Genomic DNA, 56,105 nt, shown 5'->3' with positions numbered 1-56,105 from the left:
GTTCGCGCGGCTCGCCTTGCTGCCGCCGAATAGTCTTGATCATCTGGTTGACCATGATCTTTGCCGAAAACCGGTTTCCACTTTTCGGGATCATGGTCTAACTCTTCGTAAGGACAGGAGCCGAAGCGATGAACTGGATCACCAATTACGTCCGCCCGAAGATCAATTCGATGCTCGGCCGCCGCACCGACATGCCGGAAAACCTGTGGATCAAGGATCCCGAGACCGGCGAAATGGTGTTCCACAAGGATCTGGAGCAGAACCAGTTCGTCATCCCGTCCTCCGGCCACCATATGAAGATATCGGCCAAGGAACGGCTGAAGTTCTTCCTCGACGACGGCAAATACGAAACGCTGGAAAACCCCAAGGTGGTGCAGGATCCACTCAAGTTCCGCGACGAGAAGCGCTATGTAGACCGGCTGAAGGATGCCAAGGCCAAGACCGGCATGGAAGACGCCATCATCAATGCGCTGGGTACCGTCGAAGGCCTGCCGGTGGTGGTGACGGTGCAGGATTTTGCCTTCATGGGCGGCTCGCTCGGCATGGCGGCCGGTGACGCCATCGTGCATGGCTTTGAGGTCGCCCTGCAGCGCAAGCGGCCGCTGATCCTGTTTGCGGCCTCCGGCGGCGCCCGTATGCAGGAAGGCATCCTGTCGCTGATGCAGTTGCCGCGGACCACGGTCGGCGTCGACAGACTGAAGGAGGCCGGCCTTCCCTACATCGTCGTCCTGACCAACCCGACGACCGGCGGCGTCACCGCCTCCTACGCCATGCTGGGTGACGTGCACATTGCGGAGCCCGGCGCCCTGATCGGCTTTGCCGGCCCGCGCGTCATCGAGCAGACCATCAGGGAAAAGCTGCCCGACGGCTTCCAGCGCGCCGAATATCTGATGGAACACGGCATGGTCGACATGGTGGTGTCACGGCTGGAGATGCGCCAGACGATTGCGCGGCTGCTGAGAATGCTGCTCAAGCTGCCGGAAGAGCAAAAATCGCAGGAGCCGGAAATCCTGCCGCCGTCGGTGATCCCGGTCGAGGCCAGGCCGCAAGCCTGACACGACATCATGCGGCGCGGGCGGCTGTTGTGTGCCGTTGTGCGCACGCTTAGGATTCCTTCATGACCACGCTTGCCGCCGACCGCGAAATCGAAAGCCTGATGGCGCTTCACCCGAAGGGCTTCGACCTTTCGCTTGACCGCATTTCGCGGCTACTCGAGCGCCTCGGCAACCCGCAGGACCAGCTGCCGCCGGTCATCCACATCGCCGGCACCAACGGCAAGGGCTCCTGTGCCGCCTTTTCACGGGCGCTGCTCGAAGCCGCCGGCTACCGCGTCCATGTCCACACATCGCCACATCTGGTGAACTGGCATGAGCGCTACCGGCTGGCCGCCGATGGCGGCGGCAGGCTGGTGGACGACAAGGTCTTCGCCGAAGCCATCGCCCGCGTCGCCAAGGCCAATCAAGGCCAGAAGATCACCGTGTTCGAAATCCTCACCGCAGTCACCTTCGTGCTGTTTTCCGAATATCCGGCCGATGCCGTCATCCTCGAGGTCGGCCTTGGCGGCCGCTTCGACGCCACCAATGTCATCGCCGAGCCGGCCGTGTCGGTGATCATGCCGGTCTCGCTCGACCACGAAGCCTATCTCGGCGACCGCGTTGAACTGATCGCCGCCGAAAAGGCCGGCATCATCAAGCGCGGTTGCCCGGTCGTCATCGGCGCGCAGGAAAGCGAGACGGCGCAGCAGGTGCTCATCGAAACCGCCGAACGGCTCGACTGCCCCGCCTTCGTCTATGGCCAGGATTTCCTCGCCTATGAGGAAAACGGGCGCATGGTCTATCAGGACGAAGACGGATTGATGGACCTGGCGCCGCCGCGCCTGCCGGGGCGCCACCAATTCGCCAATGCGGCAGCGGCGATCGCGGCGGTCAAAGCGGCGGGCTTCGAGATCAGCCACCGCGCTGCCGAGAAGGCGATGGCGAATGTCGCCTGGCCGGGCCGCATGCAAAAGCTGCCGCTGGGCCGGCTGACCGAACTGGCGCCGAAGGGCGCCGACATCTGGCTCGACGGCGGCCATAATCCCGGCGCCGGCGTGGTCGTCGCTGAGGCGCTGGCCGAGCAGGAGGAAAAGAACCCGCGGCCGCTGTTCCTGATCTCGGGCATGATCAACACCAAGGACCAGAGCGGCTATTTCCGCGCCTTCAAAGGGCTGGTGCGGCATGTCTACACCGTGCCGGTGAGCACGAGCGACGCCGGCGTGCCGAACGACGAACTGGCGACGCGCGCCATCGAGGCCGGCCTGTCGGCCGAACCCGTCAGTTCCGTCGCGAATGCACTGATGCTGCTGCGCGATACATGGGACGGACCGCCGCCGCGCATCCTGATCGGCGGATCGCTTTACCTGGCCGGTGCGGTATTGGCCGAAAACGGCACGCCGCCGGTTTGAGGCGTGCCTCCACCCATGCCACGATAACGCCAGACTCATCAGATCACCGCGAGGAGCCAGTCATGATCAAGGTAAAGCAGCTCGCTCACGTTTGCATTTTCGCGAATGACCTAGAGAAGACGCGAAGCTTCTATCGAGACGTCCTCGGCATGGATACGCAGTTCAATTTCCTGCGCGACGGCAAGATTTTCGGCTTCTATCTCAATTGCGGCAGCCGTAGCCATGTCGAGGTGTTCCAGAAAGACGGCGCGAGCTATAGCGACTTGAACCAGATCAACCACTTCTGCCTCGAAGTGGAAAACATCGACGCCGCGATCGCCCACCTGAGGTCAAAGGGGGTTGATGTCACCTCAAAGAAACGCGCGTGCGATGACACCTACCAGGCTTGGATCCGCGACCCCAACGGCGTGAAGATCGAACTGTTCGAATACACTGAGAAAAGCGCACAATTCGTCGGCGGCGATCGTATCGCGGATTGGTGATCGCGCGTCGCCGGACAATGTGGCGGCGCAGCCGATGCTTGGTGGATTACTTCAGCTCGACCTCGATAAAGGCGAATTCGCCGTCGTTCGCGCTGATGACGTCATGTTCGACGCCCTCGTTGCGGAAATACGGCGCGCCCTTCTTCATTTCGGCGAAGGATTGGCCATCCTTGGTCAGGAGCTTCACCTTGCCGTCGGTCAACGGCACGATCACATAGTCGTGGCCATGGCGGTGCCAGCCGGTGTTGTCGCCCGGGGCGAAGCGGTATTCGGTGACGATGACGCGCTCATTGTCGATGAAGACGGTGGCCTTGGCGGATCCGGTCATATCGCTTCTCCTTTGTATTCAGAAGAGAAGAATACGGGGCGGCAAGCCGCGAGTGCCAGAGCGGCCCACCAATGACGCCAGCAAAAAGAAAGCCCGGCACGAGGCCGGGCTTTTCTGCAAAACTTTGATCGGATCAGGCGAGACTGCCGTTGATCCAGTGCGACAATGCTGTTTTCGGCGCAGCACCGACCTTCATATCGGCGACTTCGCCGCCCTTGAAGATCATCAGTGTCGGGATCGAGCGCACGCCGAACTGCGCAGCCAGCTCAGGATTCTCGTCGATGTTGAGCTTGGCGATCTTTATCTTGCTACCGAGTTCGATGGCGATATCCTCGAGCGCCGGGGCGATCATCTTGCACGGGCCGCACCATTCCGCCCAGAAATCGACCACGACCGGCTCCTTGGCGTTGAGCACGTCGGCCTGGAAATTGCTCTTGTCGACCTTGACGGTGGCCATGCTGAGATCCTTTCGATTTGTTCGTCGCACCAAATGTGGTGGTGATCGCGTCCGTCTTCAAGCAGGTGTTGTGTCACGCTCCCGTGAGTCGAGCAAGGGCGTCGTCCATCGCCGCCGCCGGCAGCTCGATCAGCCGCGGGGCTTCGGTGAACAGCAGCGCCGCCAAGACCTCGCGTCCCCGATAGAGCGGCTGAAGCAGCGCGCGATACAATGCAAGCTGCAAGACATAGGCGGGGGGCACTTCGGCGAGCGTCGCCGGCGCAGGCCGGTTGGTCTTGTAGTCGACGATCGACACCTTGTCCGGCGCTACCGCCAGCCGGTCGATCTTGCCGGAGATCGAGCGCAGTTTGCCCCTCACCTCCAGGCTGCCCATGATGGCGACTTCAGCGCGCGAGTTTGGTGCAAACAGCGGCGCGAAGCGGCTGTCGGCAAGAATTCTGGAAACGCCAGCCAAGGCTTTGTCGCGCTCGTCTTCAGGCCATTGAGCTCCGGCGCGCGCCAAATAGCGCTCGGCGGCATCCTGGCGTTTTCCTTCGGCGATGCCGGGCAGCATCTGCAGCAATTTGTGCAGCGCCAACCCGCGAATCACGGCAAAGCCGGGCTCGGCGTCGGCATCCAATACCGGCGAACGCGTGTCGGCCACCGCTTGCCGCGCCTCGTCGATCAGCACCGAGGCGCCGGACGGCGAGAGCGGCCGCGGCAGTTCCTCGAAAGGCGGCAAAGGCTGGAACAGGGTTTCCGGCAGTGGCGCAAAGCGTTCCGCCTGGCGTGCCTCATCCACTGCCGCCAGCGGCATGGGCGGCAGCTTCGTCACCTGGAAACGATGCACGGTCTCGCCAGTGGCGGGATGCCGGCGTTCCGCGCTTTCGGCGGCGCCGACCAGCGCGCGGCTGACGACCGAATGCCAGGTGCCGGTATTCGGCGCCCGCTTGCCATGGTAGCCGCAGACGATCAGCCGATCCTCGGCGCGGGTCATGCCGACATAGAGCAGCCGGCGGTATTCGTCGTCGGCGAGCTCGCGGGCGCGGGCCGATGCGGCGCGTGAAAATCCATTAGCGACATCGCTGGCCGAACGCCAGAGATAGCCCTTGCCTTCCCAGCGGTCGCCCGAGCCTTGGAACGGCATCAATCTCGGCAGGTGCTGGTCGCTGAACGGCGCGGAGCCGCCATCGACAAGGAATACCACTGGCGCTTCCAGGCCCTTGGCGGCATGCACGGTCATGACGCGAACCTCGTCGCGGGTCTGGTCCATTTCGCGCTTGATCTCGGGGCCGGCGTTTTCCAACGTCGACAGGAAGGATTCCAGTCCCGGCAGGCCGGTCCGCTCCTCGGCCAGGCAGAAATTCAGGAATTCGTCGAGGATGTCGCCGGCCTCCGGCCCGAGCCGCGCGATCATCTTCTTGCGCAGGCCGTCGCGGGCGAGAGCTGCGGCATAGAATTCGAACACCGGCTTGAATGCGGCCTCGTTGGACCATGTGTCGAGCCGGCTGACGACGGCGGCCAACGCCTCGCTTTCGCCGGCATGCCGGCGCAGCGAGGCGAACAGCGAGACGCCCGACGGCCTCTCGGCAGCAAGCGCGAAAAGCTGCTCTTCCGAGACATCGAAGATCGGGCTGCGCAGCACGGCGGCCAGCGACAGATCGTCCTGCGGCTGGATGAGAAAATGGCCGAGTGCGATCAGGTCCTTCACCGCGATGTGGCCGGGCAGGCTGAGCCGGTCGGCGCCGGCCAACGGAATGTCGCGGCGCTTCAGCGCCCGCGTCAGCGCATGGACGAAGCGATCGCGCTTGCGCACCAGCACCAGCACGTCGCCGGGCCGCAGTTTCTTGCCGCGGCCTTCGATAGTCTCGCCGCCGCCGATCCAGCCGGCAATGGTTGCCGCGACGTTTTCAGCGACGCGTACTGCCGGCGCATGGGCATGGTCGACCGCTTGCGTCCAATCGTCTGGTTCGTCGACGACATCGGCGCCGATCGAGGGCCAGACCTCGACATAACCCGGCGCATCGGTGCGGATCGCCTTGTGGTCGAGCGGATCGGGATCGTGGCTGATGCCGCGCCGCACGTTCGGGTCGGCAAAGACACGATCCACCGCCGCAAGCACGTCGTCGGTCGAGCGGAACGACCAGGTCAGCTTGAGATCGGCGAAGGCGGCGGCGGCGCTTCTAACTTTGCCGGCAAACAAAAGCCGGCTGTCAGCAAAGGAATCCGGGGCGGCCCCCTGAAAGGAATAGATCGACTGCTTTTCGTCACCGACGGCAAAGATGGTGCGGTGGACGGCGTCGCGGGCGCCGAGCCCGGCAAAGAACTCCTCCGCCAGCCGCTTGACCACGTCCCACTGGTCGGGACTGGTGTCCTGCGCCTCGTCGAGGAGGATGTGGTCGATGCCCTGGTCGAGCTTGTATTGCACCCATGGGCCGGCGTCGGGCCGCGCCAGTAGATTGACAGTGCGGGTGATCAGGTCGTTGAAGTCGAGGAAGCCGCGGGCGCGCTTCAATTGCTCGTAGCGGGCGATCAGCCAGTCGGCGATGGTCAGCGCGGCACGCGTGCCTTCCAACATCCTGAACAAGGCCAGGCGGTCGGAGATTTCGAGAATAGCGTCGACCGCCACGAGATAACGTTCGGCAAGATCGGGCAGCCGGTCGAGCAGCGCCTTCTTGAACGTCTTTGCCGGATCATAAGGCTCGCCATCGGCCCTCAGGAAAGCCTTGGAGAGCAAATTCAGGCGTCGGACCGGATCGTCCTCGGCAAAGGCAAGACGGGCGTATGGCAGCAGATTGTTCAGCACGATGCGCGCATCGGCGGCCTCGGCCGCCCGTGAAAAGGTGACGAGATAATCCGGCAGGAAGCCGGGCAGCGGCCAGACCGAGGCGGCGATGCCTTCGGCGGTCTGGCCGGCGCGGAAATGGAACTCGTCGAACAGCGCCTGAAAACCATCGCCGCCGGCCGCGGCGATGAAGGTGCGCAAACCGTCGCGCTTGCGCACGATCTCGCCTAGCAACGCGTCGAGCCCATGTTCGCCGCCGCGCTCCAGCACGGTGGCGAAAGCCTCGGCCAGTGCCGCATCGCCTGCAACGCCGCCGGAGATCATGTCGCGGCGGGCGGCGGCGAACAGCGAAGCCTCCATTTGCGGATCAAGCATTTCGAAATGCGCCGGGATGTTGGCTTCCAGCGGGAACTGATGCAGCACCGATTCGCAGAAGGCGTGAATGGTCTGGATCTTCAGCCCGCCCGGTGTTTCCAGCGCCTCGGCAAACAGCCGCCGCGCCCGGCGCATGGTTTCGCGGTCGGGCTGGCGGCTGTCCAGCGCCTCTATCCGTGTCGAGAGCTCGGCATCACCAAGCGCCGTCCATTGCGACAGGGTCGAAAACACCCGGTTCGACATGTTGGCGGCGGCGGCGCGCGTATAGGTCAAGCACAGGATCTTGGACGGATCGGTGCCGCGCAGCAAAAGCCGGATGACGCGCTGGGCGAGCACATGGGTCTTGCCCGATCCGGCGTTTGCCGACACCCATGCGGAGTTATGCGGGTCGGAGGCGCTCGCTTGGCTGGCGGCGGTGTCGCTCGGGATGGGATAGGCCTTCTTCACGCCTCCCCTCCCTCCTCGTCGGCGTCGCCGCCGGCGGACCATTCCAGCACGCGGGCGAGATGGTCGTAGGCGCCGTCGGTCTCACCTTCGCGGAACGGCAGCGCCCGCGACAGATAGCCGGTCGCCGGGTCGGCGTAGTGGATCAGCAGTTTTTCCAGCCGCGCCCAAGCCTCTTCGGCGAGATCGGCGGCAGTTCGCGGCTTGCGGTTGTATTCGAGGATCGATTCCTCGAACACCTCTCCGTTCGGCTTCAGCCGCACGAAGGCCAATTGCGACGGCTCGCATGCGCCAAGCTCCTTGAAGGCGCCGCGACGCAGCAGCGCGCCCTCCAGCGCCAGTTGCGGCGCGAGCAGCGTGTGCGCCTGCGCTTTGGATGGCGAGGAGCCGGTCTTGTAATCGAGGATGTCGGCCATGCCGCCGGCCAGCAGATCGATGCGATCGGCATAGCCGGACAGGGTCACGCCGGATCGGCCGACGCCGGTCTTTTCGGCGTGTTCCTCGGCGTGCCGCCGTACCACGGCGGCGGCCCGGCCGCGCTCCCATTCGATAATGCCGGCGGCAAGCTTTTCGAAGCGCGGCCACCACACCGCCTCGACATCGGCGGGCAGGGCAGCCTCGGCAAAGCAGGACCGGCCGGCGGCAATGAGCCCGTCCAGCGCCTCCGGCGCGCGCGGGTCGGCCACCCTCGCTGAGAAGAGGTGCAGAATGGCGTGAAACAGCGTGCCGCGCTCGGCAGCGCCCGGATCACGAACGACCGGATCGAGTGGCATCAGGCCGAGTATCCTTCTGGCATAGACCGCATATGGGTCGCGACGTAGCGTCTCGATCTCGGTGACCGAGAAGTGGTGCGGCCGCAGGGCGAGCGGCGGTTTCGGCTGCGGCCGCGGCGCAAAGTCCTGCTTTTCGCCGGCATCGAGCGCACGCGCCCAGGCAAGCAGCTCATCGCCGCGCCGGCGAAGTGCCGCGGCATGGTCCTCGCCGACGAAGGTAAGGATACGCTGCAGCCAGCGCGATGGCACCGACGGAGCGTCGCCGGAACGGGCGGAGCGAGCCAGCACCACTTTTTTGGCGCCCATGGCCATCTGGAAATCATGGGCGGCAAGGCCGATGCGCCGTTCGGGCGGTTCAAGATCGATGCCGGTCTTCATCAGCCGCGACATAAAGCGGTCACTCTCCGGCTTGCGCGGCCACACGCCTTCGTTGAGTCCGCCGACGACCAGCGTGTCGATATCCTGAAGCCGCGCTTCCAGCACGCCCCAGATGGCGATGCTCCTGTCGGTGCCCTGCGCCGGCTTGACCATTTCGGGCGCAATCAGCGCCTCCATCACGTCGGGCCATTCGTCCGCGGCGAAGGAGAACGACACCGAGGCCGCGACCAGACCGCGCAAGAGCTCGGCAAGCTTTTCACCGGCATCGCCGGCATAGAGTTCGCTGAGGCTTCCGTCAGCAGCGCGGCCGAGGCTTTCGAGCACGCCGACACTGGCGCGCACAAGTGTGGCAAGATCGGCATTCTCCTCGCCGCGAAAGGCAACCAGCGGCGCCAGCGCAGCCGTTAGCCGGATCAGCAGATCGCGCGCCTGTTCGATGCGCCTGACCGAGAGGCGCGATCGCCAGAAAGGCGGGCGGCGATTGCCGCCGTCGTCGAATTCGGCAAGCCGGGCACCGAAGAGTTGCGGCAGCGACGCGACGTCCGGGCGACCGGTGCCGCCGCGCAGCGCCACGAGTTCGACGATTTCGGCCGCATGGCGGACGCTTGCCCGCTCCAGGCCGAGGCCAAGCAAGGGATGCTTGAGCAGTGACAGCAGGGCGACCGGATCGCCCGGGCGGAACGCCGCCTGAAGCGCCAGCCGGAGCAGGCTGGCGGCTGGCGTGTTGATGAGCGGCGTGCCGCCGGAATCGTCGGCGGCGACGCCGAAGCGCAACAGCTCGACCGAGACGCGTCGCGCCAGCGCGCGGTCGCCGGTGACCAGTGCGGCGCGCTGGCCGGGCCGTTCGACGGCCTGTTTGAGCGCAACGGCGATCGCCACGGCTTCGTCGCGTTCGCTGGCGGCCTCGAGAAGCGTCACACCAGCGAAGGCCTCGGCACTATCGCCAGCGGTGAAGCGCGCGCGCGTCTCGGCCCAGAGCTCGGTGGTCTCCGCCGGCCGCAGCGCCTCGCCGACAAGTGCGGCGCGCAGCGCAAGTGGCCGCGGCGCAACAGCAAGCTCCCCGACATCGGCCCGAAGCACCCCGATCTTGCCGATCAACTTTGCCAGGCCGTATTGCGGATGGCCAAGCAAAGCCGGCCGCGCACCAGGTGCACTGACGGCGGCAAAGGACGGCTCGTCCAGCGTCCGGTCGAGGCCGGGCAGCACAACAGCGCCATTGGGCAGACCGGCGATTACGGCAAGCAGCTCGGCCGTGGCGGGGATGGAGCCGGTAGAGCCGGCGGCGATCACCGGCCCGGCGGGTGGATTGCGCTTCAGCCGCGCCGCTTCCAGCCTTATCAGGGCATTGCGATGCGCTGCCGGATTGGAGCGACGGCGTTCCTCGAGCAGCTTCGGCCAGTTCTCAGTCACGATGGTCAGGAAATCGAGCGTCACCTGCCACCAGCCTGCAAGGTTGCCGGTTACAAGGTCGGCGAGCCTCGCCCAATCCGTGCCTTCCGTCTCGATCTCATCCATCAGCCGTGCAAGGTCGCGCGCCAGCCAGATGGCGTCGGCGGCGGAGGCCGGGATGACGATCTCCTCGTCGAACAATGCCGCGACATGTGCCGGCAGGCGGCGTTTCCACGCCCGCACCAGCGGCGCAAGCAGCAGAAGACGCTCGACCGCGGCGATCGGCGGCGCAAAGTCGATGGCGGCCGAAGCTTCCGTCTCGAAGGCGGCTTCATCTTCATCAAACTCACCAAGTGGGCGGATGACCGGCAGGATCGCCGAACGGCTTCCCGAGCGCGAGAGAGCATCGACGAAGACGCCGCGAAGCGCCCGCGCTGCACGGCGCGTCGGCACGTAGATGGTGAGATCGGCCAGCACCAGCGGATCGCCATCATAGGTAAAGCCGGGAACCAGGCGCCCTGCAAGCAGCGCCTCGGCCAGCGTCGGCAGGAACGGCGCTCCGGGCGGGATCGAGAAAACGCGGCGGGAGCCGCTCATTTCGACTCGGTAAGAGCGCCGGGTGCCTCAGCAAGAGCATCAGGCGTGCCGGCAAGCGCGGCGGCGACCGCTGCTTCCGCCCGCGGGATCGCGTCGGGTGTACCGACAGTGATCCAATGGCCACGCATCGTCATGCCGAACAGGCGGCCGGCGGCGATTGCCGCATCGAAATAGGCGTTGAGCGACAGCGGGCCGGCCGGCGCGTCCTTGAAGATGCGCGGATGGACGATTGCGGCGCCGGCATAGATCAGGCCGGCCGGATCGTTGTTCGCACGCCGCAACGCGCCGTCCGGCGCCATCAGGAAATCGGTGCCGCCGCTATGTCCGGTTGCCGACTGGAGATCCGCAAGCATCAGCAGAATGTCCATTGTCGCGCCCTCCCATGCAAGGGCAAGTCGCCTGAGATTGGAAACGCCGCTGTCGATCCAGAAGGTGTCGGCGTTGAGCACATAGAAGGGTGCCCCTAACCTGGGCAATGCCTTGACGATGCCGCCGGCAGAGTCGAGCAGGCCGCTGCTCTCATCCGAGATGACGATTCTCGGCGCACTGCGGGGGGCTACATGGTCCACGATCTGTTGCGGCAGGTAATGGACGTTGACGACGGCCTTGGCGACACCGGCTTCGGCTAGGCTGTCCAGCCCCCAGTCGAGCAATGTCTTGCCGGCGACCTTGACCAGCGGCTTCGGCATAGTCTCGGTGATCGGCCGCATGCGCTTGCCGAGCCCGGCGGCAAGCACCATGGCGGTCGTCGGCATCGGTCCCGACGCTTTCAGGCCCAAATCCTTAGCCTTCAAATCGAGCGTTCCTCCAGCAAGCCGTGGGCGATGTAGAAATCCTGCAGCCCGGCCAGCGCCGGATGCGCCAGCGCCCGGCGAAGATAATCGCGGATGCGCGGCAGATGCTTCAGATAATAAGGCTTGCTGTCGCGTTTTTCGAGCCGCACGAAAATGCCGAGGATCTTGGAATTGCGCTGTGCGGCCATGATTGCATAGGTTTCGCGGAATTCGTCTTCGTCGAAGGCGCCGGCGTCGCGTCGCGCGGCGATATAGGCGGCGAGCGTGTGCTTTTCGATTTCAGGTGAAATGGTGACGCGCGCGTCCATGGCGAGCGAGGCGACGTCGTAGGCTGACGGACCGATGAGCGCATCCTGGACATCGACGACGCCGAGACGATCGTGACCGGAACGGTCACCGCGCCAGATCAGGTTGGGCGAATGGAAGTCGCGCAGCATTAGCGTGTATTCGCGCCCCTCGAGCCGATCGAGCACCGCATTCCATTCGCTGCGATAACCGGCGCGCAACGCCTCGCTTGGCGGAGCGCCTGATATCGCAGGGACATACCAGTCGACCAGCAATTCGGCCTCGATCATCATGGCGTCGCGATCGAAAGGCGGCACCTCGTGGAAGACGCCGGGGCCGGCCTGCATGCTGGCCGGCCATGTTTTGCCGTGCATCATGGCAAGCAGTTCGGCCGCCGCCGCGTAGCGCTCGGCCACCGGCTGGCCGCGCTTGTCCAGGAACCCTTGGGACCCGAGATGCTCCAGCAGCAGAAAACCCTGGTCGAGATCCTGGGCATGGATTTCCGGGACGCTGACGCCGCCGGCCCGCAAGGCACGGTCAATGGCGACGAACGCCGAAACGGATTGCGCGGTGTGGGCGATCTCGGCATAGGGTTTGCCGTGGCGGACTGGCGGTCCGAGCACCAGCCTTGGCGAGTTCATCAGCACGCGCGGCGGAAATCCGGCGAGCGTGACGATCTCGTAGGAGCGAGCCGAGGCATCACCGATGAAATATCGCCGCTGCGCTTCGCCCCAACCGGCCTGGCCGAGAAAATCGCGCATGGCCAGCGATCGCGCCGCGCGCTCGAAGGCGGCGCCCCCTCCCGATAGTCTCGCCAATCGGCCGTCGCCCTGCTGGAGAAATTCGACCAGCACCGAGGTTTTCGGCAAATATGCCTCTGCCCGTTCCGGCCATTCGACCAGTGCGGCCCCTTGCGTCAGCGCCTCGTCGAAACCCAGCTCGTCCAACTCGGATGCCGCGCCCAAGCGGTAGAGATCGAAATGATGGACCGGCACACGCGTGTCGTAACTCTGGACCAGCGTAAAGGTCGGGCTCGGCACGTCGAGGCCGGCATCGTCGGCCAGTGCCTTGACCAGCGCCCGCGCCAAGGTCGACTTGCCGGCGCCGAGATCGCCCTTGAGAGCGAGCACGTCGCCAATGCGCAGCGACATGGCGAGGTCCTCACCAAGCCTTGCCGTCGCAGCCTCGTCGGCGAGAAAACGCTCCAGCACCAATACCGCCATCGAACGCGCTACTCGGCCGCCGCGCGGATGCCGGACGGCGTGTCGGGAAAGGCGCAAACAACCGTAGTGCCCTTGTCCCTGCCGGTCTCGATGCGGACGCTGCCGCCATGCAGTTCGACAAAGCTCTTGACGATCGACAGGCCGAGCCCGGCGCCGCGGCGGCGGCCGCCATTGGTGCGCGGCTCGAAGCGCCGGAACACCGAGTCAAGCAGGTCCGGCGGCATGCCAGGGCCGTCATCGTGAACGGAAAATTCCACGCCGTCGGCAAGTTGGCGGCAGGCGAGCGTTATGGTGCTCGCCTCCGGCGCGTAATTGGCGGCATTGCTGAGCAGATTGTAGAGGATCTGGCGGACCCGGATTTCGTCGCCGTGGAAGGTTTTCGGCGCGGCCGCTGCGTCGATCCTAAGCTTGATCGCATGTTCCTCCAGTCGGTCGGCGACCAGTTCGGCGGCGGCTGTAATGGTTCGATCGATGTGAACTTCGGAAATGTCGAGTTCCATGATGCCGGCATCCACCGTCGCCAGATCGAGGATGTCGTTGACGATGGTGAGCAGGACCGAGGAGGACGAGCCGACATGCCCGATATATTCGCGTTGCTTCTGGTTCAACGGACCAGTCGACGGCAGTGAAAGAAGCTCGGTAAAGCCGATGATGTTGGTGAGTGGCGAGCGCAGCTCATAGGAGACGTGCTGCACGAATTCGTTCTTGATCTGGTCGGACTTTTGCAGCGCCTCATTCTTGTCCTTCAGCGCCCGCTCGACATTGACGCTGTCGGTAACGTCGACGAAGGTCATCATCACCTGGCCGTTGGGCAAGGGGATGACGGCGTAGCGCAAAACGGTGCCGTTGTTCAATTCGGTCTGGCCGTGGCGGTCGCGGCGCTCGTCGTCGAAGCCGGTGATGGCGGCAACGAACCCGCCCCACGGACTGTCGACGGCACGGCGGTCGCAAAGGTCGCGGATCGTCGAGACATGGACGTTGGGTTTTGAGGCATCGGCATCCAGCCCCCACAGTGCTGCGAAGGCCGGGTTGGACAATCTCAGCCTGCCGTCGGGACCGAATACAGCGACGCCTTCGGCAAGGTTGTCGAGCGTCTCGCCCTGAACCCGGACGGCGGTCTGGTAGCGGCTTTCAAGGTCCATCTTCTCGGTCAGGTTCTCGAACACCCAGGTGACGCCGCCCTTGGGCTGCGGGTTGGCGACGACGCGAATGGTCTTGCCGTCCGGCAGATGCCACCAATGCTCCTGCGATTCAACCGCGCGATAAGCGCCGAGCAAGCTCTCTTTCCAGCGCCGCCATTCGGGCTGCTCGGCAATCTTGCCTTCGCTGCGCAGGCGGTCGAGCAGCAAGGCGTTGTCCGGCGCGCTGTGCAGGAAGCCGCTGTCGAGGCCCCATAGTTTCTGGAACGCCTGATTGAAAAACCGCAATTTCTCGTCGGTATCGAAAATCGCCACGGCAGTGTTGAGCTGATCGAGCGTATCGGCGTGGCTCTGCACGGTCCGCTCATACTCGGCGCGAATGGCCTCGATGGCGCTGATGTCGCAGGCAAGACCAGCCGAACCATCCGCCCCGGCAAAGTCGGTCACGGCAAACATACGGCGGTCGCCTTCGATCACAGTGGAGAGCGTCTGTTCGAAGACGGGGTGCGACTTGTGCTGCGCAGCAATCGTGTCGCGCGCCTGGCCGCCGAGGAATTCCTTGCTGTCACGAACCGCCGATTCGGCATTCTCGGCCTCGACCGCTTCGGCATAGGCCCGGTTGACCCATTTCAGCCGCCCGTCGACGGTGCGTAGCCATGACGGCATCTTGAGCGCATCGAGAAGTCCGATCAGCGTCTCATGGTCGGCGGCCAAGCGCTGGTTCTCGATCTTCAGCCTGGCCTGGCTTCGCTGTGTCTCCGAAAGCGAGACGAAGCGAACCAATACATGCGCCGCACTCTTGCGGCCGTGAACCTCGAGCGGCTGGCCGGCCTGCGATTCGATGACCAGATCGAAGGGCTTTGCCTTGTCCCGCAGCGCCGCCACGGCATGTTCCAACGCGGCCGCCGAACGCGGCATCAGCCAGCGGCCGAAAGCCAGGAAGGCCGCCCGGTCCTCCGGCGCGCCGCTCTCGATCGGCAATGTTCCGACAAGCTCGGGTTTCTTGTTTTCGGCGGCCCATACGACCACGCGCTGGTCGCGGGAATGGAGCAGCGCCTCGGAGCGCTGCAGCGCGGCATTGACGTCGGCGATGCGGGTCCTGAGCTCGGCATTTTCCGCCGCGGTGCGCGCCCTTTCGCGGATCAGAAAGATGGCCGACAGCAATGCCGCCCCCATGACGCCGACAAACATGGCGAGTTGCATGACCTCGACCGTGCTGACCGACAGCCCGGCCTTTTGCGCCACGCGGGTTTGGGCATGTGCGGCAAAGCCAAGCAGCGGACCAACCAGCGCGGAAGAAGCAAGCAGCACCCCGACACGGCTGCCGGCACGGCATAAAAGGCTGCCGCCTCTGGCAGCGGAGCCCGTGATCGAATCGTTATGGCCGCCGGAAACGGCCTGTCCCGCGCAAGGCGGGTTATCCCCCGGCATGTCTTGGTCCTCTTCGCCGCCTGAATGCAAGACCGCCCTGATGCGTGCGCCCGGGCCTCGTCCCCGGACCGCGAATCAGCACCATAGCGCTTGCGCGAATCGGCGTGAAGAATCAATCAGCGCAAAAATAAAGCCGGGCGAAAAGTCAATCGCCCGGCTTCAATATCTAGTGGCAAGTTTCGCCGTGGTTAATAGCGGTAGTGTTCCGGCTTGAACGGTCCCTGCGGGGTGACGCCGATATAGGCGGCCTGTTCGCCGGACAGTTCGGTCAGGCGGGCACCGAGCTTATCGAGATGCAGGCGCGCGACCTTTTCGTCGAGATGCTTCGGCAGGACATAGACCTGGTTCTCGTACTGACCGGGCTTGGTGTACAGCTCGATCTGGGCCAACACCTGGTTGGTGAAGGACGCCGACATGACGAAGCTCGGGTGGCCGGTGGCGTTGCCGAGGTTGAGCAGACGGCCTTCCGACAAAAGGATCATCCGCTTGCCGTCCGGGAAGGTGATCATATCGACCTGCGGCTTGATGTTGGTCCATTTCAGGTTGCGCAGCGACGCCACCTGGATCTCGTTGTCGAAGTGACCGATGTTGCCGACGATCACCATGTCCTTCATCAGGCGCATGTGGTCGAGGGTAACGACGTCCTTGTTGCCGGTGGTGGTGATGACGATGTCTGCCGTCGGTGCCGCGTCTTCGAGCGTGACCACCTCGAAACCGTCCATCGCTGCCTGCAGCGCGCAGATCGGATCGACCTCGGTGACCTTGACGCGGGCACCGGCACCCTTGAGCGAAGCCGACGAGCCCTTGCCGACGTCGCCATAGCCGCAGACGACCGCGACCTTGCCGGCCATCATCGTGTCGGTGCCGCGGCGAATGCCGTCGACAAGCGATTCCTTGCAGCCATATTTGTTGTCGAATTTCGACTTGGTGACGGAATCATTGACGTTGATCGCCGGGAACGGCAGCAGGCCTTTTTTCTGCAACTGATAGAGCCGGTTGACGCCGGTCGTCGTCTCTTCGGTGACGCCGCGGATCGCTTCCTTCTGCTTGGTGAAGAAGCCGGGCGATGCCTGCATGCGTTTCTTGATCTGGGCAAACAGGATCTCTTCCTCTTCGCTGCCCGGATTGGACAGCACATCCTCGCCGGCCTCGGCGCGGGCGCCGATCAGGATGTACATGGTGGCATCGCCACCGTCGTCGAGGATCATGTTGGAGGTGCCGCCATCGGCCCACTGGAAGATCTTGTCGGTGTAGACCCAATAATCCTCCAGCGTCTCGCCCTTGACGGCAAACACCGGAATTCCGGCCTCGGCAATGGCCGCGGCAGCGTGGTCCTGGGTCGAGAAGATGTTGCAGGAAGCCCAGCGGATATCGGCGCCGAGCGCCTTAAGCGTTTCGATCAGCACCGCGGTCTGGATGGTCATGTGCAGCGAGCCGGTGATGCGCGCGCCCCTGAGCGGCTTCTTGTCGCCGAATTCCTCGCGGCAGGCCATCAGGCCCGGCATTTCGGTTTCGGCGATCTCGATCTCCTTGCGGCCCCAGCCGGCAAGCGCGATGTCGGCGACCACATAATCCTTGCTACCCGTCATGGCAGTGCTCCGATGCGAATTGATTGCGGGACGCGCCCCGCCCCGAAGGCGTGTGGGAGGGCGCGAGTTGCCGGCCTGACTAGCAGATCGGGAGTCGGACGACAATGGGATATAAAGAAATCTTTATCCGTGCATGTCTTCAGCGGCAACCAACACGAGAGAGCGCCGTCAGCATTCCTCGCCAAAACGGGAAGCAACCAGTTGCTCCAGCGCATCGATGACCTCTTCGGCCTGCGGGCCGCTGGCGGTGACGCGGATCGAATAGCCGGGGCTCGCCGCCAGCATCATCAGGCCCATGATCGAGGTGCCGCCGACCTTGACGCCGTCCTTCTCGACCTGGACCGTGGCATTGAAGCCGCTGGCAATTTGAACGAACTTGGCCGAGGCGCGCGCGTGCAGGCCGCGCTGGTTGACGATCGGAAAGTCGCGAACGATCTTGTCCTTTTCCGGCAACAGCGCGCTCATTTGCTGCTCAGGAGCTGACTGGCGACGTTGATGTATTTGCGGCCGGCAGCCTGCGCCTCATCCAGCGCGGCCGCCATGTTGTCGCCTTTGCGAACGCTGGACAGCTTGATCAGCATCGGCAGGTTCATGCCGGCAATGACCTCGATGCGGCCGGATTCCATCACGGAAATGGCGAGGTTGGAGGGCGTGCCGCCGAACATGTCGGTCAAAACGATGACGCCTGATCCGGTATCGACGCGGCCGACTGCGTCGATAATGTCGCGGCGGCGTTGTTCCATATCGTCGTCGGCACCGATCGCCACGGTCTCGAAATTGTCTTGTGGCCCAACGACATGTTCCACGGCATTGCGGAACTCGGCGGCCAGTTGACCGTGCGTTACAAGCACGAGTCCGATCATTCTTTGGTGGCTCCCGTCATCGCCGCTTCACAGGCGCATTTTATGCTCGCCGACCGTTCCAGGTGGCGGGAGCGCTATCTTGTCGACGCAAGGCCCGTTGACAAGCCCAAAATTGCGCCGGCCCAGACCAATTTGACGCATTGCAGCAAAAAATCCAAATCGGATCAAAGGAAAGGCGCAATCGACAGGCGCGACATCACTGCCGGCAAGGCCGCCGCGACATTGCGCCCGGCAAGATCGATGCGCGGCACTGGTACGCCGAAAACGAGTTCGCTGCAGTCTTCCTGGAAGCGGGCCATTTTGCCGGCTGGCACCAGCCGGATAATGAGGTCGATCACGCAGCTTGGCTCGAATGGTATCGGCTTGGGGCCGAATCCCGGCACCTCGACGAGGCCGGCTATGCTGACTGGTGCGCGGCAGACCAGCCGCCCCTCGCAATCGGCAGCATAGAGCTGGTCATCGCCGATCAGCCGCGAAAACAGCCCGCGCTGGCTGCAATGATCGATCAAGGCGAGCGCCAGCGTCGTTTTGCCCAAGCCGGACGGTCCGGTGATGAGAATGCCGCAATCACCTATCAGGATGGCGGTGCCGTGAATGTTTTCAGGCTGCACAATAGGACCAGGCGTGATTGGAATTCATCCGTCAGCCTTCGGCCGGCAGCGTCACCACGAAGCGGGCGCCCTTGATCTCGCCAGGCTTGGTGCCCGGGATGTTCTCGGCGCTCAACGTGCCGCCATGGGCTTCGACGATCTGCCGGGATATCGACAGGCCAAGGCCCGAGTTCTGGCCGAACGCCTCGCCGGCCGGCCGGTCGGTATAGAACCGCTCGAAAATGCGATCGATGTTGTCGGCCCGGATGCCGGGGCCATTGTCGTCGACGGTGACGATGTTGAACTTGCCGGCGCGCGCCAGCGATATGGTGATGTGGCCACGTTCTTCGGGAACGAACGAGCGGGCATTCTCGATCAGGTTGGTGATCACCTGGCCGATCCTTAGATCATGGCCGACGACGAAGTAGCCTTTCACGCCCTGCGGCAGTTTGGCGACCTTGAATTCGATCTCGACCGCCTTCTTGTTGCGTGTGGCCTCGCGCGAGACGGCGACCAGATCGGTGATGAACTTCTTCAGGTCGACAGTTCCCGCGTCTTCCCGCGCCAGTTCGGCATCGAGACGGGAGGCATCGGAAATATCGGTGATCAGGCGGTCCAGGCGCCTCACATCGTGCTGGATGATATCCATCAGCCGGCTGCGCGAATTGTCGTTCTTGGCCAGCGGCAATGTCTCCACCGCGCTGCGCAGCGAGGTGAGTGGGTTCTTCAATTCATGCGAGACATCCGCGGCAAAACTTTCGATCGCCTCAATGCGGGCGTAGAGCGCATTGGTCATGTCGCGCACGGCGATCGACAAATTGCCGATCTCGTCCTGGCGGTCGGAGAAGTCGGGAATTTCCTCGCGGTTCTTGACACCGCGGCGAACCCTGACCGCCGCCGCGGAAAGCCGGCGCAGCGGGTTGGCGATGGTGGAGGCCAGCAGCATCGACAGGATAGCGGTAACCAGCGCGGCGATGCCGAACACGCGCAGGATCGCCTTGCGCTCGGCCGCGACGATCTTGTCGATGTCGCCACCTTCGGTCGACAGCATCAGTACGCCGAGAACGGCACGGAAGCGCTGGATCGGCACCGCCACGGAAACGATCTGCTCGCCCTGCTCCGAGATCCGCACGATCGTCGACGGACTGCCGGTAAGCGCCTTGACCACTTCGGGAAACGCAGCACCGTTGCCGCCCGGCTGCTCGCGATAGACGGGCAGCTGCTTATTGCGGAAGAAATCGAAGACGAATTTCTGGATGCGCTCCAGAAGATCCGGCTGCTCCTCTTCGACCGGCGGCAGATCGTAGCGAAGGATCTGACCGCGCGAATAGAGATGGCGGGAATCGAGCAGCAGGTTGGCGTCGCGGTCGTAAATGCGGGCGCGCGTGCGCGTCGGCGAGATCAACCGCCTGAGCACCGGCGCCACGCGCTCCGGATTGATCGGGAAATCGAGATTGTCGAGCTGATCGGAGCCCGGGCCGAGGCTTTCGCCAGCCTGCAACTCAAGCAGCTTTTCCGGATCGATGCTGATCGAATCGGTCTCGACCGTCGCCGATGCAGCAATCGCGCCGGCAATGATCTCGCCCTGGGTCATCAGGCTCTCGACACGGGCGTCGATCAGCCCGTCTCGAAAGGTGTTGAGGTAGAGAATGCCGGTGACCAGGACGGCCAGGCCGGCAAGATTGAGAAAGAGAATACGCCGCGTCAGGCTGGAAAAGATGTGATGGCCGAGAAACCGGCGCATCGGCACCGTGATTTTCGACACGAAGGCGGGCAGAATCCGCGGCGGGCGCCTGGCGGCGCCCGATCGTCTCACTCGCTCTACTTCCACTGCCATCGAATAGCAGCTCCCGCTCGACTCAAGCTTCGCGGAACCGATATCCGACTCCGTAAAGGGTTTCGATCATTTCGAAGTCATCATCGACGGCCTTGAACTTTTTGCGCAGCCGCTTGATGTGACTGTCGATGGTGCGGTCATCGACATAGACCTGCTCATCATAAGCCGAATCCATCAGCGCATCACGGCTTTTTACGACGCCTGGACGCTGGGCCAGCGAATGCAGGATGAGGAACTCGGTGACGGTAAGCGTCACCGGCTCGCCCTTCCAGGTGCAGGTGTGGCGCTCCTGGTCCATGACAAGCTGGCCGCGCTCAAGCGACCGAGCCTGCTGGTTGGGCGCCTTGGCGGCCGCCTCGCGGGTACTGGCGCGGCGCAGCACGGCGCGGACGCGCTCGACCAGAAGACGCTGCGAGAAGGGTTTGCGAATGAAGTCGTCGGCGCCCATCTTGAGGCCGAACAGTTCATCGATCTCGTCGTCCTTGGAGGTCAGGAAGATCACCGGCAGGTCGGATTTCTGGCGCATCCGGCGCAGCAGCTCCATGCCGTCCATGCGCGGCATCTTGATGTCGAGGATGGCGAGGTTCGGCGGGCGCGCCGCCAGTCCCTCCAGCGCCGACGCCCCATCCGTGTAGGTTTCAACCCGATAACCCTCGGATTCGAGGGCGATCGAAACCGAAGTCAGAATGTTGCGATCGTCGTCGACAAGCGCGATTGTTGCCATTTCAAGCGGCTCCCTCATGAGCTGTCCCTTCTTTCGTCGAGAAGGGGCTTTTGCAGGACAAATTAGGTACAAAATGTGGCATAGGCTCTATCCGCTGTCACGCGCGGCATGCCGGCGGCCACAATTGTACCTCGATATGGATTGGACGAATGAACATCGCCAATCCTTTGGGCAACCATCAGTGTTTTTGCACATATAAACGATTTAAACAACTTTCAAAATATTTAAATCGATTAATGATTTGATATCATTCGCCTTTTCTGGTTTTGACGTTTTTAGCTCCTGCAATGGGGGTTCCGGAATTCGCCGGTAAAGACGCGGTAAATCGAAGAAGGGACACCCATGTCGGAAGCCGGCAAACGCAATCCTGCATGTACAATCGATCGGATCGGCCTGAGAACCACGGGCGTGGTGCGCTATAATTTCGGCGCGGCCGCGCTCTACGAGGAGGCAATCCGCCGTGGCGAGGCCCGACTCACCGCGCATGGCGCGCTTGCCGCCGAAACCGGGCAGCACACCGGCCGCTCGCCCAGGGACAAATTCGTGGTGCGCGACGAAAGCACCGCGCCGCATGTATGGTGGGACAACAACAAAGCGATTTCGCCGGGGCAGTTCGATACGCTGCTTGCCGATTTTCGCGCCCATGCGGCTGGAAAGGACCTTTATGTGCAGGACCTGGTCGGCGGCGCCGACGAGGAGCTGAAGCTGCCGACCCGGGTGATCACGGAGCTTGCCTGGCACTCCTTGTTCATCCGCAATCTGCTCATCCGGCCGGCAGCCGCCGAACTCGAGCATTTCGTGCCCGATTTGACGATCATCGACCTGCCGTCGTTCCGCGCCGATCCCGCCCGCCACGGCACGCGCGGCGAAACGGTGATCGCCGTCGATCTTTCGCGCATGATCGCGTTGATCGGCGGTACCTCCTATGCCGGCGAGATGAAGAAGTCGGTATTCACCGTACTCAACTATCTGCTGCCGGCAAAAGGCGTGATGCCGATGCATTGCTCTGCCAATGAAGGACTCGCCGGCGACGCGGCCGTCTTCTTCGGCCTTTCCGGGACCGGCAAGACGACGTTGTCGGCCGACCCGTCGCGCACGCTGGTCGGCGATGACGAGCATGGCTGGGGACCGCACGGCATCTTCAATTTCGAAGGCGGCTGCTATGCCAAGACGATCAAGCTTTCGGCCGAAGCCGAGCCGGAGATCTTCGCCACCACCCAGCGCTTCGGCACGGTGCTGGAGAATGTCGCGCTCGACGCCGGTCGCGTGCCGGATTTCGACGATGGCGGGCTGACCGAAAACACACGCTGCGCCTACCCGCTCCACTTCATTCCGAACGCCAGCAAGACGGGGCGCGCCAACCACCCGAAGAATATCATCATGCTGACCGCCGACGCGTTCGGCGTGATGCCGCCGATCGCGCGGCTGACCCCGGCGCAGGCGATGTACCATTTCCTCTCCGGCTATACCGCCAAGGTGGCGGGGACCGAGAAAGGCGTTACTGAACCCGAAGCGACATTTTCGACATGCTTCGGCGCACCGTTCATGCCGCGGCATCCGTCGGAATACGGCAATCTGCTGCGCGAGCTCATCGCCCGCCACGGCGTCGATTGCTGGCTGGTCAACACCGGCTGGACCGGCGGCGCTTACGGCACCGGCAAGCGGATGCCGATCAAGGCAACGCGGGCGCTGCTTGCGGCAGCACTCGACGGCTCGCTGAAAGCGGCCGACTTCCGGACCGACGCCAATTTCGGTTTCGACGTGCCGGTGACGGTTACCGGCGTCGACCGCGCCATTCTCGACCCGAGATCGACCTGGATCGACAAGCCCGCCTATGACCGGCAGGCGGCAAGGCTGGTTGGCATGTTCGTCGACAATTTCGAAAAGTTCGAGGCCCATGTCGACGCAACCGTGCTCGGCGCTGCACCACGCATGCAGGTAGCGGCTGAATAGCCGTCGCGCTTCAAGGCCCGGCTTCGATCGGGCCTTTTCTTTTTTCGCCTGCCGCGCCATGACTGCGGCATGAACGCCGACGAAAAAATCATCATCACCGACGATGCGGTGATTAATCCGGGTGACCTGCACGAGGACTTCATCCGTTCGTCCGGCCCGGGCGGCCAGAACGTCAACAAGGTGGCGACGGCGGTGCAATTGCGCTTCGATGCTGCCAATGCACCGGGCCTGTCGGAGCGTGTGCGCGAACGGACCATCAAGCTTGCCGGCCAGCGCGCCACCAAGGACGGCGTCATCGTCATCGAAGCCGGACGCTTCCGCACGCAGGAGCAGAACCGGGCGGACGCCCGGGCGCGGCTGACGGCACTGGTCGCCAAGGCCGCCGAACCGCCGCCACCGCCGCGCAAGAAGACAAGGCCGTCCAAGGGCGCGGTCGAAAGACGGCTGAAGAGCAAAGCCGGGCGCGGCTCGATCAAGAAAATGCGTGGCCGGGTCGAGGATGACTGACAGCCGAATCGGCTTCGGATCCCAGATCGCCGGTGTGAAATGTGCAGCCACTGCCGGAGGCGGCTTTCGGGTCGCCGTTTTCGTTTGACGGTGGCATTCTGATTTTCCAGACCAACGGATCAAGCGACCCGATGCTCGTGCTGCCCAAAGGCGTCCGCCATATGCCTGGTCACCTGTCGCGCGCCATGCAGGAAGTGCTGGTGGAAGATATCAGGGAGGTCGTGCAGGAAGCCCCGCTGTTCGTGCCGGCGATGCCGCGTACCGGCAAGGAGATGAGCGTGCGCATGACCAATTGCGGCCCGCTGGGCTGGGTCACCGACAAGGAGCACGGCTATCGCTACCAGCCGACTCACCCGGTGACCGGAAGGCCATGGCCGCCGATCCCGGAGATGCTGCTCGAACTGTGGCGGGACGTATCTGCCTATGCGCACCCGCCGGAGGCCTGCCTGGTCAATTTCTATTCCCAGGATGCCAAGATGGGTCTTCACCAGGATCGCGACGAGAGCGATTTCTCCGCGCCTGTCGTCTCGGCCTCACTCGGCGACGATTGCCTGTTCCGGGTCGGCCAGACCATGCGCGACGGCGCCACCAAATCGTTCAGATTGAAGAGCGGCGACGTCGTCGTGCTCGGCGGCGAAGGCCGCCTCTGCTTTCACGGCGTTGACCGCATCTACCCCTCGACCTCGGCATTGCTCAAGAACGGCGGCCGCATCAATCTGACGCTGCGTCGGGTGACGATGCCGAAATAGGCTGTTCGGGTGGCCGGTCGCCCGGCCGGACATAATCGTCGCGCAGATAGATGCGCTCGGTCTCGTCCTCGACGAGAATGCGATAGTGCGCCAGGATCGCGTCAAAGCCAAAACGCTCCATCAGTTGGCTTGTCCAAGGGCCATCATCTTTCCTGATAACTTTCGTAGAGATAATAATATCAGGGCGCAGACGCTCAAATTCTTGGCGTTTGCTTTCAGCGTAACGCTCCATGATCATCTCGTAATGCGTGGCTTGGGCGACGTCACGCGAAAGCGTGGCTTGCCGGGACAGAGCCATTGCAAACGCTCCAAGCCAGTCATTGGGATCGGCCGAAACGAACTGGCCGCCGATCATGCGGCTTAGTGGATGTCCAGTGTCTATATCTGGACTGATCAAGGCGACGTTTGGTCGATCGGTCGCGGCGCGTATCACGGCGACCAACACCGCGCCTGGCTTCTGAGTGCCCCAGTTCGGTAAGAAGGCAGCCACAATCGCCAGCGACACCAAGGCTCGCGGGGGAGCCGCCAGGCGGGAGAGCAGCCCTGCCGATTGCCGCTCGCTTCTCGGCAAGGCCAGCAAGCAAAGACTAGCCGCTACAGCGTAAAAAATCGATGGGTAGGCATGATACGTCCAGCCTTTGTCCTGGTAGAACAGCGGGAACAAGCCGGCAATAGATGCTGCCAGCGCTACGGCAGCCAGCTCTGGGAAATGGCCGACCGGCCACGACCACCAGCCGCGTCATGGTTTTTCCGAGGCCTTGCTCAATTCGGGTGGCCGGTCGCCCGACCGGACATAATCGTCGCGCAGATAGATGCGCTCGGTCTCGTCCTCGACGAGAATGCGGTAGTGCGCCAGGATGGCGTCAAAGCCAAAACGCTCTGTCAGTTGGCTTGTCCAAATCGCGTTGTTTTTCTTGAAGACAATGATATCCGGGCGCAGACGCGCGAATTCTTTGCGTTTGCTTTCGACGTAACGCGCCATGATGGCCTGGTAACGCGTGGCTTCAGCGGTATCACCGGAAAGGGCTGCCTGCCGGGACAGGGAAAGCGCGAACACTCCGAGCCAATCGCTGACATGGGTCGAAACGAACTGCCCATCGATCATGCGGGTCAACGGATGTCCCGAGGACATATCCGAACTGATCAACGCAATAGTAGGCCGATCGGTCGCGGCGCGAATGGCGGCAACCAGCGCCGGCCCCGGTTTCTGGGTGCTCCAGTATGGCAAGAAAGCGATTGCCACCCCCGCCAGTGCCCAAGCTCGCGAAGGCGCCGTCACGAACGCCAACAGCTTCGACGGCTGCCGCACGATCCTGGGCACTGCCAGCAGGCACAAAATGGCTGCCACGGCGCAAAAGATCGCGGGATAGGCATGATAAGACCAGCCTTTCGCTTGGTAGAACAGGGGAAACATGCCGGCGATCGATGCAGCCAGCGCTACCGCCGCCAGCTCTGGAAACCGCCCGGCCGGCCACAGCCACCAAATCAGGAAGACGAGGAAACACCACGCGAAACCGTGGCCGATCACGATGGGCCAAAAGATGCCGAGCTTTCCATAAACATCCGCCAAGAGGGGATAGATGTCGCGCAGGAATTCCGGATGGATCAGCGTGACCGCGCCGAGATAGACAATGCAGATGCCGCCAATGACCCAGTGTTCCAGGGCGAAGATCGATTTCAGGCTGCGCCGGCGCACTGCAACGACCAGCGCTGGCGCCAACACCATGATCGCATAGTAGGGCTTGACCAGCAGCAAAATGCTGCCCGACAGGCCGGCGAGTACGGCGATCCCCGGGCCTGGTTGGGCGGCTGCATCTCTGCGCGCACGCCAGGCGTGAAGCGCAAGCAGCGGCATGAAAAGCGCCATGCCGATATGCTCTCGCTCGCTGAAGGCGTTGCCGGGGAAGATCACCAGCATTGCGCAAAACGCTGGCCCCAGTGCAAACAGTGATGCAGTTTCGGTGAAACCCCCGCGCTTGACGATCACGCCCGAGAGCGAAAGTCCGATAAGCACGGCAAGGTATGTCCAGGCCTCAACCAGGATTTCCGGGGCGGCGCCCAGCAATCTGGCCACAGCCACTGGCGGCAGATAGAGCCATACGCTGAATGGAGGGTTGGTCTCGTGGATCTGCGAGTAAAGCCGCTCACCGGAGAGCATCCGCTCGCATACCGTGATCAGCCAGCTAGTATCGGGAACAGTCCCCCAACGCCGCTGCCAGACGATGGAGAACACGGTGACTGCGGCAATGGCCAGGACATTGCGGCTAGGAAGCAGCGCCGCCGCGATATTCCGGCCGCGCCACCGGCTCAAGCCGTCAATGTCGTTCGAGACGCTCATGATGTTGCACCGAGGCTCTCGAGCTCGAGCCATACGTCGTCCAGCGGAGCGATTGGATCCAGCCGTGCCATGGTCTTCCGGGAGCCTCTGCTCAATTGGTTTGGAGCGGCGCAGGCGCCGTGTAACGCAGATAGACAGTGATTTCCGGCTCGTGGTGCAGCAGACGATAGTCGGCCAAGGCGGCTCCGATCCGCTTGTCCTGCAGCATCAGGGCTGTCCGCGCGGGCGAGCCTGACAGCACGACATCGGGCTTCTTCGCTGATATCTCGGCGGCGTATTCGCCGATCACCCGATCGCGGATGCTTTCAAGTTCCCGTCTCCGTTCGAGATCGCCGGTGGCGCGGGCGAGCGTGTCAGCGTTGGAGACCGCCCAGGCGCTCGGATGGCGTGATATGAACCTGCCGTCGACCAGCCTGGCGAGGGGATGGGCAACCTGCATCCGGTCGGCGATCGACATGATGGTCGGGGTTTCGACCGTTGCGCGGATCGCGGCGACAGAGCGCCCGATCGGGCCGTTGTCCGTCGTCAGCGCCGCGTACTGTGCCCTGACCGCTAGTTGCAGCACCAGCACGCAGCCGAAGATCAGGGCGGCCTTGCGAATGAAGCCTGCACTGCGGAATGTGCCGAACCGCAGAAGCTGGATGCCAAATGCAAGTGTTGCAACAACGACCATCGCCAGGGCGTGATTGGGCCAACCCTTGCCCATGACGATGAAGGCCGGAATGAACCCCAGTGCGGTCAGAAGCGGAATCCTGACGTCCCAGTTCGTCTGCCTCAGGCCGCCGGCCGCAAGCACGGTAGCGGCGGCCAGAAGCAGCACCACTTTCGGCCAGTTCGCCAGCATATCGGCGGTAGAGGCCCTCAACGGAAGATAGACCTCGCTGACCAAGGGCAGGACTTCGCTTAAATAAGCACGGTCGAAGAGCGCGATGGACGCGACATAGGCGGCCACGATCGTAGCGCCAAGCAGGTTCTCCACGACGAAGAGCGGTTTCAGCGACCGCCTTTCAACCGCAAGACAGAGTGACGGCAACATGAAGGCCAGCGCAAAATAGGGCGGCTTGACCATGACCACGATCGCCGCGCCGAAGCCCGCGACCATGTGCTCCAGGCGCGAGCCGGCGCTGAAATCCGGGTTCCGCTGACGTGTGCATTGCAACGCCACCCAAGGCAGAATGGCAATCAACGCGAAGTGCTCGCGTTGGCCGAATTGATCCGGCATGAAACAGAGAACCCAGCCCAGGGCCGCCGCTGCTGCCCAGAACGCATGGGGCTGCCGGTAAACCGGTTCATCGCGCGCGAGAATGCGGACAGAAACGAAAAGACTGGCCAGGCTCAGGCAAACGACACCAAGCGTCAGCCAGAATTCCGCACGTATGCCGGTGAGCTTTTCCAGGAGCATGAACGGCATGTAGAGCCAGATCGAGAAAGGTGGGTTGGTCTCCATGATGTCGGTGTTGAGCCGCTCTCCGCCAAGCAGCCGATCACAGACGACCAGAAGCCATGACACGTCGACATTGGTCGGTATCGCAATTGTTGTCAGCCAGACGGCGTATATGACGACCAGGCAGGCCAGCAGCAACGGGGCGCCCGCCACGCCCGCAAACGGCGAGAAACGGTTGGCACCGGGCAGCAGTTCACTGAGGGATCGCGCGCTAGAGACCACGAAACACCCAGCGTCCGAGGACGACATAGTTGATGACCGGCACGGCAATGCAGGTAAGCAGGATCGGGACTGCGGCAGGGACGCCGAGCATCTGGGTCAAAAGCCCCGGCAGGGCGATTGCGACAGCGAGGCCGGAAGCGGTGAGCAGGAGAAAGCGGGGCAGTTCCATCGCGTGGCTGCCGCCCGAGGTGAAGGTGAAATATTTATGCCCGGTGTAAGAAAACAGCGCGGCAACGGCGTAGGCCGCAAACGATGTGAGCGCCGCCGGCAGGGCCGCCGTCGCCTGCCCACGCGACAGCAGGAGAGCACAAACGGCATAGATCAGCGTCGACGCAATGCCAATTAGCGCAAAGCGCGATAGTCGACGATACGAACCGGTGCCCATTGCGCGGTCAAGCTGCCAATTTCTCGTCGAGGCGACCGGTTTCGACGGCGTCGTCCTTGCGGAATACCGCCAGCAGCGAAACACCGAAGGGCAGGCTTGCATTTGGTATGATGCGGCCTTCCGCCGAAAACACTGCCTTCATCGCCGCATTCAGTGGTTTCGACGGCGTTGCATGGCCGGCTGGCAAGGCGGGCTTGCGCAACCTATCCACCAGCCGTGCCAGTGCCGCTACAGGAAAGAGTGCGGCATTTGTGTAGCTCAGCCGGTCGATCCTGAAACCAGCCCTTTCAATTCGTTCACGCAGCAGATTGCGTGAATAGCGCCGCATATGATGCAGCCCCACATCATGCGTGCTCCACAACCATTGGTGTGCGGGCACCGTAAGGATGACGCTGCCGGCTGGTTTCAGCATCTGGCGGATCGCGGCAAGCGATGCCTCGTCTTCGGCGACATGTTCCAGCACGTCGAACAGGCAAACCAGGTCGCAGCTTTGCGGCGTGACAGGAATGTTGTCCGGCAGATGTCCGGCAAGGAAGTCGCGGCCGGTCTTTTCCCAGGCAATCCTGCGTGCGAGATCGCTCATCTCGACTGCCGTCACGGTGCCGAACTGCTCCAGCATCCGGATGTTGCCGCCGGTGCCGGCGCCGATCTCGACGATGCGCGCCTTTTCGGGCAGGTCGATGCTGCGAATGACCGCCTCTGCGATGGCGCGACGCCCGCAGAACCACCAATGCTCGTCTTCGGTGGCGGCCATCTGTCGGTAGGCGTCGAGCTCCATTAGCTCATTCCCTCATATTTGCGGCGCACAATGTAGATCGGACGCTGCTTGATCTCGGCGTAGACCCTGCCGAGGTATTGTCCGATGATGCCGATGCCGAGCAACTGGATGCCGCCAAGAAAAAGAACGCTGACCAGCAGCGAGGCGTAGCCGGGCACATCAACGCCAAAGATCATTGTCTTGGCGACGATCAGCAGGCCGTAGAGGAACGACAGCGCGGAAATCGTCGCGCCGACATAGGTCCAGATTTCAAGCGGAGCGGTGGAGAAGCTGGTGATGCCTTCGAGCGCGAAGTTCCACAGCTTCCAGCCGGAGAATTTCGACTGGCCGGCGATCCGCTGATCGCGGACATATTCGACGCTTGCGGTGCGGAACCCGACCCAGGCGAACAGGCCCTTCATGAAACGACGGCGTTCGGGCAAAGACCGCAGCGCCTGGATGACCTGACGGTCGATCAAACGGAAGTCGCCGACATCGTGCGGGATCTTCTGCTGCGCGATCCAGTTGTGAACGCGGTAGAACATCGAGGCGGAGCGCTGCTTGAGAAAGCTGTCGCTCGACCGGTTGGCTCGCTTGGCAAGAACAACCTCGAACCCCTCGCGCCACTTTTCCACAAGCAAGGGGATGACATGCGGCGGATCCTGCATATCGACGTCCATCGGGATCGCGGCATCGGCATCGCAGCTGTCGAGGCCCGCGGTCATCGCGGCTTCCTTGCCGAAATTGCGTGAAAGGTCGATTATGTGGATGCGAGGGTCTGCTTGTTGGGCTTCGATCAGCTTTTCGAGCGTCGTATCGCTGCTGCCGTCGTTGACGAAGATGAACTCGAGGGCAACGCCATTGTCCTTCAGCGGAGCGGTGCTTTCGCACACCGCCTTCAGGAACGGGGCAATCGCGCCTTCCTCATTGTGGACCGGCACGATCAGGGCAATCGTGGCGGCGCCGCTGCCCGGATGTGCGACGCGGTCCGCTGCCGGCCGATCAATATTTAGGAATGGCGCATTCATTGTTTGCCGAGCCCGCAGATCAGGCCTGACAATAGAAAGACGGGGTTAAGATGACTTTAAGGAATGAATCGGGATTTCACAGTTTTCGGAGCGCCACTTCCTCGACCAGATGATTGGCGCCCTTGCGCAGGATGAGATCGGCGCGGGCGCGGGTCGGCAATATATTCTCGCGCAAGTTCTTCAGGTTGATGTTGGTCCACAGGCCCTCGGCGATGGCGCGGGCCGCATCCTCGGAAAGTTGCGAATAGCGGTGGAAGAAGGAGGCTGGGTCGCGGAAGGCGGTTTCGCGCAGCCGCATGAAGCGGGCGATATACCAGTGATGGATAAGCGCCTCCTCGGCATCGATATAGATGGCGAAGTCGAAGAAATCTGACAGGAAAGGCACGATCTTGCCGTCCTTCGGCAGCTTGCCAGGTTGCAGGACATTGATGCCCTCGAAGATCAGGATGTCCGGCCTGTCGATGGTCTGGAACTCGCCCGGGATAACGTCATAGGTCAGGTGCGAATAGACCGGCGCGCGGACGTTGCGCTGCGCCGATTTGATGCCGGACAGGAAACGCAGCAGCGCGCCGACGTCGTAGCTGTCGGGAAAGCCCTTGCGCTCCATCAGATTGTTGCGGCGCAGGACTTCGTTCGGCAGCAGGAAACCGTCGGTGGTGACCAGATCGACCTTGGGACTCGACGGCCAGCGCGCCAGCAGCTCCTTTAGCACGCGCGCCGTGGTCGATTTGCCAACCGCCACGGAACCGGCAATGCCGATGATGAACGGTGTCTTGGCCACGTCCAGCGCGTTGAAAAAAACCTGGCGTTGCCTGAACAGGAGTTGACTGGCTTCGACATGGGCCGACAACAGCCGCGACATCGAAAGGTAGATGCGCTCGACCTCGTGGAGATCGACCGGATCGTTCAGCGACCGCAGACGACGGACCTCGTCCTCGGTGAGCGTCATCGGCGTATCGGCGCGGAACCGCGACCATTGCTCCGCCGAGAAGAACCGATAGGGTGAATACTTCTCGGTAGGAGCGAGCTGGTCCATCGAGTTCCTCCGCAGCGATCAGCCCCGGTCCAGCCGAGACGCCTTTTCGGCGATGCCCGAACGACCGGTGCGGCGTTCAAGCTCGTTGAGCACATCGCTCAGCGGAATGTCCGCTATGCCGAGAACGACAAGCCAATGATAGATGAGATCGGCGCTTTCCGAAACAAGCGCGTCCCGGTCGGCGCTGACGGCTGCGATCACCGTTTCGACCGCCTCTTCGCCGAGTTTCTGCGCTGCCTTGCTCATGCCGCGCTGAAAGAGCTTGGCCGTCCACGAATCCGGATCGCCGGAACGTGCGCGTTCGCCAATGATCTTCTCCAGATCGGAGAGTGAGAACTCGGTCATAACGGCGTTTACAGCCTCTTCTTAGCCGGAAAGGCTCTAGGACCGATTACCCGGCGAGTCCAGCCGCATCGGCAGTCCGGCCTGAGCCATATGCATCTTGGCTTCGGCGATGCTGTAGGTGCCGAAATGGAAGATCGAGGCTGCCAGCACCGCGCCCGCATGGCCGTCGCGAATGCCTTCGACCATGTGATCGAGCGTGCCGACGCCACCGGAAGCGATGACCGGCACGCGTACGGCGTCGGCGACCGCGCGGGTAAGCGCTATGTCGTAGCCGGCCTTGGTGCCGTCGCGGTCCATCGACGTCAACAGGATCTCGCCGGCGCCGAGATCGACGATCCGCCGAGCGAACTCGACGGCATCGATGCCGGTCTTCTCGCGGCCGCCATGGGTGAAGATCTCCCAGCGATCAGCCTCGCCCGCAGCGGACACTTTCTTGGCGTCGATGGCGACGACGATGCACTGGTTGCCAAACTTGTCGGCAGCCTCGGCGACAAAATTTGGGGTTTTCACCGCCGCCGTATTGATCGACACCTTGTCGGCGCCGGCCAGAAGCAGCTTCCTGATGTCGGCGACCTGGCGGACGCCACCACCGACAGTCAGCGGCATGAAACATTGTTCGGCCGTTCGGGTAATGACATCGAAGATGGTCTCGCGGTTTTCCGACGAGGCAGTGATGTCGAGAAAGCAGAGCTCGTCGGCGCCGGCCGCGTCATAGGCTTTTGCCGCTTCGACGGGATCGCCGGCATCGACCAGGTCGACGAAATTGACGCCCTTGACGACGCGACCGTTCTTGACGTCGAGACAGGGGATGACGCGGGCTTTCAGCATCAGATCCTCTCGATCGCCGCAAGAAAGTCGACAAGCAGCTGGCCGACGACGGACGGAACCTCGGACTGGGAATCAAAGGCCGGATCGTAGGCCGAGAGCGTCACGCCCACGATCGGGATGGATCTGGCCAGCCCGCAGGCAAGCTGCCGCAGCTGTTCCGGACTCGGACCGCCCGGATGCGTGTAGCGGTTCACCTGCAGCACATCCGGATCGAGGACATCCAGGTCCAGATGCAGATGTCCCCGAACAGCCCCTGCCGCTGTGAGCTTTCCCACCATATCGAGCGCACCGGCACATTCGGCGCGCACGATCGGCAAAGTTTCCAGCAGGCGCTTTTCGTCGGGATCGAGGTCGCGGGCATCGACCAGCATGCAGTGCGCCGGGTCCATCGGCCGGAATCCCGGAATTGCTGCCGCCATCGGACGCCAGCAGAGCCCGAGTGTCGCCGCCAGCGCCATGCCGTCGAGAAAGCCGTAGGCGGACGTCTCTGGCGTGTTGAGATCGCCATGCTGATCGATCCAGATAATCGAATCCGCGTCTTCACCGGCAACCGCACCGGCGGCGGTCAGGCAATTTCCAGCAAGGACAATGGGGAAGCCTCCTCCGTCGCGGGCGAGGCCGACCTTGGCCGCGACGGCGTTGCAGACGGCGAAGCCGGTTGCGATTTCGCGCCCCTGCTCGTCTCCCACCTTGCCGATATCTTCGACGGCGACGTCATGGCCGGCCACGGTCAGAGCTTCGACGAGCCCACCGCCGATGATGGCGTCCGGCCCCTGGCCGCACCCTTCATGATGGTGCCCGCTGTCATAGGGGGCGAGGATAATCGAGACTTTCATGATGACGCCCCTGCCATCGGTTTGCCACGCAGGATCGCCAGTGCCTCGGCCGGGTCGATGCGGCCGTCGTAGAGCGCGCGGCCGGAGATCGCGCCTTCGAGCTTCCGCGCATCGGGCATGGTCATGCGCACAATGTCGGCGATCGAGGCGAGCCCGCCCGAGGCGATGACCGGGATCGAAACCGCCTCGGCGAGATCGATGGTGGCGTCCCAGTTGATGCCGGTCAGCACCCCGTCTCGATCAATGTCGGTGTAGATGATGGCAGCAACGCCGGCGCCCTCGAATTTCCTCGCCAGTTCGATGACGCCGAGGCTCGAGGCCTCCGCCCAGCCTTCGACCGCGACCTTGCCGCCCTTGGCGTCGATGCCGACGGCGATCTTGCCCGGGAATGCCTTGCAAGCCTGCCTGACCAGATCCGGATCGCGCACCGCCACAGTGCCAAGAATGACGCGGGCCAGCCCACGGTCGAGCCAGTCCTCGATCTGCGCCAGAGTGCGGATGCCGCCGCCGAGCTGCACCGGGTTGTTCGTCGCCTTGAGGATGGCGCCGACTGCCGCGCTGTTGACGCTCTGGCCCTTGAAGGCGCCGTTGAGGTCGACGACGTGCAGCCATTCGAAGCCCTGCTCTTCGAAGGCGCGCGCCTGAGCGGCGGGATCGTCATTGTAGACCGTCGCGGTCGCCATGTCGCCATGCTTGAGGCGCACGCATTTGCCGTCCTTGAGGTCTATCGCCGGAAACAGGATCACCTTCAGGCGCCTTCGACGATGACAAAGTGGCCGGTCGAGCCGGCGAGCCTGTACTTCAAGGCCTCCTGGTATTCAGGCGAGCCGTAGCAGGCGATCGCCGTCTCGTAGGATTCGAATTCCACCAGCACGTGGCGATTGCCTGTCGGCCCTTCCGGGCTGGTATACCGTCCGGCGTGCACGGGAAACTTCGCGCCGTATTTCGCAAAAGCCGCGGCATTGGCCTCGATGTACTGCTTGTAGACCTCGGGGTCGCGGACATCGACCATCGCCATCCAATAGCCCTTCTTGCTCATGACCTAGGGCCTCCATTGCAGGAAGTTGGTGATCAAAGCGAGGCCGAGCGCCTGGCTCTTCTCGGGGTGGAATTGCGTTCCGGCGAGATTGCCGCGGGCGACAGCGGCCGTCACCGGGCCACCGTAGTCGGCGACCGCCAGCACCTCGTCCTCCTTCCGTGCATCGAGATGGTAGGAGTGGACGAAGTAGGCGTGCAGCCCCTTCCCGCCCGTCGCAATGCCGGAAAACAGCGGATGCTTGCGCTTCAGGTCAATCGTGTTCCAGCCGATCTGCGGGATCTTCAGTGTCGGATCGGCCGGCGTGATCTCCTTGACGTCGCCGGCGATCCAGCCAAACCCTTTCGTAACCGTTTTCTCCAAGCCTCGCTCCGACATCAGCTGCATGCCGACGCAGATGCCTAGGAACGGCCGTCCCTTGACGATCGCGACCTCCTCGACCGCTTCCCACATGCCGGCCACAGCGCGCAGTCCAGCGGCGCAATCGGCATAGGCGCCAACGCCGGGCAGGACGATGCGGTCGGCGGTCCTGACCCGCTCGGCATCGGCTGTGAGTTCAATCGCGGCGGCAATGCCGGCTTCATGAGCGGCACGCTCGAAGGCCTTGGTGGCCGAGCGCAGATTGCCCGACCCGTAATCGATGATCGCGACCCGCATCTCAGCGCTTTCCCGGAATATGGGTCAGCCCCAGTGCCATGCCCATCGGCGTCGGCCGGGCAAGTGCTGCGTCCGGGACGATGCGCTGTGCGGGGGACCGTGCATTCGAATCCGCATCGGTTTCCAACGCATAGCGAATGTCGGCATCGTCGAGCCTGTCGGCCTCGACGACACCCCATTCACGCCAGCCACGGCGGCGCAGTGCTGCGATCCGCAGGGCCTGCCCTTCCAGTCCGACAAAGAGCATGACAAGGAGGGACAAAAGCGAGCCTGCGCTTTCCAGGCCCAGGCTTTCGCTCAGCATCGAAAGCAGGCCCATGGCGACAAAGGCCAATGCCGCCTCGACCCACAGCCGGTGCCAGGCCAGCCACAGCGGCGGCAATAGGAAGCCGAGCCAGGCAAAGCCGTCACGGACAAAGGTGGTGTCCACCCTTTCGCTGCGGCCTGGCGGTTCCATCGCGACATAGATGGCCATGGCGCTACCCTTTCAGGGATCCCTTGGTGGAGGGAACCGCGTCCGGCTGGCGCGGGTCGCGCTCGAGCGCCGAACGCAGCGCACGCGCCACGGCCTTGAAGCAGGTCTCGGCAATGTGGTGGTTGTTGGCGCCGTAATGATTGGTGACATGCAGCGTGATGCCGGCATTCTGCGCCAGCGCGTGGAAGAATTCGCGCACCAGCTCGGTGTCGAACGTACCGATCTTCGGCGATGAGAACGAAACATTCCAGACCAGAAAAGGCCGGCCGGAGACGTCGATCGCCGCCCGCGTCAGCGTCTCGTCCATGGCGAGATCGATCGAAGCATAGCGCATGATGCCGCGCCGCTCGCCCAATGCCTTGGCCAGCGCCTGCCCAAGCGCGATACCAGTATCCTCGACCGTGTGGTGGTCGTCTATGTGCAGGTCGCCCTTGGCCTTCACCGTCATGTCGATCAGCGAATGGCGCGATAACTGGTCCAGCATATGGTCGAAGAAGCCGACGCCCGTCGAAATGTCGGATTTGCCCGAGCCGTCGACCTGAACCGACACGGAGATGTCGGTTTCCTTGGTCTTGCGGCTTATCTCGGCGGAACGGGGCACCATGACCTCATCCTTGTCTCAGATTTGCACGATTCAGGCGTTCACATGCCTGAAAACGAAAGCCTTCTAGCAGCATGATCCGGCGATTGCCAGTTACCGCTGCGGAGCACTATCCGGCCCGGTGGATGGCCGGTTTGCAATCGTCTGGCCTATGCATACATATGGCCGATCAAGTCACTCGTAACGCGCCAATCGCCTTGATGGGATCGGTGCTGACCGGAGCAGAAAATGTCTAATGAACTGACCATGCATGCCACGACCATCCTAACCGTGCGCAAGGGCGGCAAAGTGGTGATCGCCGGCGACGGCCAGGTCAGCCTCGGCCAGACCATCATGAAGGGCAACGCCAAGAAGGTGCGCCGCATCGGCAAGGGCGGCAACGTCATTGCCGGCTTCGCCGGCGCCACCGCCGATGCCTTCACGCTGCTGGAGCGGCTCGAAGCCAAGCTCGAACAATATCCCGACCAGCTGACACGCGCCTGCGTCGAGCTCGCCAAGGACTGGCGCACCGACCGCTATTTGCGCCGGCTGGAAGCAATGATGCTGGTGGCCGACAGGTCGGTGTCGCTGGCGCTGACCGGCACCGGCGACGTGCTGGAGCCCGAATTTGGCGTGATGGCCATCGGCTCCGGCGGCAACTACGCGCTGGCCGCGGCCCGCGCCCTGATGGATACCGATAAGGACGCCGAGGAGATCGCCCGCAAGGCGATGCAGATCGCGTCCGACATTTGCGTCTACACCAACAACAGCTTCGTCGTCGAAACCCTCGATGCCGCCTGAGCGGAGCCTCCGCTACGGTTTTCGGCCGGTGACCGAGAGGGACCTGCCGATGATCGCCGGCTGGCTTGCCGAGCCGCATGTCGCCGAATGGTGGAACGACCCAGAGACCGAGATCGCGGAGATCCGCGAGCATATCGACAGCATTTCGGTCGAGCCGCTGATTATCGAGCTCGACGGCAAACCCATCGGCTATTTGCAGAGCTACGATCCGCATCTGGAGGACGGTCATCCCTATAGCGACCAGCCGTTCGGCACGCTCGGCATCGATCTGTCGATCGGCGTGCCGGAGCTTGTCGGGACCGGCCACGGCTCGGCGATCGTCCGGCAGTTCGTCGAGCAGCTTTTCGAGGAAGGTGCGCCGCGCGTCATCATCGACCCGGACCCGGCCAATGCACGGGCTATCCGTGCCTATGAAAAAGCCGGTTTCAGGGCTATCGATCGCAGGAAGTCGGAATATGGCGATGCCGTGCTGATGGCGATTGATGCCCCAGAGGGTGATGCCGAACAGGGTGACGCAGAAGAGGGGCAATAGCAGCATGAGCGTATCCAGCGACAAAACCGTCTCGGCCTACGAAGACAGTTGGCGAATGGGGCTTCTGTTGGTTCTCGGTCTGGTCATATTCCAGGCAGGGGTCCTCTACGGCATGGGGCGGACGCCGATTTGCACCTGCGGCTACGTCAAGCTGTGGCACGGCATCGTGCAGAGCTCCGAGAATTCCCAGCATATCTCCGACTGGTACAGCTTCTCGCACATCATTCACGGCTTCCTGTTCTATGCGCTGGCGTGGTTTCTTTTCCCGCGCTCGCCGATCGGGCTCAGGCTGGCCTTTGCGGTGGTGATAGAGGGCGGCTGGGAGCTGCTCGAGAACAGCCCTTTCATCATCGATCGCTATCGCGCCGGCACGATCTCGCTCGACTATTATGGCGACAGCGTCATCAATTCGGTGTCGGACACGCTGGCCATGGTGCTGGGGTTTGTCATGGCGCGAAGGCTTCCTATATGGGTGATCGTAACCCTCGCCCTCATCTTCGAATTCGGTGTCGGCTATCTCATCCGGGACAATCTGACACTCAACGTGATCATGCTGCTGCATCCGTTCGAGTCCATTCGGCAGTGGCAAAGTGGAATTTAGTGACATGAGCACCTTCTCTCCCCGCGAAATCGTTTCGGAACTCGACCGCTTCATCATCGGCCAGAAAGACGCCAAGCGTGCCGTGGCGATTGCCTTGCGCAACCGCTGGCGCCGCCAGCAGCTCGAGGGCCAGATGCGCGAAGAGGTGATGCCGAAGAACATCCTGATGATCGGCCCGACCGGTGTCGGCAAGACCGAGATTTCTCGCCGCTTGGCGCGCCTTGCCGGTGCGCCTTTCGTCAAGGTCGAAGCCACCAAGTTTACGGAGGTCGGCTATGTCGGCCGCGATGTCGAGCAGATCATCCGCGATCTGGTCGAGATCGCCATCGGGCTGGTGCGCGAGAAGATGCGTGAGGACGTCGAGGCGCGTGCCCACATCAACGCCGAGGAAAGGGTGCTTGAAGCGCTCGTCGGCAAGACGGCGAGTCCGGCCACCCGTGACAGTTTCCGCAAGAAGCTGCGCGACGGCGAGCTTGACGACAAGGAGATCGAGATCGAAGTGGCCGATACCGGCAATGGCGGCATGCCCGGCTTCGAGATCCCCGGCATGCCGGGCGCCAATATCGGCGTGCTCAACATCAACGACATGCTGTCGAAAGCGATGGGCGGCAAGAAAACCAAGATGCGCAAGACGACCGTTAAAGAGTCCTACGGGCTGTTGATCAGCGACGAGTCCGACAAGTTGCTCGACCAGGACGAGGTGGTGCGCAGGGCACTCGAATCGACCGAGAATGACGGCATTGTCTTCCTCGACGAGATCGACAAGATCGCCTCGCGCGAAGGCGGCATCGGTGCCGGTGTTTCGCGCGAGGGCGTGCAGCGCGACCTGCTGCCGCTGGTCGAAGGCACCACGGTTGCGACCAAATACGGACCGGTGAAGACCGACCACATCCTGTTCATCGCTTCAGGTGCGTTCCACGTCGCCAAGCCATCCGACTTGCTGCCGGAATTGCAGGGCCGCCTGCCGATCCGTGTCGAGCTGCGGGCGCTGGAGAAGGACGATTTCGTCCGCATCCTCACCGAGACCGAAGCCAGCCTGATCAAGCAGTATATCGCACTGATGAAGACCGAGGGAGTCGACCTGGTCTTCACCGATGACGCGATCGACTCGTTGGCCGGCATCGCTGTTGACCTCAACGCCAGCGTCGAGAACATCGGCGCCAGGCGGCTGCAGACGGTGATGGAACGGGTGCTGGACGAGATCTCCTATGACGCACCGGACCGCAACGGCACCTCCGTGACCGTCGATGCCGCCTATGTGGAGAAGCATGTCGGCGACCTCTCCAGAAACACGGATTTGTCGCGTTTCATCCTGTAGGAGACGCTTCATCCTCAAAGAGGCCGGGGAATTGCTCCCGGTCTCCGCCAAATTCAGCCCGGCATTTCCGATGTGTGGCCAAATGGAAGCATCCGGCGAGCTTTCGTCCCGTCGGGTGCAGGCGTCTCTCGACTCCCGTTGGAGCATTACCTAGTTTGCCCGGCGACTATTTGGGCGGCGGCGCATGAAAAAACTGATCCTCGTCATTCTCGGGCTGACGCTGGCGGCAGCCATGTTCGCCGCGCAAGCGGCAACCATGGTGCCGCCCGGCAACCGCAACACCGAGCAGCCCGACATACCGGGCGCATCCAGCCGGCGCACCCAGGCGACCAACACCACCTTCCAGGCGAAATACCGCAAAGTGTTTGCGCTGCTCCAGAACGATGCCGAGCTGCGTGGCAAGATCATGCAGGCAGCCGCGGCCTATGGCATCGACCCGATGCATATCGTCGGCGCCATCGTCGGCGAGCACACCTACAATGTCGATGCCTACGACCGGCTGCAGACCTACTACGTCAAGGCGATCTCGTATCTGTCGAGCAAACTCTCCTTCGCCTATGAAGGCGAAGACATCACCGATTTCGTGCAACGGCCGCAATTTGCCAAGTGCGCGGGCAAATCGGACAGTTACGAACTCTGGGAATGCCGCGAGCAGGTGTGGAACCGGTCGTTCCGCGGCAAGACCGTCAACGGCGAGAGCTTTCCCAACGACCGCTTCGGCGCGACTTTCTTCCAGCCCTATTATGCCGGCCAGACTTTTGGTCTTGGCCAGCTCAATCCGCTGACGGCACTGCAGATGAGCGATCTCGTGCACAAGGTTTCCGGCCTGCCGGAGCTCGACGTCGGCGACCCGAACGCGGTCTACAAGACCATCATGGATCCTGACCTGACACTGCCTTATGTCGCGGCAACGATCCGGAAGTCGATCGACGCCTATAAAAGCATTGCCGGCTTCGACATCTCAGGCAATCCCGGCATCACGTCGACCCTCTACAATGTCGGCAATCCGGAACAGCGTGCCTATGCGCTGAAGGCGGAGAACGACAAGCGCCGCGCTGCGGGCGAGCCGGAAAAGCTGCCTGAGGAAAATTACTATGGCTGGCTGGTCAACGACAAATTGCCGGAGCTGAAGGCGCTGTTTTAGCAGTGAAGGTCTGCGGTGGAGCCTGCGCCAGGAAATCGCCTATCTGCTTGAACTCTGTGGCTTCGAACCCGTCGATCTTTTCAAGGGATCGCCCCGGCTGGGGAACAGCTTTTGGGTCGCGCGCGCGATCTGATGGGCAGCAAGGGGCGGATATTGTTGAAAAAAGTCCGGCGCATCCCTAAGCGAACGCCGCCAGCAGAATCCCATTTCCTTTGTCAGATCTCTTGCGGAATCTGGATCCGCAATAGGTCTCCCTTCGGTTGCCCACTAAGAGAGGTAACGGGATGCATAAGCGTATGCGAAGTTGGGGCAAAGGAGTGCAGATGAGTGATCCGCTTAGGTCCATTGATCGGCCCGGTCTAGGGCGTGCAACGATGAGCTACCAGCCGGCCGAGAATGATTTGTTGAGCGAGGTGCTGCGCGATCTACGCCTTGCCCATGCGAGATATGGCCGCAGCGAGTTGACGGCGCCCTGGGGCATCGCCGTGCCGTTCAGGGAGGGTGTACGTTTTCATGCGATGCTCGAAGGTCATTGCTGGATACAAGCCAAGGGCTTGCCGCCGCTGCTGCTCGAAAACGGCGATGTGCTTCTTCTTCCCCACGGAACAGAGCACACGATGTCCGATCGGCCAAAACGGCGAACCTTGCCGCTCGCCGATGTCAAACCCGCGTTGATCGGGAACGGAACTTACGAGTTGAAGTCTGGCGGCGGCGGCGCGCGATCGTTGATCGCATGCTGTACGATCGGCTTTGAGGGCCCGACAGCAAATCCGCTGCTGGAACTGCTACCTTCTGTGATGCACATCCGGCATGCCGAGCATGGCGATACTGACCTACCAAGCCTCATTGCGATGATGGCGCGCGAGGCTGAAGCGCAAAGAATCGGCTCTGCAACGATAATGGCGCGCCTCGCCGATATTGTCATGACGCAAGTAATCAGAACCTGGGTCGAGACATGTTCGGACGACCTGACTGGTTGGCTGGCGGCCGTGCAGGATCCACAAATCGGGTCGGCGCTTGCAAGAATCCATCGCTCCCCTGGGGAAGACTGGCCAGTCGATCGCCTGGCTGCATTGTCCGGGCTGTCGCGATCGAGGTTCTCGCAGCGGTTCAAGAGCCTGTTGTCGGTATCCCCCGCCCGCTATCTCCTGCAATGGAGGCTTCGGCTGGCGGCATCCTGGTTGCGTAACGGATATATGTCGCAGTCACAGATCGCATCGGAGTTGGGATATGACTCCGATGCGTCCTTCAGCAGGGCGTTCAAACGCTTCATGGGTGTCTCACCCGGCGCTATCCGAGATTCAGGGCTGCGTGTGAGCGGAACAGAATCCTGATCGGGTTCATGCGAGGCTGTTTCGACCAGCCGCAGATACGCTCCTGTTGCGACCGCGTGTAATACGGAAAATACGCGCGACAAACGGTCAAATATTCAGTCGTTTCTGCCATAGCAACGCCATACCAGCATCTGCCAATTTCAATGGCCGCAACCACTTCGGTCGGCCGTTCCGGCAGGAGTACCACATGGCGCTGACGTTGCCTGATCTTCCTCGACCAACCGCTGGCGAAGACACGCCCTATTGCGTTATCGCTAAGCATCGCGCCACTCCCGGCCAAGGCTCCGCGCTTGTCGCCCGTATGCTTAAAGATCTCCAAGCGACGAGATCGGAAGCCAGCTGTCTTCAATTCCACATCCATCGAGATCGGACCGACCCCGATCTCATCGTTATCTACGAGGTCTGGCGCAGTATCGATGCACTCAAGAGCCACTTCGGCGAAGCCTATGTCCAGAGCTTCGTCGTAGATGCTGGTGAGCTCGAACCGGGCGACATGGAGACGCAGTGGCTGGAGATGCTGAGTCCGTATGCCAGCGGCAGAGATCCAGGATGAACGGTGACGAGCAGCCTCTTTCGAATCAGCGTGTCGTGATCGTCGGCGGGACAAGCGGCATGGGCATGGGCGCGGCCCGCGCAGCCTCTCAAGCAGGCGCCGAGGTCATTGCGCTCGGGCGGCGCCCTTCAGCGAGAATGGCTGTAGAGGAAAGCGTCCACGGTTCGATCACGTTCCAGTCGCTGGACATGACCGATGATACAGCGGTCGAGCAAATGTTCGAAACACTAGGGACGCTCGACCACCTTCTTATCACCGCGACCCCGCCGAGTCCGGGAGGTCCCTTCCTCTCCCAGACGATGGCCGACGCGCGGGCCGTTCTGCACGGCAAGCTCTTGGGCAGTTGGTCTTGCGCGCGGCACGCAGCGCCTAGGATGCCGAAAGGTGGTTCGATCACATTCACGACCGGTGGCTTGGTGACCAAGCCTCGCATGGGCGCATCGATGATGATGGTCGCCTTTGCTGGTCTGGAGGCGCTGACGCGAGCCCTTGCGCTCGAACTCGGTCCGATCCGTGTCAACACAATCCGACCGGGCGTCATAGACAGCGAAATGTGGGCCGGCATGCCGCGGCGAAGCGCGCGGCGTTTTTCGCGCTGGTACGTCAGCGCTTCCCGGCAGGACGCGTCGGAAAAGTCGACGATATCGGCAAGGCCGCACTTTTCCTGATGACCAATGACTTCGTGACCGGCGCCGTTATCGAAGTTTCCGGTGGTGAAACGCTGGTCAGCATCGAATGACGGAGAGGTATGAGATGAGTATCCACGAGTTCACCCGACAAAATTCGCAACGATTGCCCCAACTGAGCGTCATAGCAATTCCTGGGCGAGCGATGAGCTGGAGATAAAATATGATCAAGACACTACACGTTGCCCTATTCGTCGTTGCGTTCGCCCTCCCCATTCCTTTCGGCGCATTGGCTCAAGGCAGCTCGGCTGCAGCCGAGCCCCCGACCCAGTCGGAGTTGCCGAATTGGCTTCGCCGTGGATTGCCGGGCCCGGGGCATGAGGTCCTGGCGCCAATGATCGGCACCTGGCGCGTCCAGATGAGCTTCTACGGCACGCTCGGCCGTAGCCCCGATCAGCCGCCGCTCGTGACGGACGATCTCATTAGCCATCGTCAGTGGTTGGCGGGCGGCCGTTACATCGAAGACATAATGGAGGGAACGCTGGATGGAGCGCCGGTCTGGCGCAAAGGATGGCTCGGCTACAGCATCATGGACGGACGTTACGAGTGGGTCACGATCGATCCTGTCAACACAACCATGATGTATTTTAAAGGCGTCCCTAATTCGGGGGATCAAAGGCCGATCAGCATGTCCGGCACCTTTACCGACCAGGGCGTGGCGGGCGAAGAAACAGTCGGCAAGCAGGTCGGCATGCGCACTGTAATCAAAATTGAGAACAACGATCGCCACATCATTGAGCTCTATTTCACGCGTCCCGGACAGCAAGAAACACTGGCAACGCGCGCCGTCTATACGCGACTGAAGGCGTGAGCGATCGCTCAAGGGTGGCTCGGACGTTGTAAGTAGCTTGCGCGGGTTCCATCGCTCGGCCGGGATATGCCGGGAAGGTCGAGTTCAGCTCCGACGATCTCAAAGCGTCCAGTTCGGCGCCTGGAACTGCTTTGAAAGACGACCGGACGCTGAGCGCCCGACAAGTCAGAGATCGGACCTGAACGGAGCGCGTTCTCGGAGAGCTGAGATGAGGATCAGTCCAGCGAACATTGCCCCGAGCAGGCACACCTCTCCGACTTCTGCGCCGATCGCGGTGGAGAGAGCGGCCATCGCTAGCTCCTCTATCAACTCGCTCAGCCGGACGACAGGCTCGGCAGTCGAAGCAGGCTGGTTCTATCGACGGCGGCCGCCTTGCCACGGCCTGCCAATGCGGGATCGATTCCGGCATCGCGTAGCTGGCGGTCGCTAAGTTGAGCCAGCTCACGCCGTTGCGCTGCGGCCCTAAGGGGTCGGGCGATGACCAGGTGCATAACACGGAGAACACACTGGACTGGGGGCGTCATGATAGCCTCTTTTCTCAGAGCCCCGGCCGCATACGGGCAGGGCGGCGGGCTGTGGTCAGCCCGTCTACTGAGGAGAAAGGGTCGCGCTGCGCGGTTGCGCAAAGATTTCAGAAGGAGGAAATTCGGTTACATCTGAAACTCGGTTGGCTGGAAGGGGTCGTCTCGGCCGTGACGGCAAGCGCTTAGCTGACATCTGGGATCGAGATCGGATCATTCGCCTCATGGCAACCTTTCGGCGCAAAGTCGCGCGAACGACCCCGTTCCAACCCCTCATGAGACGTTTCCATCGCGGGCAGGAACGACCGCTTAGGGTCGTCTCCCGCCATCAGGTGCAGGATTGTCACCACCAGAACGGCAAGCGCTCCGCAAGTTCTTTCAAATGGTTCTGGAACCCGCGCTGGCTCATGCCGCCAGCAGCGACTTCAGCTTGATCGTTTGCGAGCCTAGCGCTTCCGGCGCCGGCTTTGCCCTTTTCGCGATCAGCATCTCGGCCAGCCTTATGTCGCGGGCGACCGCGTTGCCGGGGCCGATGCCACTTGCCGCAACCAGCCTGCCGTCCTCGGCGAGATGGAACAGGATGAAGGCGCCGTCGCCGAGCTCGCGACGCACAATGCTGCGGCCTTCGTCCGACAGGCCGGCAATCTGCAAGGTCAGGCCGTACTGATCCGACCAGAACCATGGTACCGCCGCATGGGCCTCGCCGGCGCCAAGCATGTTCCTGGCCGCAAGCGCGCCCTGCTCCTGCGCATTGCGCCAGGCTTCGAGCCGCACGCGCCGGCCGCCATAGATGGCGAGCGGAAACGAACAGCAATCGCCGGCGGCAAAGATGTCCGGGTCGCTGGTGCGAAGCTCGGCGTCGACGGCGACACCATTGTCGATCGTCAGCCCCGCTTCCGCGGCAAGTCCGGTCACCGGCACGGCGCCGATGCCGATCACGGCAAGATCGGCGATAATGTCGTGTCCACCGGCAAGCACGATGCGCACTTCGGCGCCGTCATCGGCAATGGCGTCGATGCCCTCGCCGCACAGAATTTTTACGCCTTCGGCTTCATGCGCCTGATGGATAACCTGCGCGATCTCGGCCGGCACGCCGCGCATCAGAATGCGCGGCTGCGCCTCGATAACGGCAACAGTGGCGCCGAGCCTGCGTGCCGCCGTGGCGAGCTCGAGACCGATGAAGCCGCCGCCGATGATGGCGACGCGATTTCCGGCGCTGAGATGAGCGCGAATGGCCAGTGCGTCGTTGAAGGTCCGCAGATAGACGCAGCGCCCGCCAAGGCCCGGAATCGGCAGCTTGCGCGGCAGCGACCCTGTCGCCAGCAGGAGCTTGTCGTAGGCCAGGACCGAGCCGTCCGACAGGCGCACGACATGCGCCACGCGGTCGATCGCCATCGCCTGAACCGAATGGATATGCCTGATCGATCTTTCGGCCAGGACCGCCTCACTGGCGATCGCCTTGATCAGGGGCGCGTCGGCGACCATCGCGTCTTTCGACAGCGGTGGCCGCTCATAGGGCAGATGCGGCTCGTCGCCGACCAACGTCACCGGGCCATCATAGCCGAGCTCGCGCAGCGCAAGGGCGGCGCGCCCGCCGCATTCGCCGGCGCCAATGATGACCATTCCCTTCGTCATCATCAACCGATCCGGACAAGGACTTTGCCGGCGTCGACTTTGACCGGATAGGTCCTGAGATCGACGCAGACCGGCGCGCCCCTGGCAGCCCCAGTCTTGTAATTGAAGCGGCCATTATGCTTCGGGCATTCGATGATATCGTCCATCACCAGCCCGTCGGCCAGATGCACCTTCTCATGCGTGCAAAGCCCGTCGGTGGCGAAATACCCGTCCTCGGGGCTGCGGTAGATGGCGAAGGTGCGACCGCCATGGTCGAACCGCATCACATCCTCCTCGTCGATGTCCTCGGCGTCACAAGCCTCGACCCAGTCGCTCATTTGCGCCTCCCCGATTCTTGGTGCCCCGGCGTAGGCTTGTCATTCAGCAGCCACCGCAACAGCAGCGTTATCGTTGTGGAAATCCTCGCGATAGGGCCTCGCCGTCGGCGGCAGTTCGCGCTTGATGAAATAATCCTCATTGCGCAGCTGGCGCAGGAAAGCCGGTATCATCTCGCGATAGCCGGCCAGGATGGACGGTGTCGGCGCCGGCAGATCGTGCTTGATCAGCTCATGCAGCCTGGGCAGCGCATGGTAGGGCACCATGGGGAACATGTGATGCTCGACGTGGTAGTTCATGTTCCAGTAGATGAAACGGCTTATCGGGTTCATGTAGACGGTGCGGCTGTTCAGCCGGTGATCGGTGACGTTTTCAGCCAGGCCGCCATGCTGCAGCAGGCCGACCATGACATGATGCCAGGCACCGTAAAGCCTGGGCAGCCCGACCAGCATCAGCGGCAGGAACGAGCCGGTAAGAAGCGCCAGCGCGACCGTCGCGGCATAGATCGCCGTCCAGATGCGAGCAATGCGGATTGCCTTCGGCTGCTCCTGGTCGGGAATGAAGGTTCTTTCGGCCGGACTGATGATGCCGGCCGCATTGCGCAGCATGTCGCTCATCGCATGCCAGGCATCGAGAATGCCGACGAAATTGAGCACGACGCGCAGCAGATCGGGCGGGCGCATGACCGAGATCTCCGGATCGCGGCCGACGATGATGGTATCGGTATGGTGGCGCGTGTGGCTCCAGCGCCAGGTCACCGGGTTGCGCATGATCATGAAGCAGGCGATCTGATAGACCACGTCGTTCATCCACTGCGTCCTGAAGGCGGTGCCGTGGCCGCATTCGTGCCAGCGTGAATCGGTGGAGGAACCGTAGAGGACGCCATAGACGAAGAAGAACGGCACGCACCACCAGCTGCCCCAGAACAAGGCGGCGCCCGCGCCGCTGAGGATCGTGGCGCCGAGCCAGATGATGGTATCGCGGATCGCCGGGCCGTCGGAGCGCTGCATCAGCTCCTTCATCTGCTTGCGCGGCACGTCGGTGTGATACCACTCGGCCGCCGCCAGCCCGCTCTCGACGGCAAGCTTCGCGTCGCGGCCGACCAGGCTGTAGTCGCGTTGGGACGCTGCTGCTGAGGTTGTGTTCCCGGTTTGGAGTCCGATATCCACCATGGCGGAGGCCTCGATCATATTCGGTCAGTGTTCAAAATAACGCCGAGCGCTGATAGACTCAATATCACAAAGATAGTTTCTATCATTTTCCATCAGAATGGTCTAAAAGAGTCGGATAGTTGGAGCGAGGCAGCGATGGCGAAACGGCCGACGATCACCGACCTGGCACGCATTTCGGGGGTCAGCGTTGCCACCGTCGACCGGGTGCTGAACAACCGCTTGCCGGTGCGCGAGGAAACCGCGCGCCGCGTCTATGACGCCGCGACCAGCATCGGCTATCACGCGGCCGGATTGATCAAGCAGCGGATGCGCCATGAATTGCCGGAGTATCGCCTCGGATTTCTGCTGTTGCGGCGGGAAGACGTCTTCTACAGCGAATTTGCCCGCGAACTTGAACTGGCAGTATCGCAGTCGCCGCGCTTTCGAGGCGTGGCGACCATCGACTTCGCCGATTCGCTGGCGCCGGATGAGATCGTCGAGCGGATGCGCAAGCTGGCCGCCAAATCCAGGGCCGTCGCCTTGGTCGGGCCTGATCACCCGACGCTGACGGTGGCCGTCGAGGCGCTCAAAGCCAACGGCGTACCGGTGTTCTCCCTGCTTTCCGACTTTGCGTCCGGCATTCGCGAGGGCTATGTCGGCCTCGACAATCGCAAGGTTGGCCGCACCGCTGCCTGGATGATCTCGAAGGCCGCGAAGAGACCTGGCAAGGTCGCCCTCTTCGTCGGCAGCCATCGCTTCCACGGCCACGAGCTTCGCGAGATCGGTTTTCGCTCCTTTTTTCGCGAGCAAGCGCCGGAATTCACTCTCCTTGAGACGTTGGTCAATCTGGAAGCGAACCAGATCACGCATGATGCAATGATCGAGCTTCTGGCCCGCCACCCCGATCTTGCCGGCTGCTATGTCGCCGGTGGCGGCATGGAAGGCGCGATCTCGGCGCTGAGGGAGGCAAAGCCGGCAGAGATGCCAGCGGTCGTCTGCAACGAGATCACGCCTGACTCCCGCGCGGCGCTGGCGGATAATTTCCTGACGATGGTGATCTCGACGCCTCTGGCAGCGCTTTGCCGCGAGCTTGTCGGGCTGATGGCGCATGCCATCGAGACCGGCGCCGCGAATGCGCCGGGTCAGACCTTTCTGCCCTTCGACATTTATCTGCCGGAAAACATCTGACGTCGCGGTCATTGGCGGCAGACATGATGTAATCTATCAGAACGCTTTCAGGCCTGGCTTGCCTGAGCGTTCGTCTAAAAGAGCTCGAAATGCCGAAAATCCATTCCTCATGGCGAAATCTCGCTTGACGCCCACGCGAAATGGAATAAATATTTCACCAACTGAGCATTTTGGTTCTTTCGTTCCGGAAGATCTGTTTCAGGCAAATGCCTTCCGGAACTAAAATGGCAATCGGGAGAGAATTCCCTGCGAGATCGGGGATTCCGGGTAGATCGGTGCAGCCGGACACCAATGTGGAGGAGAAATAAAATGAAAAAACTGCTTTTGGGCGTCGCGTTCGCGGCGCTAATGAGTTCGTCCGCCTTTGCTGCCAAGATCGGCGTGTCGATGGCGTTGTTCGACGACAATTTTCTCACCGTGCTGCGCAACGGCATGATCGAGCAGGCCAAGGGCATGGACGGCGTCGAGCTGCAGGTGGAAGACGCGCAGAACGACGTCGCCAAGCAGCTCGACCAGATCAAGAACTTCGCCGCCTCGGGCGTCGACGCAATCATCGTCAACCCGGTCGACACCTCGGCCACCCAGGCGATGTCGGACGCAGCCGCCGCTGCCAAAATTCCGCTGGTCTATGTCAATCGCGAGCCGGTCAACGTCGACACGCTGCCGGAAAACCAGGCTTTCGTCGCCTCGAACGAAGCCGATTCTGGCACGCTCGAGACCAAGGAGGTCTGCCGCCTGTTCAAGGAAGCCGGCAAGAAAGAGGCCAATGTCTATGTGATCATGGGCGAGCTGTCGAACCAGGCCGCGGTGCAGCGCACCAAGGACATCGATGATGTGATTGCCACGCCGGATTGCAGCTTCATCAAGATCATCGACAAGCAGACGTCGAACTGGAAGCGCGAAGAAGCGCAGAACCTGATGACCAACTGGCTGTCGACCGGCAAGCCGTTCGACGGCGTCATCGCCAACAATGACGAGAGCGCCATCGGCGCTATCCAGGCGATGAAGGCCGCCAATATCGACATGAAGTCGGTTGTCGTCGGCGGCGTCGACGCTACCCAGGACGCGCTAGCGGCGATGCAGGCGGGCGACCTCGATGCGACGGTGTTCCAGGACGCAGCCGGCCAGGGCGCTGGCGCGCTTGATGCTGCGCTCAAGCTAGCGAAGGGCGAGAAGGTCGAGCACAAGGTCTACATCCCGTTCCAGCTGGTCACGCCGGCAAATATCGACAAGTTCCTGAAGAAGAACTGAGGCGGACCTGTCCGATACGGAGCGGCGCGCCAAAGTAAGACAGCGCCGCTCCGCTTTTTCCCCCTCGGCCTGAACAGCGCCGGGTGGAGACCGTGGCTGACGGAGGAAGCACGATTGGCACAGACATCTCACGGCGTCGGCGGGCTCAGCTATGATGCGAAGCGGCGCGCATGGCCGGCCGAATTCAACGTCTTCCTGGCGCTCGTCATCCTGGTCGGCGCTTTCGAGCTGATCGGCCGGGTTTTCCTGGGCGACAGCTTCCTGTTCAATACCCGCGACAATATCGATGCGATCTTCAACGAAGCGCGCCTGCAGATCATCATCCTGCAGGTGTCGATCGTCGGTATCATTGCCATCGGCGTGACGCAGGTGATCATTACCGGCGGCATCGACCTGTCCTCGGGTTCGATCGTCGGCGCCACGGCGATGATAGCCATGAGCTTCGCCCAAGTGGCGACGGTCAACGGCAACCCGAACCCCAAGGCGATGTTCATTGCCCAGGGCTGGACCGACCTGCCGGTGATCGTGCCGGTGCTCGTCGCAATCGGCTGCGGCCTGCTGGCCGGCCTGGTCAACGGTGCCTTGATCGCCTACACGCGCATCCCGCCATTCATCGCCACGCTTGGCATGATGGTCACCGCGCGCGGCATCGCCAAATGGTGGTCGAAGGGGCAGCCGATCTCGTTTCCGACCGAGAGTTTCGCCGCCATCGGCAAGGGGCTGATGCCGGTCATCATTTTCATTTCGCTGGCGGTGCTGTTCCAGCTGATCCTGAGCTACACCAAATATGGCAAGCACTGTTATGCAATCGGCTCCAATGAGGATGCCGCGCGCATGTCCGGCATCAACATCGCCAACCACAAGATCCTCGTCTACGTCATTGCCGGCATCCTTGCCGCGCTCGCCGCCGTGGTGTTGAGTTCCAAGAATCTCACTGCCCAGGCCGGTATGGGTGTGATGTACGAGCTCGATGCGATCGCCATGGCGGTCATCGGTGGCGTGTCGCTGTCGGGCGGCCGCGGCTCGATTATCGGGACGGTGATCGGCTCGCTGATCTTCGGCGTCATCATCTCCGGCTTCACCTTTTTGCGCCTCGACGCCTATTATCAGGAGATGGTCAAGGGCGTGATCATCGTCGGCGCAGTCGTTCTCGACCAGTGGCGCCAACGCCTGCGGGCAATGAGGGCTTGATCATGTCGGACATCGTCCTGAAAACCGAAAACCTGACCAAGTATTATGGCGGCGTCCATGCGCTGGAGGGTGCCAACTTCGAGCTGCGCAAGGGCGAGCATGTCGCCATCATGGGCGACAACGGTGCCGGCAAATCGACCTTCGTGCGCCAGATCACCGGCGTCGAGCAGCGAACCAGCGGCAGGATGTGGTTCGACGGCAAGGAAGTGAATTTCGCCGGGCCGATCGAAGCCCGCGAGGCGGGCATCGAGACGGTGTTCCAGAACCTGGCGCTCGCCGACGACCTCGACGTGCCGTCGAACCTGTTCCTCGGCCGCGAGAGGGTGCTGTTCAATCTTGGGCCCTTCTCGATCCTCGACCGCAAGTTCATGCGCAAGGCGACCGAAGCAGCCCTGGTCCGCACAGCGGTCAAGATCCCCAACCTTTCCAACACCATCCGCCACATGTCGGGCGGCCAGCGCCAGTGCGTGGCGATTGCCAGAACCGCGACCTTTGCTTCCAAGCTCATCATCATGGATGAGCCGACGGCGGCGCTCGGCGTGCAGGAGACGATGCAGGTCGAAAACATCATCCGCACGCTGAAGGAAAATGGCGAGCCGCTGATCCTGATCTCTCACAACATGCGTCAGGTGTTCGATCTGGTCGACCGCATCGTCGTTTTCCGGCGCGGCCGCATCGTCGCCAATTTGCGCAAGCAAGATACCGATGGCAACGATATCGTCTCCTACATCACCGGCGCCAAGACCGGGCAGGCGGAACTTGCGGCGTAAGGCCAACGTCGTGTTACGGGGGCTGACACGCCTTCTCTTTCCAACCATTCTCAAAGGAAATTCTTCATGCTTCGCTTTGCTCTTCTCGGTGCCGGCCGTATCGGCAAGGTCCACGCCCGTGCGGTGGGCTCCAACCCGCAGGCCAGGCTGGTTGCGGTTGCCGACGCCTTCGAGAAGGCGGCGACCGATTTGGCCTCTGCCTATGGCGCCGAAGTGCGCAGCATCGATGCCATCGAAACTGCCAGCGATATCGATGCGGTCGTCATCTGCACGCCGACCGACACCCATGCCGATCTGATCGAACGCTTCGCCAAAGCGGGCAAGGCGATCTTCTGCGAGAAGCCGATCGATCTCGACGCCGGCAGGGTGGAACAATGCCTGGCCGTCGTCGACAAGGCCAGCGCCACCCTGATGGTCGGCTTCAACCGCCGCTTCGATCCGCATTTTGCCGCCGTGCGCAAGGCGATCGACGACGGTGCGATTGGCACAGTCGAAATGGTGACCATCACCTCGCGCGATCCCGGTCCACCGCCGCTCGACTATATCGGCCGCTCGGGCGGCATCTTCCGCGACATGACCATCCATGATTTCGACATGGCGCGCTTCCTGCTCGGCGAGGAGCCGGTGGCGGTCAGCGCGCACGCTTCGGTGCTGGTCGACAAAAAGATCGGCGAGGCCGGCGACTTCGACAGCGTCAGCGTCATCCTCGAAACTGCCTCCGGCAAGCAATGCGTCATCTCCAACTCGCGCCGAGCCACCTATGGCTACGACCAACGCATCGAGGTGCATGGCTCGAAAGGCATGATTGCGGCCGAGAACCAGCGGCCGGTGTCGATCGAACTGGCCAATGAGAAAGGCTATACGCGGCCGCCGCTGCACGATTTCTTCATGACTCGTTATCTCGACGCTTATGCCAACGAGATCGCTGCCTTCATCGCGGCAGCGACGTCAGGCAAGAAGGCGGCGCCGAGCGGCAAGGACGGGCTGGTGGCGCTCAGGCTGGCAGATGCGGCGCTGAAATCGGCCAAGGAAGGCAAGACCGTCCGCCTCGACAAAACAATCTGACTATCAAGCACAGGAGCAAGGCGATGAACGGTTCAGCCGGTCGCAATTCCGAAACACGCGCCATCGTCACCGGCGGCGCACAAGGCATCGGCTTTGCCGTCGCCGAAGCGCTGGCCGATGAGGGCTGCCGGGCGCTAGCGCTGATCGGCCGCTCGAAGGAGAAGGGCGACAAGGCTGTCGCCATCCTCAAGGGGGCAGGCGTCGATGCCATCTTCATCAGCGCCGATGTCGCCAAAGTCGCCGACTGCAAGCGTGCGGTCGAAACGGCGATTGGCCATTGCGGCACCGTCAACGCGCTGGTCAACGCCGCCGCCACCTCGGCTCGCGGCTCACTGGTCGAGACCTCAGAGGATCTATTCGACCAGATATTCCAGACCAATGTGCGCGGCCCGTTTTTTCTGATGCAGGGCGTGGTGGCGCATCTGCTGGCGCGCCAGGCACCGGGCTCGATCGTCAACGTACTGTCGATGTCGGCGCATTGCGGCCAGTCGTTCCTGGCGCCCTATTCATCGAGCAAGGGAGCGCTGGCGACACTGACCAAGAATGTCGCCAATGCCCATCGCGGCAATCGCATCCGCTGCAACGCGGTGCTGCCCGGCTGGATGGACACCGAGGGCGAGGCAATCGTGCAGAAGAAATGGCATGACGCGCCGGACGACTGGCTTGAAAAAGCCGAGGCCGCGCAGCCGATGGGCCAATTGGTGAAGCCGGCGCAACTTGCCCGATTGATCAGCTATATGATCAGCCCGCAGTCCGGCGTCATGACCGGGTCGCTGGTCGACTACGACCAGAGCATCGCGGGGGCGTCACCGGAATAGGATCAGCCGTGTAGCCTTGCGTCAGAAGCAGTTTGCCATGAGTGGCCGAGATGCCCCAAAATATCAAAGCCGGCATAATCGGTTCCGATCGACCTCACTCAGGCACACGGGCTCTGAAACCCTCTCCTTCCCTGTTGCCGCCGTATCGCCATTCCCATATAGTCAAGATAGTCAGAATGGTCATGGGAGGTCGAAATGCCGTCTGCGCCCAGAGAGGATACTAACTGGACGGTCGCTGGGGCAAAGGCCCGGCTCTCGGAGGTTATCGAGCGCGCGCAATCTTCGCCGCAGACGATCACCAGAAACGGTAAGCCAAGCGTGGTTGTCGTCTCGGCCGAGGAATGGCAGCGGAAGACCGCGCGCAAGGGTACGCTTGCGGAGTTCCTGCTGGAGTCGCCGCTGCGCGGCGCCGATCTCAACCTTGAGCGCCAGCGCGACGAACCGCGTGATCTGCCGCTGTGAGGCTTCTGCTCGATACGAATGTCCTGTCCGAGGTGACAAGGCCGGCGCCGGATGTGCGCGTTCTGGACTGGCTGGGCGGGCTTGATGAGGACCGCTCATTCATTAGCGTCGTGTCGATCGCGGAGATCCGGCGCGGCGTCGCCCTCATGGACGAGGGCCGGAAACGCGAGGCACTGGCCGAATGGCTCGCACGGGACCTGCCGCAGCGCTTCGAGCAGAGAGTTCTTCCGGTGGACGAACCGGTTGCCTTGGCGTGGGGCGACCTGATGGGCCTTGCGAAGCGCCGCGGTCGCGGTCTGTCGTCGATGGACGGCCTGATTGCAGCCACGGCGATTGCGCAGGAACTCACCTTGGCAACGCGTAACACGAAGGATTTCGAAGACTTCGGAATTGAACTCGTCGATCCCTGGACTGCATGAACCCGCTCGGCGCTGCATGCTGGGCCACTACGTCAGTAGCATCATCAGACACGTGACAATCGCCTCGGCTTCGACTATATGAGCCTCATGATCAACCTGACCGCCACCTATTGGTACTTTAGCAGCTCGCTGGCGGCGGGAGGATTGCGCTCGATCTGAAGATTGCAGCAGCAAGATCCGAACAGCCGCCAGACCTGGCGGCTTTTTTGTTTCAGCCGGCAGGTCTCCCAATCAGGAGCAGAAAGCCGTGTTGACCACCACAGACGATCTTCGGGTCAAAGAAATAAGGGAATTGAGTACGCCGGACGAGGTGATGCGGGAGATACCGCGCACACTGACGGCGACGCGGACCGTTGCCGCGTCACGCAATGCTATCCATGCCGTGCTGACCGGCACCGACGACCGGCTGGTGGTCGTCGTCGGCCCCTGTTCGATCCACGACCCGGCCGCTGCCGTAGACTATGCCAGCCGCTTGGCATCGCTGCGAGAGAGCCTGTCGGACCGGCTGGAGATCGTGATGCGGGTGTATTTCGAGAAGCCGCGCACGACGGTCGGCTGGAAGGGCCTGATCAACGATCCCGACCTGGACGGCAGCTTCAACATCGACAAGGGGCTGCGGATGGCCCGCAACGTGCTCGCCGCCGTCAACAATCTCGGCCTGCCGGCGGCGACCGAATTCCTCGACATGGCCACCCCGCAATATATCGCCGACCTCGTCGCCTGGGGCGCGATCGGCGCGCGCACGACCGAGAGCCAGATCCATCGCGAACTGGCATCGGGCCTGTCCTGCCCGGTCGGCTTCAAGAACGGCACTGACGGCAATCTGCGGATCGCCGCCGAGGCGGTGAAATCGGCCGCCCAACCGCATCATTTCATGGCGGTGACGAAGGGCGGACGCAGCGCCATCGCGACGACCACCGGCAACGAGGACTGCCACGTCATCCTGCGCGGCGGCATTCAGCCCAATTATGACGCAACAAGCGTCGCGGCTGCCTGCGCGGAACTCGGCCGGATCGGCGTGGCGCCGCGGCTGATGATCGATGTCAGCCACGCCAACAGCAGCAAGAAGCCGGAAAACCAGCCAGGGGTGGCGGCTGACGTGGCTGGCCAGGTCGCGGCAGGCGACGAGCGCATCATCGGCGTCATGATCGAGAGCAACCTCGTCGCCGGCCGGCAGGACGTCGTGCCGGGCAAGCCGCTCGTCTATGGCCAGAGCATCACCGATGGCTGCATCGACTGGGCAGCCACCGAGACGGTGCTTCACGGCCTTGCCGACGCCGTCGAGCGGCGCCGGTCGGTGCGCCGAAGCATGATATCAAGCCGTTCAGGCGCCGCCTGAGCACTTCTCCTTCTCCCCTTGTGGGCCTGTTGCGTAATTCGCTGATTGTGATTCTCTGAGGTGGACGCTCTGAGGGAATCGCGATGGCAGTGAAGCAGACGGGCCAGTTGAGCTTGGCG

General features: G+C 62.6%; 57 protein-coding genes (1 of these 57 running past the window's edge). 25 read left to right on the top strand and 32 right to left on the bottom strand.

The genetic code is table 11. The features are described 5' to 3' along the window. The 4 genes from trpA to NKH37_RS24530 form a co-directional block, all read left to right on the top strand. Positions 1-33, top strand: the end of a protein-coding gene (trpA, locus tag NKH37_RS24545) for a tryptophan synthase subunit alpha (protein WP_352484473.1). The gene continues 807 nt to the left of window position 1, outside the view; the window shows 33 of its 840 coding nt (coding positions 808-840); the start codon falls outside the window, past its left edge; the stop codon is at positions 31-33. A 95-nt stretch (positions 34-128) separates the two neighbouring features. Continuing rightward, positions 129-1,055 (top strand): acetyl-CoA carboxylase, carboxyltransferase subunit beta, encoded by a 927-nt coding sequence (gene accD, locus NKH37_RS24540; protein ID WP_023718290.1) that lies wholly within the window; start codon positions 129-131, stop codon positions 1,053-1,055. A 62-nt stretch (positions 1,056-1,117) separates the two neighbouring features. Then, complete coding sequence (locus tag NKH37_RS24535; RefSeq protein ID WP_352495241.1) at positions 1,118-2,443, top strand: bifunctional folylpolyglutamate synthase/dihydrofolate synthase; 1,326 nt, start codon at positions 1,118-1,120, stop codon at positions 2,441-2,443. A 62-nt stretch (positions 2,444-2,505) separates the two neighbouring features. Further along, positions 2,506-2,925: a VOC family protein gene (locus NKH37_RS24530; protein WP_353005974.1), complete on the top strand. Its 420-nt coding sequence runs from the start codon at positions 2,506-2,508 to the stop codon at positions 2,923-2,925. Between the two features lie 46 nt (positions 2,926-2,971). Here the strand turns inward: NKH37_RS24530 and NKH37_RS24525 are convergent, their stop codons facing one another. From NKH37_RS24525 to NKH37_RS24465, 13 genes are all read right to left on the bottom strand, one after another. Beyond that, entirely contained in the window at positions 2,972-3,253 is a 282-nt protein-coding gene (locus tag NKH37_RS24525; protein ID WP_353005975.1) for a cupin domain-containing protein, read from the bottom strand. Positions 3,254-3,386: 133 nt separating this feature from the next. Then, a complete protein-coding gene (gene trxA / locus NKH37_RS24520; protein WP_023677558.1) occupies positions 3,387-3,710 on the bottom strand; it encodes a thioredoxin in 324 nt (107 codons plus the stop codon). Positions 3,711-3,783: 73 nt separating this feature from the next. Continuing rightward, positions 3,784-7,296, bottom strand: coding sequence for a double-strand break repair helicase AddA (gene addA / locus NKH37_RS24515; protein ID WP_353005976.1), 3,513 nt, complete (start codon positions 7,294-7,296; stop codon positions 3,784-3,786). Continuing rightward, positions 7,293-10,430 (bottom strand): double-strand break repair protein AddB, encoded by a 3,138-nt coding sequence (addB, locus tag NKH37_RS24510; protein ID WP_353005977.1) that lies wholly within the window; start codon positions 10,428-10,430, stop codon positions 7,293-7,295. The genes addA and addB overlap by 4 nt, the downstream gene beginning before the upstream one ends. Continuing rightward, positions 10,427-11,170 (bottom strand): nucleotidyltransferase family protein, encoded by a 744-nt coding sequence (locus NKH37_RS24505; RefSeq protein WP_353005990.1) that lies wholly within the window; start codon positions 11,168-11,170, stop codon positions 10,427-10,429. Before NKH37_RS24505 ends, addB begins: the two co-directional genes overlap by 4 nt. 50 nt (positions 11,171-11,220) lie before the next feature. Continuing rightward, positions 11,221-12,732 carry a tRNA (adenosine(37)-N6)-threonylcarbamoyltransferase complex ATPase subunit type 1 TsaE gene (gene tsaE, locus NKH37_RS24500; RefSeq protein WP_353005978.1) on the bottom strand — a complete coding sequence of 504 codons (1,512 nt, stop codon included), beginning with the start codon at positions 12,730-12,732 and terminating at the stop codon, positions 11,221-11,223. 8 nt (positions 12,733-12,740) lie between these two features. Further along, positions 12,741-15,302, bottom strand: a complete 2,562-nt coding sequence (locus NKH37_RS24495) for a sensor histidine kinase (RefSeq protein WP_352484479.1) — start codon at positions 15,300-15,302, stop codon at positions 12,741-12,743. Between the two features lie 188 nt (positions 15,303-15,490). Beyond that, entirely contained in the window at positions 15,491-16,891 is a 1,401-nt protein-coding gene (gene ahcY / locus NKH37_RS24490; protein WP_352495247.1) for an adenosylhomocysteinase, read from the bottom strand. Positions 16,892-17,059: 168 nt separating this feature from the next. Next, on the bottom strand, positions 17,060-17,356 hold the full coding sequence (locus NKH37_RS24485; RefSeq protein WP_023718281.1) for an HPr family phosphocarrier protein: 297 nt from the start codon (positions 17,354-17,356) through the stop codon (positions 17,060-17,062). After that, positions 17,353-17,754, bottom strand: a complete 402-nt coding sequence (locus NKH37_RS24480; RefSeq protein WP_023718280.1) for a PTS sugar transporter subunit IIA — start codon at positions 17,752-17,754, stop codon at positions 17,353-17,355. The genes NKH37_RS24485 and NKH37_RS24480 overlap by 4 nt, the downstream gene beginning before the upstream one ends. Positions 17,755-17,918: 164 nt before the next feature. After that, a complete protein-coding gene (locus tag NKH37_RS24475; protein WP_023718279.1) occupies positions 17,919-18,365 on the bottom strand; it encodes an HPr kinase/phosphorylase in 447 nt (148 codons plus the stop codon). A gap of 31 nt (positions 18,366-18,396) precedes the next feature. After that, entirely contained in the window at positions 18,397-20,181 is a 1,785-nt protein-coding gene (locus tag NKH37_RS24470; RefSeq protein ID WP_352484482.1) for a sensor histidine kinase, read from the bottom strand. A 22-nt stretch (positions 20,182-20,203) separates the two neighbouring features. Beyond that, positions 20,204-20,905: a response regulator transcription factor gene (locus NKH37_RS24465; RefSeq protein WP_023677547.1), complete on the bottom strand. Its 702-nt coding sequence runs from the start codon at positions 20,903-20,905 to the stop codon at positions 20,204-20,206. Positions 20,906-21,247: 342 nt separating this feature from the next. Here NKH37_RS24465 and NKH37_RS24460 point away from each other — a divergent pair, with 342 nt between their 5' ends. From NKH37_RS24460 to NKH37_RS24450, 3 genes are all read left to right on the top strand, one after another. Continuing rightward, on the top strand, positions 21,248-22,858 hold the full coding sequence (locus tag NKH37_RS24460; RefSeq protein ID WP_353041665.1) for a phosphoenolpyruvate carboxykinase: 1,611 nt from the start codon (positions 21,248-21,250) through the stop codon (positions 22,856-22,858). A 69-nt stretch (positions 22,859-22,927) separates the two neighbouring features. Next, the gene (gene arfB / locus NKH37_RS24455; RefSeq protein ID WP_023718277.1) at positions 22,928-23,365 is read left to right on the top strand and encodes an alternative ribosome rescue aminoacyl-tRNA hydrolase ArfB; all 438 of its coding nucleotides are present in this window, start codon (positions 22,928-22,930) and stop codon (positions 23,363-23,365) included. 131 nt (positions 23,366-23,496) lie between these two features. Continuing rightward, positions 23,497-24,114: an alpha-ketoglutarate-dependent dioxygenase AlkB family protein gene (locus NKH37_RS24450; RefSeq protein WP_353041670.1), complete on the top strand. Its 618-nt coding sequence runs from the start codon at positions 23,497-23,499 to the stop codon at positions 24,112-24,114. Here the strand turns inward: NKH37_RS24450 and NKH37_RS24445 are convergent. The 15 genes from NKH37_RS24445 to hisB all read right to left on the bottom strand — a co-directional run bounded on the left by NKH37_RS24445 (position 24,077) and on the right by hisB (position 36,105). After that, a complete protein-coding gene (locus NKH37_RS24445) occupies positions 24,077-24,778 on the bottom strand; it encodes a hypothetical protein (RefSeq protein WP_352484484.1) in 702 nt (233 codons plus the stop codon). The genes NKH37_RS24450 and NKH37_RS24445 overlap by 38 nt on opposite strands. A gap of 75 nt (positions 24,779-24,853) precedes the next feature. Continuing rightward, positions 24,854-26,347, bottom strand: a complete 1,494-nt coding sequence (locus tag NKH37_RS24440; protein WP_353005979.1) for a hypothetical protein — start codon at positions 26,345-26,347, stop codon at positions 24,854-24,856. A 196-nt stretch (positions 26,348-26,543) separates the two neighbouring features. Beyond that, positions 26,544-28,118 (bottom strand): hypothetical protein, encoded by a 1,575-nt coding sequence (locus NKH37_RS24435; RefSeq protein ID WP_156948044.1) that lies wholly within the window; start codon positions 28,116-28,118, stop codon positions 26,544-26,546. Further along, complete coding sequence (locus tag NKH37_RS24430) at positions 28,108-28,503, bottom strand: GtrA family protein (protein WP_023718272.1); 396 nt, start codon at positions 28,501-28,503, stop codon at positions 28,108-28,110. Before NKH37_RS24430 ends, NKH37_RS24435 begins: the two co-directional genes overlap by 11 nt. Before the next feature lie 7 nt (positions 28,504-28,510). Then, positions 28,511-29,281, bottom strand: coding sequence for a class I SAM-dependent methyltransferase (locus NKH37_RS24425; RefSeq protein ID WP_023718271.1), 771 nt, complete (start codon positions 29,279-29,281; stop codon positions 28,511-28,513). Then, positions 29,281-30,288 (bottom strand): glycosyltransferase family 2 protein, encoded by a 1,008-nt coding sequence (locus NKH37_RS24420; RefSeq protein ID WP_031193759.1) that lies wholly within the window; start codon positions 30,286-30,288, stop codon positions 29,281-29,283. Before NKH37_RS24420 ends, NKH37_RS24425 begins: the two co-directional genes overlap by 1 nt. Positions 30,289-30,364: 76 nt before the next feature. Then, positions 30,365-31,324 (bottom strand): type I pantothenate kinase, encoded by a 960-nt coding sequence (gene coaA / locus NKH37_RS24415; RefSeq protein WP_023718269.1) that lies wholly within the window; start codon positions 31,322-31,324, stop codon positions 30,365-30,367. Between the two features lie 18 nt (positions 31,325-31,342). Beyond that, positions 31,343-31,669, bottom strand: a complete 327-nt coding sequence (locus NKH37_RS24410) for a phosphoribosyl-ATP diphosphatase (protein WP_254815934.1) — start codon at positions 31,667-31,669, stop codon at positions 31,343-31,345. A 36-nt stretch (positions 31,670-31,705) separates the two neighbouring features. Beyond that, positions 31,706-32,500, bottom strand: a complete 795-nt coding sequence (gene hisF / locus NKH37_RS24405) for an imidazole glycerol phosphate synthase subunit HisF (RefSeq protein WP_023718267.1) — start codon at positions 32,498-32,500, stop codon at positions 31,706-31,708. Continuing rightward, positions 32,497-33,333, bottom strand: coding sequence for an arginase family protein (locus NKH37_RS24400; protein WP_023718266.1), 837 nt, complete (start codon positions 33,331-33,333; stop codon positions 32,497-32,499). The genes hisF and NKH37_RS24400 overlap by 4 nt, the downstream gene beginning before the upstream one ends. After that, positions 33,330-34,079 carry a 1-(5-phosphoribosyl)-5-[(5-phosphoribosylamino)methylideneamino]imidazole-4-carboxamide isomerase gene (gene hisA, locus NKH37_RS24395; protein WP_023718265.1) on the bottom strand — a complete coding sequence of 250 codons (750 nt, stop codon included), beginning with the start codon at positions 34,077-34,079 and terminating at the stop codon, positions 33,330-33,332. The genes NKH37_RS24400 and hisA overlap by 4 nt, the downstream gene beginning before the upstream one ends. Positions 34,080-34,081: 2 nt before the next feature. Then, positions 34,082-34,372, bottom strand: a complete 291-nt coding sequence (locus NKH37_RS24390) for a DUF1330 domain-containing protein (RefSeq protein ID WP_353005980.1) — start codon at positions 34,370-34,372, stop codon at positions 34,082-34,084. A 3-nt stretch (positions 34,373-34,375) separates the two neighbouring features. Further along, positions 34,376-35,026 carry an imidazole glycerol phosphate synthase subunit HisH gene (gene hisH, locus NKH37_RS24385; RefSeq protein ID WP_352484488.1) on the bottom strand — a complete coding sequence of 217 codons (651 nt, stop codon included), beginning with the start codon at positions 35,024-35,026 and terminating at the stop codon, positions 34,376-34,378. 1 nt (position 35,027) lies between these two features. After that, positions 35,028-35,501, bottom strand: a complete 474-nt coding sequence (locus NKH37_RS24380; protein ID WP_353005981.1) for a DUF2628 domain-containing protein — start codon at positions 35,499-35,501, stop codon at positions 35,028-35,030. Positions 35,502-35,505: 4 nt separating this feature from the next. Further along, positions 35,506-36,105: an imidazoleglycerol-phosphate dehydratase HisB gene (gene hisB / locus NKH37_RS24375; RefSeq protein WP_023718261.1), complete on the bottom strand. Its 600-nt coding sequence runs from the start codon at positions 36,103-36,105 to the stop codon at positions 35,506-35,508. Between the two features lie 225 nt (positions 36,106-36,330). Here hisB and hslV point away from each other — a divergent pair, with 225 nt between their 5' ends. The 9 genes from hslV (at position 36,331) to NKH37_RS24330 (ending at position 43,861) form a co-directional block, all read left to right on the top strand. After that, the gene (gene hslV, locus NKH37_RS24370) at positions 36,331-36,882 is read left to right on the top strand and encodes an ATP-dependent protease subunit HslV (RefSeq protein WP_023718260.1); all 552 of its coding nucleotides are present in this window, start codon (positions 36,331-36,333) and stop codon (positions 36,880-36,882) included. Further along, positions 36,872-37,414: a GNAT family N-acetyltransferase gene (locus NKH37_RS24365; RefSeq protein ID WP_353005982.1), complete on the top strand. Its 543-nt coding sequence runs from the start codon at positions 36,872-36,874 to the stop codon at positions 37,412-37,414. Before hslV ends, NKH37_RS24365 begins: the two co-directional genes overlap by 11 nt. A 4-nt stretch (positions 37,415-37,418) precedes the next feature. Further along, positions 37,419-38,015: a DUF2585 domain-containing protein gene (locus tag NKH37_RS24360; RefSeq protein WP_023718258.1), complete on the top strand. Its 597-nt coding sequence runs from the start codon at positions 37,419-37,421 to the stop codon at positions 38,013-38,015. A gap of 4 nt (positions 38,016-38,019) precedes the next feature. Continuing rightward, the gene (gene hslU / locus NKH37_RS24355; RefSeq protein WP_023718257.1) at positions 38,020-39,333 is read left to right on the top strand and encodes an ATP-dependent protease ATPase subunit HslU; all 1,314 of its coding nucleotides are present in this window, start codon (positions 38,020-38,022) and stop codon (positions 39,331-39,333) included. 184 nt (positions 39,334-39,517) lie between these two features. Next, positions 39,518-40,477, top strand: a complete 960-nt coding sequence (locus NKH37_RS24350) for a DUF1402 family protein (RefSeq protein WP_023718256.1) — start codon at positions 39,518-39,520, stop codon at positions 40,475-40,477. Positions 40,478-40,851: 374 nt separating this feature from the next. Next, entirely contained in the window at positions 40,852-41,811 is a 960-nt protein-coding gene (locus NKH37_RS24345; RefSeq protein WP_352547999.1) for an AraC family transcriptional regulator, read from the top strand. A 187-nt stretch (positions 41,812-41,998) separates the two neighbouring features. Further along, positions 41,999-42,364, top strand: a complete 366-nt coding sequence (locus NKH37_RS24340) for a putative quinol monooxygenase (protein ID WP_023718254.1) — start codon at positions 41,999-42,001, stop codon at positions 42,362-42,364. Beyond that, positions 42,361-43,032, top strand: coding sequence for an SDR family oxidoreductase (locus NKH37_RS24335; protein ID WP_353005983.1), 672 nt, complete (start codon positions 42,361-42,363; stop codon positions 43,030-43,032). The genes NKH37_RS24340 and NKH37_RS24335 overlap by 4 nt, the downstream gene beginning before the upstream one ends. Before the next feature lie 181 nt (positions 43,033-43,213). After that, entirely contained in the window at positions 43,214-43,861 is a 648-nt protein-coding gene (locus NKH37_RS24330) for a DUF1579 family protein (RefSeq protein ID WP_353005984.1), read from the top strand. Positions 43,862-44,175: 314 nt separating this feature from the next. On the opposite strand, the gene NKH37_RS24325 is transcribed toward NKH37_RS24330, so the two are convergent. The 4 genes from NKH37_RS24325 to NKH37_RS24310 form a co-directional block, all read right to left on the bottom strand. Beyond that, positions 44,176-44,352, bottom strand: a complete 177-nt coding sequence (locus NKH37_RS24325; protein WP_353041663.1) for a YjiS-like domain-containing protein — start codon at positions 44,350-44,352, stop codon at positions 44,176-44,178. 435 nt (positions 44,353-44,787) lie between these two features. Beyond that, on the bottom strand, positions 44,788-46,017 hold the full coding sequence (locus NKH37_RS24320; RefSeq protein ID WP_353005991.1) for an NAD(P)/FAD-dependent oxidoreductase: 1,230 nt from the start codon (positions 46,015-46,017) through the stop codon (positions 44,788-44,790). 2 nt (positions 46,018-46,019) lie between these two features. Beyond that, complete coding sequence (locus NKH37_RS24315; RefSeq protein ID WP_023718250.1) at positions 46,020-46,334, bottom strand: MocE family 2Fe-2S type ferredoxin; 315 nt, start codon at positions 46,332-46,334, stop codon at positions 46,020-46,022. A gap of 39 nt (positions 46,335-46,373) precedes the next feature. Next, positions 46,374-47,522 carry a fatty acid desaturase family protein gene (locus tag NKH37_RS24310; protein WP_502895937.1) on the bottom strand — a complete coding sequence of 383 codons (1,149 nt, stop codon included), beginning with the start codon at positions 47,520-47,522 and terminating at the stop codon, positions 46,374-46,376. A gap of 117 nt (positions 47,523-47,639) precedes the next feature. Here NKH37_RS24310 and NKH37_RS24305 point away from each other — a divergent pair, with 117 nt between their 5' ends. The 9 genes from NKH37_RS24305 to NKH37_RS24265 all read left to right on the top strand — a co-directional run bounded on the left by NKH37_RS24305 (position 47,640) and on the right by NKH37_RS24265 (position 55,986). Next, complete coding sequence (locus NKH37_RS24305; RefSeq protein WP_023718248.1) at positions 47,640-48,671, top strand: LacI family DNA-binding transcriptional regulator; 1,032 nt, start codon at positions 47,640-47,642, stop codon at positions 48,669-48,671. Between the two features lie 309 nt (positions 48,672-48,980). Further along, complete coding sequence (locus NKH37_RS24300) at positions 48,981-49,922, top strand: sugar ABC transporter substrate-binding protein (RefSeq protein WP_023718247.1); 942 nt, start codon at positions 48,981-48,983, stop codon at positions 49,920-49,922. A gap of 114 nt (positions 49,923-50,036) precedes the next feature. Beyond that, entirely contained in the window at positions 50,037-51,113 is a 1,077-nt protein-coding gene (locus tag NKH37_RS24295) for an ABC transporter permease (protein ID WP_352495260.1), read from the top strand. A gap of 2 nt (positions 51,114-51,115) precedes the next feature. Continuing rightward, positions 51,116-51,883, top strand: a complete 768-nt coding sequence (locus NKH37_RS24290) for an ATP-binding cassette domain-containing protein (protein ID WP_254815918.1) — start codon at positions 51,116-51,118, stop codon at positions 51,881-51,883. A 66-nt stretch (positions 51,884-51,949) separates the two neighbouring features. Continuing rightward, positions 51,950-52,948 (top strand): inositol 2-dehydrogenase, encoded by a 999-nt coding sequence (gene iolG / locus NKH37_RS24285; RefSeq protein WP_353005986.1) that lies wholly within the window; start codon positions 51,950-51,952, stop codon positions 52,946-52,948. A gap of 23 nt (positions 52,949-52,971) precedes the next feature. After that, positions 52,972-53,766, top strand: a complete 795-nt coding sequence (locus NKH37_RS24280; RefSeq protein ID WP_023718243.1) for an SDR family oxidoreductase — start codon at positions 52,972-52,974, stop codon at positions 53,764-53,766. 195 nt (positions 53,767-53,961) lie between these two features. Continuing rightward, on the top strand, positions 53,962-54,228 hold the full coding sequence (locus NKH37_RS24275; protein WP_023718242.1) for a type II toxin-antitoxin system Phd/YefM family antitoxin: 267 nt from the start codon (positions 53,962-53,964) through the stop codon (positions 54,226-54,228). Further along, on the top strand, positions 54,225-54,647 hold the full coding sequence (locus tag NKH37_RS24270) for a type II toxin-antitoxin system VapC family toxin (protein ID WP_352591239.1): 423 nt from the start codon (positions 54,225-54,227) through the stop codon (positions 54,645-54,647). Before NKH37_RS24275 ends, NKH37_RS24270 begins: the two co-directional genes overlap by 4 nt. 247 nt (positions 54,648-54,894) lie before the next feature. Further along, complete coding sequence (locus NKH37_RS24265; RefSeq protein ID WP_023718240.1) at positions 54,895-55,986, top strand: 3-deoxy-7-phosphoheptulonate synthase; 1,092 nt, start codon at positions 54,895-54,897, stop codon at positions 55,984-55,986. Positions 55,987-56,105: the final 119 nt, after the last annotated feature.

This window comes from Mesorhizobium sp. M1217 (assembly GCF_040318275.1).
GTDB lineage: Bacteria > Pseudomonadota > Alphaproteobacteria > Rhizobiales > Rhizobiaceae > Mesorhizobium.
The sequence above is the reverse complement of the archived record's forward strand: the minus strand, read 5'-3'. Positions and strand labels throughout refer to the sequence as shown.

What these genes read in the sequence shown, in the direction of transcription:
- accD (WP_023718290.1), top strand. Translation starts at nt 129, where the DNA reads ATGAACTGGATCACCAATTACGTCCGCCCGAAGATCAATTCGATGCTC.
- NKH37_RS24535 (WP_352495241.1), top strand. Translation starts at nt 1,118, where the DNA reads ATGACCACGCTTGCCGCCGACCGCGAAATCGAAAGCCTGATGGCGCTT.
- NKH37_RS24530 (WP_353005974.1), top strand. Translation starts at nt 2,506, where the DNA reads ATGATCAAGGTAAAGCAGCTCGCTCACGTTTGCATTTTCGCGAATGAC.
- NKH37_RS24525 (WP_353005975.1), bottom strand. Translation starts at nt 3,253, where the DNA reads ATGACCGGATCCGCCAAGGCCACCGTCTTCATCGACAATGAGCGCGTC.
- trxA (WP_023677558.1), bottom strand. Translation starts at nt 3,710, where the DNA reads ATGGCCACCGTCAAGGTCGACAAGAGCAATTTCCAGGCCGACGTGCTC.
- addB (WP_353005977.1), bottom strand. Translation starts at nt 10,430, where the DNA reads ATGAGCGGCTCCCGCCGCGTTTTCTCGATCCCGCCCGGAGCGCCGTTC.
- NKH37_RS24505 (WP_353005990.1), bottom strand. Translation starts at nt 11,170, where the DNA reads ATGGTGCTTGCCGCCGGGCTCGGCAAGCGCATGCGGCCGATCACCGAG.
- tsaE (WP_353005978.1), bottom strand. Translation starts at nt 12,732, where the DNA reads ATGGCGGTATTGGTGCTGGAGCGTTTTCTCGCCGACGAGGCTGCGACG.
- NKH37_RS24495 (WP_352484479.1), bottom strand. Translation starts at nt 15,302, where the DNA reads ATGCCGGGGGATAACCCGCCTTGCGCGGGACAGGCCGTTTCCGGCGGC.
- ahcY (WP_352495247.1), bottom strand. Translation starts at nt 16,891, where the DNA reads ATGACGGGTAGCAAGGATTATGTGGTCGCCGACATCGCGCTTGCCGGC.
- NKH37_RS24485 (WP_023718281.1), bottom strand. Translation starts at nt 17,356, where the DNA reads ATGAGCGCGCTGTTGCCGGAAAAGGACAAGATCGTTCGCGACTTTCCG.
- NKH37_RS24480 (WP_023718280.1), bottom strand. Translation starts at nt 17,754, where the DNA reads ATGATCGGACTCGTGCTTGTAACGCACGGTCAACTGGCCGCCGAGTTC.
- NKH37_RS24470 (WP_352484482.1), bottom strand. Translation starts at nt 20,181, where the DNA reads ATGGCAGTGGAAGTAGAGCGAGTGAGACGATCGGGCGCCGCCAGGCGC.
- NKH37_RS24465 (WP_023677547.1), bottom strand. Translation starts at nt 20,905, where the DNA reads ATGGCAACAATCGCGCTTGTCGACGACGATCGCAACATTCTGACTTCG.
- NKH37_RS24460 (WP_353041665.1), top strand. Translation starts at nt 21,248, where the DNA reads ATGTCGGAAGCCGGCAAACGCAATCCTGCATGTACAATCGATCGGATC.
- arfB (WP_023718277.1), top strand. Translation starts at nt 22,928, where the DNA reads ATGAACGCCGACGAAAAAATCATCATCACCGACGATGCGGTGATTAAT.
- NKH37_RS24450 (WP_353041670.1), top strand. Translation starts at nt 23,497, where the DNA reads ATGCTCGTGCTGCCCAAAGGCGTCCGCCATATGCCTGGTCACCTGTCG.
- NKH37_RS24430 (WP_023718272.1), bottom strand. Translation starts at nt 28,503, where the DNA reads ATGGGCACCGGTTCGTATCGTCGACTATCGCGCTTTGCGCTAATTGGC.
- NKH37_RS24425 (WP_023718271.1), bottom strand. Translation starts at nt 29,281, where the DNA reads ATGGAGCTCGACGCCTACCGACAGATGGCCGCCACCGAAGACGAGCAT.
- NKH37_RS24420 (WP_031193759.1), bottom strand. Translation starts at nt 30,288, where the DNA reads ATGAATGCGCCATTCCTAAATATTGATCGGCCGGCAGCGGACCGCGTC.
- coaA (WP_023718269.1), bottom strand. Translation starts at nt 31,324, where the DNA reads ATGGACCAGCTCGCTCCTACCGAGAAGTATTCACCCTATCGGTTCTTC.
- NKH37_RS24410 (WP_254815934.1), bottom strand. Translation starts at nt 31,669, where the DNA reads ATGACCGAGTTCTCACTCTCCGATCTGGAGAAGATCATTGGCGAACGC.
- NKH37_RS24400 (WP_023718266.1), bottom strand. Translation starts at nt 33,333, where the DNA reads ATGAAAGTCTCGATTATCCTCGCCCCCTATGACAGCGGGCACCATCAT.
- NKH37_RS24390 (WP_353005980.1), bottom strand. Translation starts at nt 34,372, where the DNA reads ATGAGCAAGAAGGGCTATTGGATGGCGATGGTCGATGTCCGCGACCCC.
- hisH (WP_352484488.1), bottom strand. Translation starts at nt 35,026, where the DNA reads ATGCGGGTCGCGATCATCGATTACGGGTCGGGCAATCTGCGCTCGGCC.
- NKH37_RS24380 (WP_353005981.1), bottom strand. Translation starts at nt 35,501, where the DNA reads ATGGCCATCTATGTCGCGATGGAACCGCCAGGCCGCAGCGAAAGGGTG.
- hisB (WP_023718261.1), bottom strand. Translation starts at nt 36,105, where the DNA reads ATGGTGCCCCGTTCCGCCGAGATAAGCCGCAAGACCAAGGAAACCGAC.
- hslV (WP_023718260.1), top strand. Translation starts at nt 36,331, where the DNA reads ATGTCTAATGAACTGACCATGCATGCCACGACCATCCTAACCGTGCGC.
- NKH37_RS24365 (WP_353005982.1), top strand. Translation starts at nt 36,872, where the DNA reads ATGCCGCCTGAGCGGAGCCTCCGCTACGGTTTTCGGCCGGTGACCGAG.
- NKH37_RS24360 (WP_023718258.1), top strand. Translation starts at nt 37,419, where the DNA reads ATGAGCGTATCCAGCGACAAAACCGTCTCGGCCTACGAAGACAGTTGG.
- hslU (WP_023718257.1), top strand. Translation starts at nt 38,020, where the DNA reads ATGAGCACCTTCTCTCCCCGCGAAATCGTTTCGGAACTCGACCGCTTC.
- NKH37_RS24350 (WP_023718256.1), top strand. Translation starts at nt 39,518, where the DNA reads ATGAAAAAACTGATCCTCGTCATTCTCGGGCTGACGCTGGCGGCAGCC.
- NKH37_RS24345 (WP_352547999.1), top strand. Translation starts at nt 40,852, where the DNA reads ATGAGCTACCAGCCGGCCGAGAATGATTTGTTGAGCGAGGTGCTGCGC.
- NKH37_RS24340 (WP_023718254.1), top strand. Translation starts at nt 41,999, where the DNA reads ATGGCGCTGACGTTGCCTGATCTTCCTCGACCAACCGCTGGCGAAGAC.
- NKH37_RS24335 (WP_353005983.1), top strand. Translation starts at nt 42,361, where the DNA reads ATGAACGGTGACGAGCAGCCTCTTTCGAATCAGCGTGTCGTGATCGTC.
- NKH37_RS24330 (WP_353005984.1), top strand. Translation starts at nt 43,214, where the DNA reads ATGATCAAGACACTACACGTTGCCCTATTCGTCGTTGCGTTCGCCCTC.
- NKH37_RS24325 (WP_353041663.1), bottom strand. Translation starts at nt 44,352, where the DNA reads ATGCACCTGGTCATCGCCCGACCCCTTAGGGCCGCAGCGCAACGGCGT.
- NKH37_RS24320 (WP_353005991.1), bottom strand. Translation starts at nt 46,017, where the DNA reads ATGACGAAGGGAATGGTCATCATTGGCGCCGGCGAATGCGGCGGGCGC.
- NKH37_RS24315 (WP_023718250.1), bottom strand. Translation starts at nt 46,334, where the DNA reads ATGAGCGACTGGGTCGAGGCTTGTGACGCCGAGGACATCGACGAGGAG.
- NKH37_RS24310 (WP_502895937.1), bottom strand. Translation starts at nt 47,522, where the DNA reads ATGATCGAGGCCTCCGCCATGGTGGATATCGGACTCCAAACCGGGAAC.
- NKH37_RS24305 (WP_023718248.1), top strand. Translation starts at nt 47,640, where the DNA reads ATGGCGAAACGGCCGACGATCACCGACCTGGCACGCATTTCGGGGGTC.
- NKH37_RS24300 (WP_023718247.1), top strand. Translation starts at nt 48,981, where the DNA reads ATGAAAAAACTGCTTTTGGGCGTCGCGTTCGCGGCGCTAATGAGTTCG.
- NKH37_RS24290 (WP_254815918.1), top strand. Translation starts at nt 51,116, where the DNA reads ATGTCGGACATCGTCCTGAAAACCGAAAACCTGACCAAGTATTATGGC.
- iolG (WP_353005986.1), top strand. Translation starts at nt 51,950, where the DNA reads ATGCTTCGCTTTGCTCTTCTCGGTGCCGGCCGTATCGGCAAGGTCCAC.
- NKH37_RS24280 (WP_023718243.1), top strand. Translation starts at nt 52,972, where the DNA reads ATGAACGGTTCAGCCGGTCGCAATTCCGAAACACGCGCCATCGTCACC.
- NKH37_RS24275 (WP_023718242.1), top strand. Translation starts at nt 53,962, where the DNA reads ATGCCGTCTGCGCCCAGAGAGGATACTAACTGGACGGTCGCTGGGGCA.